Here is a 57671-nt window from a genome sequence, read left to right on the forward strand (position 1 = left end):
TTCTTGCCCGGCAACCGGATTATATATCAGCAATAACTTCGCTTTGTCGCCTTCCTTACCCATCTTGCTTTTCCCAGCCTTTCCTGCTAATAAACACAACACTTACTACAAATTATTCCCTAAAAAGAAAGCAGCATAATCGTTAACTTTACACTATCTCCCTCCTATTTCCCCTTTTCTCCTCTGTACAAAAAGCAAAACAGCGAACACAGGCGCCTCCTTTCTAAAGAAAGCCGGATGCTTTGTGTTCGCTGCCTTCCATGCAGTATTTAAAGCGCTTATTCATTATGCGCGTTTGCTTTTTTCTCTACATTGCTCCTATATCTGTAAACGGATAAAACCGAAAACGTACCGTTCCTTCAATCGCATCAGCGTCTACAAATGGAGTGGGCCACAGATGCGAATCATAGCTCTCGTTACGATTGTCCCCGAGAAAGAAAAACTTACCCGGTGGAACGGTAACAGGACCAAACTCATAGTTCATCGGTTCTTTGATATACGGCTCATCCACCTTTTGACCGTTACGATACAAAGCGCCGTTCTTGATCTCTATCGTATCACCTCCGATTCCAATCAGCCGCTTAATAAACCTCTCACCCTCCTTCTCCGGAACCGGAGGATAAAAGACGACGATATCGCCTCGCTGTAAATCTTCCGGTCGAATCAATTTATCAACAGCCAATCGATCGTTAATATGAATGGTCGGTAACATAGAACCGCTCGGCACGACGACCGCTTCCCCTATATAGGTGCGAATGGTCAAGCTTAGGACAATGGCTAGCACAATCACAGGTACCCATTCTTTTATCAACTTTCTCATAACAAGAAGCTCCTCCTGTTTCCTTCCCAAAATAAAAAACGATATACTCTGCTTTTCCTCTCAATTTTAAAACAAAAGAAAGATAAAGTAACGATTTTTTTTACTAATCGTTGATAAGACATTCTATTGGGACGGGCCGTTTCATAGGATAGTAGAGAAATTGAAGCGAAAAGAGGTGGTGAATCGCGAAAACAAATAAAAACAAAGGGAAAGCGATGATACAAGTCGGTTTTACGTATATCGGAACAATTGTCGGCGCCGGATTCGCAAGCGGGCAGGAAATTTTCCAATTCATTACACGATTCGGCAGCAAAAGCACCATTATCATCGCTATTAGCATTTTTCTGTTTACTTTAGCGGGGGCGAAAGTCATGCTGCTCGCACAAAAAATCGAAGCATCTTCCTATCATCAATTCAACCACTACATGTTCGGTGAACGAATTGGCAACTGGGTTAACGGATTTATGCTGGTAACCCTAATCTGTATTACCGGAGTGATGCTGGCCGGAACCGGTGCCCTGTTCGAGCAGCAGTTCGGAAGATTCTACCAGATCGGTATTTTAGTTACGGCGATGTTCGTATACATTGTAACCTCCCGCGGTATAGGAGCGGTTATGACCGTTAATTCGTTTGTCGTACCGCTTATGATTAGTTTTACGGGTCTCATTGGCGCCCATACTTTTCTTGCCGAAAACTATTTTTCGGATTCTCCCACGGTTTCGACCACTCCCCTTTGGATTCTGTCACCTTTTTTATACGTCGCCTTCAACATTTCGCTCGCGCTTGTCGTACTCGTACCGATTGGGGGTGAAATACGAGACCGGAATGTGCTAATCGGAGGAAGCATCATTGGGGGGGCCGGGCTTGGCCTGCTGCTCTTGCTGAGCAACTACACGCTTCTTGTCCATAGCGAAGAAGTTTCTGGCGCGGAAGTGCCGATGGCGATGGTTGTTTCATCGTTTGGACCGCTTATGCAGTGGATGTTCAGCGCCATCATTCTAGCTGAGATCTTCACAACTTTGGTCGGAAACGTCTTCGGTGTCACGCGTCAATTGCAAGTTCATTCCGCTTTCGGAAAGGATAGACGCTTCATCATCATCGGTTTGCTCGCGATTTGTTACGTCATTAGTCAGTTCGGCTTTTCCTCTCTCGTACACCGCTTGTATCCGTTGTTCGGATATATAGGCGCCGGTACACTGCTGATGATTTTTATCATGGGAAAAAACAACAAGAAGACGCGGGACGCTTAACATTGCGTCCCGTGTCTTCTTTTGAGCAGAGAAAAGATGAATGGCTCCGTTCCCTGAATAATAACCGGACTTTTATCCGGGTCAAGCCATTTGAGAACCGCGAGCAAATTCGCTCTGGCAAGGGCCACGCAACCCGCCGTATAGCTGGATGGCCCGCGCCAAATATGCATAAAAATCGCGCTCCCTTTTCCCGGCATGATAGGGTCATCGTTGTATCGAATAACAAGCGCGTATTTATAAAGCGGTATTGCTAGTCGTTCAAACGACTTCCATCTTTTTGCCGGGTTTCCTTCGTAATGTACCCACGTATTGTATTCGGGAGAGGTCTTGTCATCCACCCAGTAATCCCGTCTGGTAACAGGGCGGTACGGCATTTTTAGACCGCGCGGCCTTGCCGCTGTACCAAATGCGGTGCCAATTTTGTAAATTCCGGCCGGAGTTTTGCAATCTCCCTCTTTTTTTTGTTCGGGAAGCGCAAACCCATACTTGCCTACTACCGCCGCCATAGGTGCGAGCGCTGGCATCCACTTGCCTGCTGCTATTTTTTCGAACGTCCGCAAGCGGGCGCAACGGCTGTTCCAATCGGGAACAGTAACGACAATGATCTGCCTTACCGTGTCCCCCAGTGTACAGGCCGCATCATCCGTCAACACCATCCGCGCGAAATCTTGCTTCATAAAAGCCACTCTCCCATAAGCAAAACTTGCAGGCAAGCTCCGCGAGCTATTTCCTTGTATTAGAAAGTTTGCACCCTTTACTAAAAACACCGATCATGCGGCCGATGCTTTACTCTTTAAACGATTTGCTTTAGGAATTTTTGCGTTCGCTCATGCTTCGGTGATGTGAAAATTTGCGCGGGATGCCCCTCTTCAATAATATGACCGTCTGCCAGCATAATGACTCTGTCTGCTACCTCCCTGGCAAAGCCCATTTCATGGGTTACAACAACCATGGTCATGCCATCTTTCGCTAATTCTTTCATAACTTGAAGAACCTCACCGACCAGTTCAGGATCAAGCGCAGAAGTCGGCTCGTCGAAAAGCATCACCTTAGGTTCCATGGCCAGCGCCCTTGCGATAGCAACGCGTTGCTTCTGACCACCGGAAAGCTGTTCCGGATAGGCATCCGCTTTATCGCCAAGCCCTACCTTACCGAGTAGTTCCATTGCTTTTTGCTTTGCTTCCGTTTTGCGTTTCTTTTTTACATGAACCGGGGCTTCGATGATATTCTCAATAACAGACATGTGCGGAAATAGATTAAAATGCTGAAATACCATTCCCACTTCCTCTCTTACTTTGTTGAGATTTGTCTTCTTAGGATCAATATATTCCCCATCAATCCAGATCTCGCCCGAATCGGCAACTTCCAAAAAATTCAAACAGCGCAAAAGCGTACTTTTTCCCGAACCGCTCGCACCTATTAATACTACAACTTCACTTTTTTGAATATCTAAATTTATATTTTTCAAGACCTGTTGTCCATCGAATGATTTTGTTAAATTTTTTACTTGAATCATGCTGCTCTCACCTCACGCTGCGCCCTTTTACTTTTTCCTTTTCCAACATCTAACTTTTCTTCTACTTTATTTAAAATAATAGTAAAAATAAGTACAAGAACAAGATAATAAATCCCAACCACAAAATACGTTTCAAATGGCATGTAATTTTCTCCTTGGGCTGAAAGCGCAGTATTAAACAATTCGGTAACAGCAATATAAGCGACAAGCGATGAATCTTTTAACCCGATAATAAATTGGTTTCCAAGCGGAGGGATCGCCCGTTTCAGTGCTTGTGGAAAAATAATGCGTCGCATTGCCAGCGCATACGGCATTCCTAATGAACGCGCCGCCTCCATTTGTCCTCTATCGATGGATTGAATGGCCCCGCGAAAAATTTCAGCAATATAGGCTCCAGAGTGAATGCCAAGCGCAAGAGCTCCTGCAGTAAAGTCGCTTAGCGTTACAATGCTTGAAATTCCGTAATATAAGAACATCAACTGAACAATAAGCGGCGTTCCTCGAATAAGCGTAATATATACATCCGCGATTCGCTGTAAAAGCTTGCTGCTAGAAATCTTAAAAAATGCGAAGACAAGTCCAATAATAGTAGCGAATACCAGGGAAACCGCCGTAATCTCTATCGTCACCCAGGAGGCCTTTAAAAAAGCGAGGCCATGCACCTGAAAAATTTGAGCAATATTATTGATAAAGTCCCCCATTTACCTTCTCCTTTCCTGTTAGAAAAAAGATGCGCAGGCAAACGGCGCAACGTTCCCTGCTTATTTTAAAATATTGCGGTTAAACCACTTCATGCTGATTTTTTCGTATGTTCCGTCCGCGATCATATCAGCCAACGCTTTGTTCATCTGTTTGAGCAACTCTGTATTTCCCTTGTTAACAGCCATGCCGATTTTATCTTCGTACAAAAGTTCACCGACAGGCTTAATTTTTAGATGCTGCTCATTCATCGCGTTGATTCCTACCATTTTATCGGTAATCACAGCATCAAGACGGCCTGGTGGCAAATCTTGCAATGCATACACATCGCTCGGAAAACTTTTGATTTTTTTCGTATACTTTTCGGCCAAAACCTTAAAAGTGCTTGACTGCACAACCCCGATTACCTTATCTTTCAAATCTTCTTTTGATTTAATAGTATTATTTGATTCGGCTACGAAAATTTGAGCGCCCGATATGTAATATGGGTCTGTAAAATCAACCTGTGCGGCGCGCTCCGGAGTAATGGACATACTGCCGATAATTGCGTCATACTTATTTCCTTTTAATCCCTGAATGATCGTTTCCCAAGGATTTGTAACCGCTTTCGGCTTAAGGCCCATACGCTTTGCAAGCTCATTGCCAATGTCTACGTCAAATCCCGTTAACTGACCGTCTTTCTTAAAGTTAAACGGTTTGTATAAACCGCTGGAAGCAAAAACTAATGTTCCTTCTTCCACCAATTTCATTTTTGTCCCCTGCGCCTTATTCTCTCCCGTAGATTGATTGGAAGCCGTTTCTTTTGCTCCTTGCGAAGAGTTGCAACCCGTTAATACTAGAAAACATAATAAAGCGCAAGTCATTAAAATACTCGTTAGCCTCTTCATATTTCCCCCTCTTTATTACCTTTAATTTAATTTTTCATTCAGTTTTTTTTATATTATAAATTTTTTGTCCATTTTAATATAATCAAAATACACAAAAAATATAGTTATATTTTATACACTATGTACAAAAAAATGATTTTTTTAAATTATTATTCTTTTTACTCTTCAATAAAGCGCAAAAAAGTATCAATATAATGAAAGATTGAATGATTTCGATAAGAAGGAGTGAATATGTTTTATGCTATCCTGCTACGAAGACATACTTTCTTTAACAAAAGAACTGGTACGTACTGAAAGCATTGTAAATACGGAAGGAGAGCAAGTGCTTGCGGAGCAACTATATAACATGATTAAAGCTTGGCCTTACTTCAGACATCATCCAGAACAAGTCATCTGTGCGCCTACGGTTCATGACACAAGCAAACGTTCCAATGTGCTAGCTTGCGTGCGGGGCACAAAAACAGAAAGCCCACGCACCGTAATTTTGATGGGACATTTCGATACGGTCGGCATCGATGACTTCGGTTCGCTCAAAAACAAAGCCTTTCAGCCGGATAAACTCATGCAAGCGCTCCGAAATGAAACTCTTCCTCCCATAGTCAAAGAACAACTAGAATCGGGTGAATGGTTGTTCGGTCGCGGTGTACTCGATATGAAAAGCGGAGTCGCAAGCAACCTATACCTGCTTCGTTATTATGCAGAACATCCAGAGGAACTGGCGGGAAATCTGGTGCTGATCGCAGAATGTGATGAGGAAGACAGTTCACACGGTATACTGTCTGCACTAAGAAACCTAAAGGAATGGAGGGAAAAATACGGATTCGAATACATAGCAGCTATCAACTCCGATTTTGTGTCCTCACGTTCCGAAGGAGATGAAACCAGGTATGTATACAAAGGCACTGTAGGAAAGCTGCTTCCTTCTTTCTTCATTACGGGAGCAGAAACACACGTTGGAGCCTGCTTTGAGGGATTGGATCCAAACTTCATCGCTTCGGAGTTGACAAGGCAAATCGCCTATAATCCGGAATTGTGCGATGAAGCGCACGGCGAAATCCCTGCGCCGCCCGTTTCCTTAAAACAAATGGATTTAAAACCTTCTTACACGGTTCAAACTGCGCTAGCCGCTTATGTATATTACAACTTTCTCATATATTCTTGGTCGCCAAAAGATGTCCTGAAAAAACTAAAAGAACAGGCCAAAATCGCGTTTGATAACGCGCTACGCCTGTTTGCGGAACGTTATAAAGCATACTGCAAGCGTAGCGGGGAGCCATACAAAGAAATTCCGTGGACAAGCCGTGTGTATACATATGAAGAAATGAACGATATGTTGAAAAACGAATGGGGAGACAAATATATTCACCATATGACCGCCTATAAGGAACAGTTGCTTTCCGATACAAGCCTGGACAGTCGAATGTACGCGGCACGCGTCGTTGAAGAAGCTTGGAAATGGATGAAAGATAAAAGTCCGGCCATTATTGTATTTTATTCGTCCCTCTACTCGCCACGCGTAGAATTAACCGACAAGACAGAAAACGAACGCAATTTGAGCGCGGCGCTTGCGCGCGCAATCGAATATGTGCAGCCGTACTATCCGTATCCGATTCGTATCCGCCATTTCTTCCCGTTCATTTCTGATATGAGCTTTGTGGCGCTAAGCGATGACGAAGAAAGCATTCGGTACGAAGCGGCTAACAATCCCGCCTTTGGACAAAAATACACGGTCGACTACAAAGCGATCCGAGAACTGAACGTTCCTGTTATCAATGTCGGGCCATACGGATACGATGCCCATAAAAAATACGAACGAGCAGAAATGAAATTTTCATTTGAAATCGTTCCAAACATTACAAACTATATTATCCGTTATCTGCTCAACTAAAAAACTCGCGGGCTGTTCCTGCCTTTCCCCAACCAAGACAGGGCAGCCTCGCGAGTTTTTTAAATTATTATTCGTACTTAAAGCCTTGCCGATCGAGCATAGGGCGTACTTTAGGATAGTAAATTTGCTTGTAGAACGCGGAGACGGTCTGCGACCAATTGCGCGTCTCCTGTCCCCCTGTCCGCTCGCTCATATATTTGGACATTTGCTCATCGTATTGCTCGATTAAACCGCGCAAATCTCGATTATATTTTTCTTGATGGTATACCGCTTCGCGTGGCAAACGCGGTTTCAGCGCGGAAGGATCGGCCGGATGCCCGACCACGAGACCGGCTACCGGAAATACGTATTCCGGAATATCAAGCAATTCTATCAACTCCTGCGGATTTCGGCGCGCACCGCCGATCGGCACGATGCCAAGCCCCATGGACTCAGCGGCAGCAATGGCGTTACCCATGGCAATCCCTACGTCGGAGGCGCCTACAATAACCGATTCAATGCTGTCTGTAATAACAAGCTCTTCGCCATTCAATTCAGCTGCGATTTTGGCGCGGTAGAAATCAGCGCAGAACAAGAGAAATACAGGCGCTTGATCAACCCAGAGCTGATTGCCAACCAGCTCAGCAATTTTTTTCTTCTTCGCCGGATCTTTTACGCAAATCACAGTAACCTGCTGGCCATTAATGGATGAAGGGGCTGCCTGTACTGCCTGTATAATAGCGTCAAGTTGCTCATCTGTAACCGGCTCGTTCGTATAACTGCGAATCGAACGGTGGTTGGTCAACGTTTTTATCACTTCATTCACTGTTTCTTCCTGCCTTTCCTATTGTTATCTAAATACTACTCTAAAATATAGTACTTACTTTAGTCAAGAAACATGTTTTTTATTATAAAATAAAAACGCCTGCGGACAAAAGCCGCAGGCGCGTCCCCGTATTTACTATTCCCATTCCAATCGGGACAAAATCCGGTATTTGAACAAACTTAACAAAAAGATAACGTAGTAATCCGCACGGACAATAACGTGATACTCATTGTTCCGATGCGTATAAAATAACACATCCGTATGCACGGTGTCATTAGAAAAATACGCCCGTACTTTGCGCAAGGCCTGCAAGTATTGGGCAGGATTTTTTATCTTAATGACAAATTCTTTGTCATTCCCGTTCTTGTGCTCCTGAATATCAAGACCTTCCTTATCATACTCATAGCGAACCATTCGTTAACCCCCATCTTACATTAAATAACGGACGTATACATACACCGTGGAAATAATGATGGAAAGAATCATGAGCGGAAAGCCGACCAGCAAAAATTTCACGAACGAAATATGATGTCCTTCTTTGCTCGCCATACCGGCGACAATCACATTGGCGCTAGCGCCAATGAGCGTCCCGTTCCCGCCTAGGCACGCACCAAGCGCCAATGACCACCACAACGGCTCCAAATCTGTAAGGCCCATTTTCCCCATCTCCTGAATCATTGGAATCATGGTAGCAACAAATGGGATATTATCCACAAATGCAGAAGCAATGGCGCTCATCCAAAGAATGAGCATCGCCGTAGCCGTGATGTCTCCGCCAGTAAGCGCGATGGCTTCCTGCGCCAATTTGGCGATAACGCCCGTTTCCACAAGTCCAGACACAAGCACAAACAATCCAACAAAAAAGAAAATCGTCGTCCACTCCACACGGGTAAGCGCATCTTCCAAATAGTGCTCCCCTGTAATCAAAAGCAGAAGAAACGCGCCGGTAAGCGCGACAGTTGCCGACTCAAGGTGAAACGACTGATGGACAAAGAAGCCCCCGATCGTTAAAGCGAGAACAGCCAGACACTTTTTAAGCAACACCGGATCGGCTAGTTCGTCTTTCGCATTCATCTCCATCAGTTCCTGCTTTAATTCTGGCGTTGTCTTTAATTGCCTTCGGTACCAAAGCGCAAGAATTCCTACTGTAGCAAACAAAATAACGAGTACAACCGGAGTTAGATTCATAATAAACGCCATAAATGTAAGCTCTTTCACAGCACTGCCGATCATAATGTTCGGCGGATCTCCAATCAGGGTCGCCGTTCCCCCAATGTTGGATGCTAACACTTGCGTCAACAGGTATGGAATCGGGGGGACACGCAGCTGTCGGGTAATACTAAACGTAACAGGCACCATCAACAGAACGGTTGTCACGTTATCAAGAAAAGCAGAAGCAATGGCGGTAATCAGCCCCAGAGCTACAAGAATGCGTACGGGATCCCCTTTCGCTTTTTTTGCAGCCCAGATAGCAATGTACTTAAACAGCCCGGTCTGCGCCGTAATCGTGACAATAATCATCATCCCGGTCAGTAAGCCAAGCGTATTGAAATCAACATGATGTAGTGCTGTTTCCTGATCGACAATTCCAAATATGATCATCATAATAGCGCCAAGCATGGCGACAATGGTGCGATGAATTTTCTCAGAAATAATCAACGCATATGTCACTAGAAAAATTACGATTGCGTAAATTGCTTGCTGTTCCATATACTCCCCCTACATCTTCGGTGACATCTTCGTTTACCGTTTACTCAGCATAACTAAAATTTTATTATACTCTATATGACATCAAAAATAAATATTTTCTTTTGCAAAAGATAAATAATTACAAAAAGAAAGAACAATCTTTCTTATCTAACAACCGCTTTTATCATACCTTTTGCTTTTTTTTCATAAATTGTTTGGAATTTATAGTATAGTAGTGTATAGATTTTTGTTTTTATTTTTGTTTATAGTCTGGAGGATGTTTTATGGAACAGGTTAGTGTGGAAATGCTGCTGTTTATTATGGCAGCCGGTTTTCTGGCGTCGTTTATCGACTCCGTGGTCGGCGGCGGCGGATTGATTTCGATCCCGGCACTGCTATTGACCGGGCTTCCATCCACCGTCGTACTCGGCACCAATAAGCTCGCGAGTACCATGTCTTCATGCACAAGCACCCTTTCTTTCATCCGATCGGGAAAAGTAAACATAAAGCTTGTCGCCTGGCTGTTTCCGCTTTCGCTCGTCGGCTCAGCGCTCGGCGCCTATACGGTCACAAAAATTCCGCCTGAATTTCTAAAACCGCTTGTGATCATTCTCTTGATTCTTGTCTCCATTTATACACTCTTTAAGAAAAATTGGGGCACAGAATCTACATACAAAGGTCTTACCAAAGGCCTCGCCCTATTCGCGATTATAACTGCGTTTGTCATCGGGTTCTATGACGGTTTCTTCGGTCCTGGAACCGGATCGTTTTTGCTATTTTCATTTTTGCTGATGGGGTTCGATTTTGTCGGCGCGGCAGGCAACGCTAAAGTGCTAAACTTCGCCAGCAATATCGCCGGCTTGGTTACCTTTATGGTACTCGGTTCCGTGAATTACCAATATGGCATTCCGATGGGGCTTGCAATGATTGCTGGTGCACTTGTCGGGACACAGGTCGCCATCCGCAAAGGAGCTGCTTACGTCAAACCTCTGTTTATCAGCATAACAGCCCTGCTTATTGGAAAACAGATCTGGGATATGCTCCATTAACCGTAGCATTCAAACAACAAAGGTGCTTCCAGCAGAATCGCTTGGTTCTGGTTATAAATCAAGTCGAATTGTTCAAGCGGTACGGGATTTACACCGACGCCGACTTCGACTGTGTAACCCGGACGACGGTACTGCTGGATGAACCAGTCTTTGTACCCAGCAAAACTATCCGCTGTATGCACTGGTGTATACGTGCTCACCACCTGCATCCGCCGTACAATTTCTTCGCTGCCCGGCGGCTCCAAATGCTGAAACCCCCAGAAAATGACCTGCCCTTGCGAATGGTAGGCCAGTACCCCCAGAAAATCGCGGCTTTTTGTAAATTCGTACACCGCGCGCGCTTCCGGCTCCGACAGCGGATAAGGCCCTCCGTAATGACGGGGTGCAGGCGCCTTGGGACTTGTTTTCGCTTCCTCTTCCCATAATGCCGGCCACTGATGGTTTAAATCCACCCCGCGAACGTTGGCCGTCCAGCCCACAAAGTTGTGAGAGCCGTTGTTGATCGCCAGCACTTCCTGATAATGCGGATGTGAAGGATCAATCCCAAGCAACGACAATTCTACCCCGTCCGGGTTCACCATCGGAACGATCCAAATGGTAAACCTGTGCAGCAAATCCATCACATCGTAGCCGCGTAAATATTCTTTTCGCGCATATGCCCGCGCTGTGTCCTCTACGAACTTCATGAGAACAGTCGCCGTAATCCACTCATTGGCGTGCCATGCACCGCTGTAAAATACCTCCTTTTCCCCACTTCCAAGCTGGAGCGCGCAAATCGGCTTGCCCATCACCGAACGCCCGATAATATGGGTTTTCAAACATGGGTATTTGTCCCGCAAAGCTTCCGCATCTCGTACCACATCCTCAGGCGTATACTCTTCATTTGTCCGTACAATTTCCTCGCTCCGGGGATTCGGGATTACGAGCACATCCCCCGGCTTAAGCACCTCTTCTCGCTCCAGGGATGGGTTTGCAGCCTGCAAGTCCCCTAGTGATAAGCCAAATATTTGTGTAATAAAATAAAGAGTATCACCGGGTTGCACTTCGTACTTTGTCGCAGTTTCCGGAACGGTAAGCACCTGCCCGGGGATCAGGTATCCCCTCCGTTCCAATGCCGGATTGGCACCAAGCAAGACGGTAACGCCGATTCCTAGGCGGTTTGCAATTTTCCGTAGCGTATCTCCTCTACGCACCACATATCTCATAAACATCCCCCTCCCTATTTGCGCGCTCCGATAAAAATGCAAGCTAACCCTAGGAAAATCCAAAAAATCTTTGCCAGACTTACCCGATCCGCCATTCCGGCAAGCCCGATCGTAGTTGTCAATAGCAACACAAACGGACCGACCAGCGCCAAGCCGGAATTCACAAGCAAAGCTTTCTCCACTTCGTTCACTTTAATAATTAACAATGCCGCCAAAATTTCCAGCGAACCGGACAAAAGACGCAGCGATGCCATGCCGATAATTGCTTTTTCCAGCAATAGACCTCCCTCCTCTCTTTTCAACGTATGCATGTATGGCGGTGAATAGTCGTCATACGCAGGGGAACTCCTATATTTTGTCCGGCATAGTATGAAGGCAGAAAATCCATGGGAAAAGAGGAAAAGAAAAGCAATGAAAATTGATGTCGTACAAACAATGGAAGAAATTCGGCAGGAACATATAACGGGGCGAACGGTTATTGTTATCGACGTATTAAAAGCGGCTAGCACGATTGTGGCCGCGCTTAGCAGCGGTTTTGCCTCCGTCCTTCCAGTGGAAACCATTGGGCAGGCGCAGGCCTTGCGTTCACAAAATGTAGTATGCGCCGGAGAAAGGCATGGGAAAAAAGTGGCGGAATTTGAATATAGCAATTCCCCCGTCGCGTTTAGCATTACCCGTCAGAACGGTAAACAGCTTGTGCTTACAACCACTGACGGAACGATTGCAATCAGCAAAGCCGCCCGTGCCGCGCACGTACTTATCGGCTGTTTTTTGAACGCGGAAGCATGCATCCGTGAAGCGCTCAAACGACAGCTTGACATTACGCTGTACTGCGCAGGCACGCGCCATGAATTCGCTTTGGAAGATGGGCTAGCGGCCGGGCTTATGATCCACCGCGCACAGCAACTGCAGCCTGCAATAAAAGTGCGCGACCTTGGCAAAGCACTAGAAGCAAGCTACTTGCATCTTAAAAACGAATTGCCCAACCTTTTACTTGAGACATCGAACGGAAAAAGGTTGGCCCAGCAACATGGAACCGACGATGTGCTATACTGCGGACAACTGAATGTGTTTGATATTGTTCCGGTATTAAAAAACAAATACCTGATTATCGCTCCAAACGCCAAATCCGGCGACGAACCGACAGCACCGCAAGCGTAACGGCAATACATCCGCGCGATTTAAAGATTTCAAAAGTTCCAGCACTTCAAGCTGATGTGTCATATCTAGATATGTCGTCGGCTCGTCAAGCAAAAGCAAATCCGGGCCCTGGGCCAGAGCCATCGCGCTCCAGGCCCGCTGCCTCTGTCTGCGCTTTGCGAGGATTAAATCCAGCTGACTCATGATTTATTTTCTTTCCTTTGCCCTGACCGGCTTGCTGTTCCTGGCCGAAGGGTATAGCACCAATCTTTTATATTGCAAGGACTTTTCTATATAACTCGCATTTTGGGATGGGAATATGTCCAAACATCAAAAGCAATTATAAAATTGAACTGGAAAAGAAGAATATGTTAAGATCATGGTACATTCATATTACGAGTAATGAAGAAGAGCATAAAATGTTAGAATTTATGCTCCATTTTTATGCCTAGAATTATGAAACAAAGTAATGGGAAAAGAGGTTATTTATTTTGCGACATTTAAACAGGAACAAGAACAAACGCGCTGGCTACACATTGGAAGAGTATTTGTCACAATAATTACTTATTTTTTCTATAGTAATATGTGCTATCGTACAATTGGAAAGTTTTTTGTTGTTTCTATGTTTACGGAAAAGAAAGGTGTGGGAAAATGAACACAAAACCTTTTAATCATAATTTTTTAAAAGCCTGTCGCGGGGAAGAACACAGCCATACACCTGTATGGTATATGAGACAAGCTGGGCGCTACCAGCCTGAATACCGGAAAATCCGTGAAAAATATTCATTGTTTGAAATTACGCACCGTCCGGAAGTATGCGCGGAAGTTACCATGCTGCCCGTTAAGCAGCTGGATGTAGACGCGGCCATTTTATTTGCAGACATTATGACACCGATACCTTCGATGGGGATCAACGTTGAAATCAAATCAAGCATCGGTCCGGTTATCGACAATCCAATTGCCTGTAAAGAAGATGTCGAAAAACTAAAACCGCTCAATCCGGCAGAAGATATCCCGTATATTCTCGATACGATTAAACTGCTGCGCGAACAACTCTCCGTTCCCCTTATCGGTTTTGCAGGAGCGCCGTTTACCCTTGCCAGCTATTTAATTGAAGGTGGGCCATCACGCAACTACTATAAAACCAAGGCATTCATGCATTCCAACCCGGAAGCTTGGCACCTGCTAATGGATAAGCTCGGAGAAATGACGATTACATATCTCCAAGCGCAAATTCAAGCAGGCGCGCAAGCGGTGCAAATTTTCGACTCCTGGGTCGGCACGTTGAACGCGCAAGATTACGCCACATTCGTCGCTCCGATTATGCAGCGCATTCTCGCGAAGCTTGCCGAGGAAAATGTGCCCAAAATCATGTTTGGCGTTGGCGCGGGACATCTGCTACAGGAATGGAATAAACTCCCACTTGATGTAATCGGCCTAGATTGGAGAACAAGCATCAAGGCTGCGCGCCAGCAAGGCATCACCAAAACGGTGCAGGGTAATCTCGACCCTGGACTTCTGCTTGCAGATTGGCCAGTGTTAGAAAAGAAAACAAAAGCAATTTTGGAGCAAGGCATGGAAAACCCCGGCTTTATCTTTAACCTCGGACACGGCGTCTACCCGCAGGTAAAAGTGGAAACTCTGCAACGCTTAACAGCATTCGTCCACGAGTATTCGTCCAGGATAAAGCGCTCCCTTTGAAACTAACCAAAAACGAGGTTATAGATGATGATTACACAAACCATGGGACTTCTTGTTATGGCGTACGGAACGCCAAGAAACGCTGAAGAAATCGAGCCTTATTATACCCATATCCGGCGCGGACACAAACCGCCGCCAGAACTGCTACAGGATTTAATGAAACGCTATGAAAAAATCGGTGGCATTTCTCCTCTTGCCCACATTACGGAAGAACAGACGGCCAAACTGCAAGAGGCATTAAACCGGGTACAAAATAAAATTGTATTTAAAGCTTACCTGGGCTTTAAGCATGTATCGCCTTTTATCGAAAACGCCGTACAGCAAATGCATAAGGACGGCATCACAAAAGCGGTCAGCATCGTGCTTGCGCCCCACTACTCTACATTCAACGCGAAATCCTATAATATGCGCGCACATGAAGAAAGCAAAAAATATGACGGACTGGAGATCTATTCCATAGACAGCTGGTACAAAGAACCCGCCTTTATCGAATATTGGGCCGATCAGCTACATGAAACGTTCAACCGGATTCCAGAAACGGAACGTAACAGAACGATTGTAATTTTCTCCGCCCACAGTTTGCCAGAAAAAATCAAACAAATGAACGATCCGTATCCGGAACAAATTGAGGAAAATGCGCGAATGATTGCAGAAAAGGCCGGGGTATCCTGCTACACGACCGCATGGCAAAGCGCAGGTCGCACACCGGAGCCTTGGTTAGGTCCCGATGTGCTGGACAAAATCCGTGAATTGTCCAAACAAGGGTATACCTCCATGGTGTTCTGTCCGATCGGATTTGTAGCCGATCATCTTGAAGTGCTCTATGATAACGATTATGAATGTAGGCGTCTAGCGGAAGCGCTCGGTATTCATTACTACCGCCCACCGATGCCCAACACCCACGATAAATTTATCGAAGCATTGACTTCCGCCGTATTAAAGAAGTTACTAATGAAAGAAAGTGATGAATGATGAGCACAGACACGCTGAAAGTCGCGATTGTCGGCGGCGGCATCACCGGGCTGACAACCGCCTACTACCTGCAAAAAACGATTCGCGAACAAGGATTACCGATTGAATACGTACTACTTGAAGCGTCCGATCGTTTGGGCGGAAAAATACAAACGGATTATACGAACGGTTTTGTTATCGAACGCGGACCGGATTCGTTTCTTGCTCGCAAAACGAGCGCATCCCGGCTTGTGAAAGAAGTCGGGCTTGAGGACAAGCTCGTACGTAACTACACCGGGCAAGCCTATGTACTAAATAATGACAAATTATATCCGATTCCGGGCGGAGCCATTATGGGCATTCCGACAAAACTAACTCCGTTTATCACCACTTCGCTGTTTTCGCCGGCCGGTAAATTGCGGGCTGCGCTTGATCTGGTATTGCCGCGCAGCCCCCAGCACGATAACGATCGCTCCCTAGGAGAGTTCTTCCGCCACCGGCTTGGCGATGAAGTAGTGGAAAATTTAATTGAACCGCTTTTGTCTGGCATTTATGCGGGGGATATCGATCAGCTAAGTCTGATGTCCACATTTCCACAATTCCATCAGGTGGAGCAAAAATACCGCAGTCTAATTCTCGGTATGCGCTCCACAACGCCAAAACAACCGAAATCAGCAGGCAATAAAAAAGCGCCAAGCGCATTTTTAACACTGACAACGGGCCTACAATCACTCGTTGCAGCCATCGAAAAAAATCTGGACCCAGCTTGTGTACGCAAACATGCACCTGTGCAAAAGGTAACAAAAACAGGCCAAGGCTATAAACTGTATATCGGCGATGGCTCCGCCGTGTATGCTGACAGCGTTGTCGTGACAACACCCCCACAAGCGACTTTACGTATGTTCACAGAATATGAATGCATGCGTCTACTTGCCGATATTCCGACTACGTCTGTCGCCACCATAGCGCTTGCGTTTCCGAAAGCAGCCATTAAACAGAATATCGACGGTACTGGTTTTGTTGTATCAAGGAATGCCCACTATACGATTACCGCCTGTACATGGACGCACAAAAAATGGCCGCACACGACACCTGAAGGCAAAGCGCTGTTGCGCTGCTACGTCGGCCGCGCGGGGGACGACAGTATCGTATACAAATCGGATGAAGAAATTATCAGGGCGGTGTTGCACGATTTACGGAGAATTTTGGAAATCAATGAAACACCTGAGTTCTACCACATTACACGCTGGAAACAGGCGATGCCACAGTATATTGTCGGTCACAAATACCGCATTGAAAAGTTGAGCGATGAACTCAAACGACATCTTCCCGGTATATTCCTCGCTGGAGCGCCGTATTACGGCATCGGACTTCCGGACTGCATCGACCAAGGAGAAGCGGCAGTGAAACAAGTGCTCAGGCACCTGCGCACACCAATCCTTGTATAACTTAATATATGTAACATGACCTATCTTATCATATTCATATATAAACCCGGCTCTTCCACGGAAGCCGGGTTTTATTCGATTGACTACTTACCGCTTAGCTGTTGCTGCGCCATCTGCACCAAACGTTTTGTAATTTCGCCACCTACGGAACCGTTAGAACGGGCATACGTATCCGCTCCGAGCTTTACACCAAACTCTGAAGCAATTTCGTATTTGTACTGATCAAGCAATTGCGCCGCCTGAGGAACAAGCAATTTGTTGCTTCTGCCCTGTGCCATGGTATTTCACCTCCTGCTTGAAGTATTGTTATTGTTTGTTCTGGATTTCTTTTTATGAAGCAAACATATTGGTAAAGCGGGAGACAATTGACGTATTTTTGTCCTAACTGGGAAAACCCCGGTAATCGTCTTTTTCGATTTGTGCTAACAACCACTAAGGTAAGTAATAAAAATAAAAAAGAAGGGCGTAAAGGCCCCTCTTCATAAACACCGCTACTCTTTAAACAAAAGCGATGCGCCCGCAATACCCGGGTTGGTCATTTCATACGGATCAAGAATCAAGTCCAGTTCCTCTTCCGTTAGTACATTGTAATACAGGCATAATTCGCGAACCGATTTGCCTGTCAAAATCGCCTCACGTGCAATGCGAGCTGCCGTCTCATAACCAAGGTGTGGGTTGACCGCGGTGATCACGCCTACGCTCTTCTCCACGTATTCTTTCAGCCTGTCTTCATTGGCCATGATACCTTCCACGCAATATTGACGGAACACGCGGAAACCGTTGTTCATAATACTGATGGACTGTAATAAATTAAAGACAAGCACCGGTTCCATTACATTCAATTCAAGCTGGCCAGCTTCGGAAGCAAGACAAATCGTATGATCATTACCAATAACTTGGAACGCAATTTGATTAATTACTTCAGCCATTACAGGGTTCACCTTACCTGGCATGATGGAAGAGCCAGGCTGACGAGCCGGAAGCGAAATCTCTCCTAAGCCAACACGCGGGCCAGAAGCCATCAAGCGCAGATCGTTCGCAACTTTAGACATATTCATCATGCACACTTTTAGCGCAGCCGATACTTCTGTGTACGCGTCCGTATTCTGGGTCGCGTCGACAAGATGTTCTGCACCTACAAGCGGGAAACCGCTAATTTCCGAAAGGCGTTTCACCACACTCTTAATATAGCGTGGATCAGCGTTTAAGCCTGTCCCCACCGCCGTGGCACCCATGTTTACCTCATACAGATGCTGGCGGGACTGCTTAATCCGTTTCATGTCTCTTTCTAGCACCCGGCGGTACGCTTCAAATTCCTGGCCGAGGCGAATCGGCACTGCATCCTGAAGATGCGTGCGTCCCATTTTTACTATATGGTCAAACTCTTTCGCTTTTTTCCCGAATGCATCGTGCAGCTCTTGCATCGTAACCAGCAATTTTTCCAGCATAGAAAGCGTTGCAATGTGAATGGCAGTTGGGAACGCGTCGTTGGTGGACTGCGCCATATTAACATGCGTATTTGGACTTAATTGGAAATAATCGCCTTTCTTCTGTCCGAGAAGCTCCAACGCGCGGTTTGCAATCACTTCATTCGTATTCATGTTAATGGATGTCCCGGCACCGCCCTGAATCGGATCGACGATAAATTGATCGTGCATCTTTCCGTCAATAATTTCTTGCGCCGCCTGTACGATAGCATTACCAAGGCGTGGATTTAACTGTCCAGTCTCCATATTGGCAAGCGCGGCTGCCTTTTTGACCATCGCCATTGCTATGATTAGCGATTCGTGAATACGGTATCCGGTAATCGGGAAATTCTCTACTGCACGCATTGTCTGAACGCCATAATATGCGTCAATCGGCACTTCTTTTTCGCCAAGAAAATCTTTTTCTACGCGGAATTTTTTGTTTTGTTCCATGACTCGATAACATCTCCAATAGCTGTAATATTTTGCTTTCTCCATACTCTTATTATAGGTATATTTATTCAACAAACAACAGACTATCATACAAACGTGGCTTATCGTATTCCCGTTCTTTCATGATTCGAAGCCGAAAAAAAAATTCTTCGCTTATGGCTTCATTTCTTATACAATTAAATTATGTATGCATGATCGCTGGCAAGCATTTCATCATATCGTTGCCTCAGAAGTGGAAAAGATTGTTGAAGATTACTGGTTTTTATGTTATTTCAAGCTTCTGCAACATCCTTTTGTTTTAGAAGCATCAAAGACTTCTTTGACGCTTTTTTATCATTCTTCTATTGATTTTATTGAAAAAGAGTTTTATATTTTTTGATAGATTTTGGAAAGGTGCTGAGTGAACGAAGACAGATGAAAACGATGATTGCACGTTGGTTCGGTTTGTTATTGTCATTGTGTTTATTTATCGCACTTGCAACGCAAGTAAGTGCCAAAGAAGCGTCCATGGCTTTCTTTCCCATTGACCTTGACAAGGACGGAATTCCAGAGTTCCGTATTGAAGCCAGTGGGTGGGTTGCCGACGTGACGCCTTCGGTTACAACAGATACATACGAGCATGCGGTATATACGCATTATCAGTATAAAAAAGGCGGGCTCTCTTTTCGCTTAACGCTGGCCCGGATGGAGAATGGAAGCGTGCTTTATTTTGTGCAACATACCGCTTCTGACAGAGCAGTCTCCATTCCGTTGCGCATTCTTGCTTTCGATCCTACGGTTGTCAAAACGGCGCAATTGTCAGCAGTTCCAACCAAAACATGGAAACAAAGCAGCTACATTCCGCCTGTCTTTTCTTCGGCTCTTTATGTAGACGGAGAACGCCTGTTTTATCGGATTGGTCAGGCGGAAGCCTATGCGCCCCTCGGTTATACGGTATACAAACAGATAAGGGAAAAGGAGCAGCCAATAAAACACGCGCAAGCCGCGAACGGTCATACGTTTTCCCTTGTTTTGAACGCGGATGCAAAAACGGAGGCTGTTACATGGGGAATGCTGGGAAATCAGCCGCTTATTCGCTGGGACAACGAGCAGGCGGCAGCCAAAGCGGCGTTATTAGAATTGGATAAAGATAAAAAATTAAGAGAAGATGGAGCCTATTATCCGAATGAGTCCACTTACCGTCCGTACGCACCGGGCTCATTCTACCGAAATCCGGCCAATGGAGACGGCTTACACGCCCTTTCCTTCCTTTCCACGGAAGAAAACGGCGCATTTTTCGTCAATCTCGCCACCCATCTCGCTTACGCGGCAGTAAAAAACCAAAACAAAGAAGGATATTGGGAAACACAGCCGAGATCGGAATGGCTTAATAAGGAATATAAAATCGGCTATAAGTATATGGACAACCGGCGGAACGCAGACAACGCCACCTTCCTGCTCCGCTTCACGCAAGCCATGCCAGATGCCGCCGTTCAGCATGCGTTGCGCAAGTGGAACGCATATCTTACACGTTACATCGCTATGCATGGTATGAAGATCGGCAAATACGGTGTGTTTGTACCCGATTATGTAGGAAGCGCGGAAACGAAGCGAACCCATACTTCCCTTAATCATTTGGTCGCGATTATGAATTATCTATACGAAGCTTACTTGCGTGACCAGGATGAAGAAAAAAGGGAACTCGGTAATAAGCTGTTGGCTGGCATTAAAGCTACACAAGAACTCTGGGTTATGCCTAACCATAATCTGTATTATGCGCTCTATCCGAATTTCACGCCGCACCCGTATCCGGACTATCTTGATTTGACCCGCAACGATTTGTTGCTCTCGCAATACTTTCTCACCCGGATTCAAGGTGAACCAGACCCGGTGCTCCAATATTTAATTGACAATAAAAATAAATGGCTAGATAGTCAACAATAAGAAAAATCCCCCCGTTCTGTTATCTCGAATAGAACGGGGGTTTACTTAGTTTTTTCACCCGCTTTATACTTGCGCTTTACTGTACTTCTTTTAGCTGTTTTTCCAGCACGAATTTTTGGATTTTGCCGCTCGGTGTTTTAGGCAGACGCTCCACAAAGTAATACTCGCGCGGTCGCTTATATTTCGCCAGTTGGCCGCCGCTAAGAAGAAAAGCATCCAGTTCTTTGCTATCCACCGCACTTCCCTGTTTGGTTACAACATAAGCAACAACAATCTGTCCCCATGTTGGATCTGGCTTGCCTACCACCGCCACCTCCAGCACCTCTGGATGTTCTATCAGCCTGTCTTCCACCTCACGCGGAAAAATATTTTCCGCTCCGGAAACAATCATATGGTCAATACGATCACGAATCCAAATATATCCATCTTCATCATACGAAGCCATATCCCCAGTATGGTACCAGCCGTATGCCAGCGCTTTCTCCGTCGCTTCTGGCCGCTTGTAATATTCAAGCATCATACACGGACCTCTTACGATAATTTCTCCAATTTCTCCCACGCCGCATATGTCGTCGGGGTGTGAAGGACTGCCGTCTTCCCGCGTGCGTACAATTCTCACTTCGTGCGTCATCACCGCTTTGCCCGCCGATCCGGCCCTGGCCAACTGTTCATCCGGGTACAGTACGGTTACCACCGGCCCCATCTCCGTCAAACCATACATCTGCACCAAATCTGCACCCACCTTCTCCTGAAATTGTCTAATAAGTACAGGTGCCATCGAAGCGCCGCCATAGCCAAGCAAACGCAAAGAGGATAAATCATATCTTTCAAACGAAGGATCGTTCAACAGCATATTCACCATCGTCGGCGCTGCGAACAAATGGGTAACTTTTTCTTTTTCGATCGTCGCCAGCACTTCTTCAGCCTGAAAGGAATGAAGCAGAACATTTGTGGCTCCCACCTGCATGCGCGGAAAAAACGATGTATGCAATTCAGCCGTATGGTTGAGTGGAGCCACGCACAGGCCAATGTCATTTTTGTTAAGTCCCATGCATTGCATCATCAGCAAATTATGGTGTACCATATCGCGATGCCGGTGAAGCACGCCTTTCGGCCGCCCGGTTGTCCCGCTTGTATACATCATGATATATAAATCATTTTCATGAACTTCAACGAACGGCGCACGATCCTCACTTTCCTCCAACAATTCATAAAACGAACAGGCATAGTCCGGAACTTGCTCATCAACAAAAATATAATATTCAACCTTAACGCCAAGCTCTTTTGTTTTGTGAACCGTCTCTTTCAGCTGCTCCTCATATAGCAAAACTTTACTGTTGGCATCGTTTAAAATATACTGCAACTCGTAGGCGGTTAGGCGATAATTAATCGGATTAAAAACCGCACCGATTTTTGCAGCTGCGAATAACGCAACCACAAACTCGCTCGTGTTGTACAAAAATACGGAAACAATATCTCCTTTTCTTACACCGAGCCCAATAAGGGCATTTGCAAAGCGATTTACCTGCTCATCCAACTGCTTATACGTCCATACTTGATTTTTACGCCGGTATATCAAACCGATCTTCTCCGGATAATTCCGGGCTGTCCATTCTACTAACTCGCCAATGGTCGTACTCATCCTATCCCCCCACAAGCATTAAAATCATTCCTCTCCTTCTTCTATTGCAAAAATAAAACCAATTTTCTGACTTATTAATGCTAAAGTGTTGTATCATTAGCAGTGTGTATTGTTTTCAATAGAAACAATACATTTCTAAAAGAAATAATTCATATCAAAAAGAAACAATATTCCTCTATGCACTTGACTTCATTCAGATATCGGTGTTCTCATAGTGAAAGAAGGGGAAAGGGAGAAGAAAAAACAAAACGTGCTTCTTACTTCCAACTTTCCTGCCTTCTAACCATAGCTGAAACGCTGAAATAACAAATAAAATGTTTATGGCTGCTTTACGTAACGTTTGTCTTTCATAAACATTCGCCAGAAATATAAAAATCCCGGGGTTAGAATCGCAAAGCAGACAATGTAGGAAACAAACAGCGCCCGGAACGTATCTGGATGAGTAAAAGCGGACTCAATGGTAACGTGCGGATACACGATATAGGGCAAATGAGCTTTTCCATAAGCATAGCTGGCAAGCAAGTATTGTACCACGATGCCAAGTACCGCCACACGGGGCTGACCGGGCAATGAAGCGCGCTTTCCTCCCGGCCACCACAACGCCGTATAGCCGATAAAGAACGCTACAGCCGATGCAATAAGCAGCCAGAAATGATGTAGCAAATTTTCATACAGCCATAAAGCCTCACTTTTCATGGATGTAACGAGTGCCAGCGCAGTAAAAAAAGAAAGCGGGCCATTCAAAATGGCGTCGCGGCGATATAAGCGGTATGCTTCCATTTCACCCGCGACCCTAGAGTAATCGGATAGCAACAACGAAGACAAAAAGAATGTACTGCTGATGGCAAAAGCCATGTACGAAATCCCGCTTGCGCTTGTCAACAATTTCCCAAGCAACAATTCCTCATGCCCATTTATTACTTGAATAAATCCTCCCTGCGTAACGGGCAGAACAAGAATGAGCAATGCGGGAATAAACAGACCGCTAATGCCAGATATAATCGCAAGCTGCCTTTCATACCCTTCCATCGAATGTGAATATACAAGAAATGCGCTGCGGATAGCCAAAAGCAGCAGAATTAAGCTGCCAGGAATCAGCAGTACCGTGCCCAGCGTAAATGTGGCACCGGGAAAAAAACTCATCAGCCCGACCACAATAAGTACAACAAACACATTCGTCACTTCCCACGAAGGGGATAAGTACCGGTTAGCGATATTGGTTGCCCTGTTCTGCCTCCGGTTCATGTATATCATAGACCAAAAACCGGTGCCAAAATCAATAGATGCAGCAACTGAATACACGAACACAAACATCCATAACATAGCAATTGCGATCAATTCATTACTCATATTCCTCCATCCCTTCCTTATTCCTGTACCTCATGAACCGAGAGACACTTTCTCCAAATCTTTAACAAGCGGATGGCGTTTGAAATAGTGGCGCAGCACAAACACGGTCGCCAAACCGAGCAGTATATAAATCCCAACAAACAGAACAAATAAAAACCCGATATTGCCTGCCTGAGTAACGGAATCAGCAGTCAAAAGCGTCCGGTACAACACCCATGGCTGACGCCCGGTGCAGGCAAAAATCCAGCCACACTCAATTCCGATCATTGCCAACGGTCCCGTTACAATAAACAACCACATCAACCAGCGCGGAAACGTTTCCCGCCTCAGTAAATGACGCCAAACAAATCCAATGATAGATAGCGCAAGAAGCAGGCCACCGATGCCGACCATCGCGTTGAACAATATATGCACATAAAGTGGCGGCCAGTATTCGCGTGGAAAATCGTTTAATCCGGCTACTACCTCGTCAAACCGGTTGCCCGCAAGAAAACTGAGCAGCCCCGGAATCTCGATCGCATACTTGACACTTCTAGTGGCTTCATCCGTATAACCACCGATCGCCAACGGAGCATACGGCTGCGTTTCAAAAAGTCCTTCAGCGGCCGCAAGTTTCTCCGGCTGGTATTTGTGTAGCATTTGCGCCGAATCATGACCGTTCAGCGCCGTGCCAAGAGAAAACAAACCGCCAACGGTAAGAGCCATCATTAACGCTTTGCGGTGAAATAAAAATTCCTTACTTCCCCTGTTACTCTTCAACAATTTAAACGCTGCAATGGAAGCAATCGTAAATGCGCCGGTCATGTAAGCAGACAAAGTAACATGTCCCGCCGATACAAAAAAACTCGGGTTAAAAAATCCAACCCACGGATCCACATCAATCACTTCGCCGTTTTCCATCCTAAAACCGGCGGGCGTTCCCTGAAATGCATGCACATTTGTAATCAGGATCGCGGATGCTGCCGCACCAATCACTACGAATATCATGCTTAGAATGCGCATAGACGCGGACAACCGATCGGCCGCATACACATAAATGGACATGAACAACGCTTCCAACAAAAAAGCGAAAATCTCAATCTGAAACGGAAGAGCAACAACCTTCCCAACGACTTCCATAAAACCAGGCCACAGCAAGGAAAGCTGAACACCCGCAATGGTGCCGGAAGGAATAGCCACCCCGAGAAGCACCGCAAATCCTTTCGTCCAGCGTTGTGCCATAATGCCATAGTCTTTGTCTTTTTTCCACTGGCGCAAAACTTCTGCTGTTAAAATCATCAGCGGAAGCCCCACGCCAAGCGTAGCAAAAATAATATGAAATCCCATTGTCGTCCCAAACAACGCCCGGGCTAGTTGCAAATCATCCACCGTTTTCTGCTCCTCTCATCTGGAATGCTTTCCACTTTAGTATTGTTTTCCTACACGATAAATATTCTGCATGCATTCCCACCCTTTGTAAGCATACCTATCCAAAAACGCGCAAACATTATACATACCATTACATAAAACGGTGAGAGACATGAAAATTGTGAAGCTTTTCGTTAGCTTAATCGCCACATTGTTATGCTGCTGGGCCACTGTGTTTCCAGCAGCGCCAGCAATCTCGAAATCGACTGCTTCCCCTATTTACCATGTTGACACGAAGCGGAAACTCATTGCCCTTACGTTCGACGATGGCCCCCATCCTGTCTATACGGCTAAGTTGCTAAACATTCTTGACAAATATCATGCCAAAGCGACGTTTTTTGTCGTGGGCCAGCGCGCGAAATGGTATCCCCGTGTGATCAGGGACATTAATCGCAGAGGTCATGAAATCGGCAACCATACGTTTACCCACCCGCGTATGAAGAACATAACTACGGCCCGTTTACGTGATGAAATCCGCAAAACCGATCAAGTCATTTACTCGCTAATCGGGAAACACCCGCGCTTCTTTCGTCCACCCGGAGGAGAAGTAACATATACTGTGCTTCTCAGTTCGACAAAACAAAAACATCCGGTCGTCATCTGGTCATACCACCAAGATACGCGCGATTGGGCACATCCGGGGATCGACTACATAGTTAACAAAGTAACAAGTGGAGCCAAACCGGGAGATATTATTCTGTTTCACGACTCCGGTATCGACCAGACGCAAACATTGCTTGCAGTGGAGAAAATCCTTCCTATTCTTTCTAAAAAAGGGTATAAATTCGTAACACTTTCCCATCTTTTACAAGAAAAAGAAAGATAAAACTTTAAGTACTTATAATTACCAGCGATCCTCTTTTGATTTTTGTGTTATGATGTCGGGGTACAAAAAAGCCGAAACTTCTTTAAATAAAGAAGTGCAGGGGATACTCTTTTGGGGTGAATTGCTTATCAAGATACATGGATAAGCATAGGGTAAACTCCTGAACCCGAACCCGGCAACTAACCTTGTAGGCTATCAGGAGAGGAGAGTTTTTTGTATGAAAAAAAGTTTATTTACCGGTTTACTTACATTAACTGCATGCGTAAGCGCCACCAATATAGCCGCCGGTGCAGAGTACAAAGTAAAAAGAAATGATACGCTGTGGAACATTGAAAAGGCTCATCATCTACCTTTCACTTCGCTTCAGGCTGTCAACCCATCCGTTGATCCATTAAACTTGCAAATCGGTTCTACGATCCAATTACCGGACACCTATACAGCCATGGAAGGAGAAACTTTCTGGACCATCGCGAAGAAGCTAAACGTTCCTGTCCAAAAGCTGCAAGCCGCGAATCCAAACGTAGACCCGCAAAATATTCAAGGCGGCACCGTACTTGTGTTGCCAGAAAAGAAACAAGACGATAAAAAGGCACCAAAAAAGAAAGCGAACAAACCAGCGACCGCAATTGCAGCCAACAAAACTTCCGACAGTCCGTCGGTGAAAACGGCCTCTGGTAAAAAGTTTACCTATAAGCGCGTCATTTTTTCAAAAGCAACGGCTTATTCCGCTGCACCTGAAGAAAACGGCGGGTGGGAAGGTGTGGACTACTTCGGCAATAAGCTGAAGGTCGGTACCATCGCGGTCGATCCAGATGTGATTCCGCTTGGAAGCAAAGTGTACATTACAGGCTATTCCTTCCAGGGGCTTCCGAAAGGCGGTATGATCGCACACGCCACCGATATTGGCGGAGCTATTCAAAACAACCGCGTGGATATTTTCGTGCCAGGCTCACCAGAACATGTAAGTAAGTTTGGCGTTCAAAATATAAAAGTTTATGTTTTAAAATAAGAAACAAACCGCCGAAAAATGGGAAAAAATTTTTCGGCGGTTTGTTTTTATATGTTCGATTAATTTTTCACTGCATTCTCGTTTTTGCGGTAAAATTCATGAAACAACTTCAATAAAGCCCTCTTCTCAATCCGCGATACATATGAACGTGAAATGCCAAGCTCACGCGCGATCTCCCGCTGTGTCCGTTCCTCTTCGTTATCCAGCCCGAAGCGGCCAATAATAACTTCTTTTTCCCTATCATCGAGGATATGAATGTGCTGATAAATTTTGTTTTTTTCAATCTTTAGCTGTACCTTATCTTCGACTTCGTTCGCTTCTGTGCCAAGAATATCGATAAGGGATATTTCATTTAACCAAATATGTTGTATGTGTTGTGCGATCAGATCCATATTCGTGTGTGCATTCCCCGACGAAAAATACTGGTGAACCCAACCTTTATCCGGTTCAGATGGATTCAATCTTTTTTATCCAGAATTATCCAAAAAATAAAATACGGAACCCCCTTTAAATACAACTTTATACGTTACAGACTTATCATTATCAATAAAAGTCGAACTGAAACAAAAAAACTGGCGTGACTATATTCAGCAGGACAATCCTATCGCGGCTGCACTGCTAAGCAAAATAAGGTACACTTCCAAAGAATGAGTAGAAGCCAAAAAAAGAATTTCTTCGCATGCTGGTGCAGACCCGGCTTGTATGACACTGTGATATGCTCCCCTTTAAGATGCAGAACTCCCAGTCAAAACGTTTAGTCCGGTATCCACCTCTAAACTACCTTTACTTCTTGAAAGTCGCACCCAATAATCCCATTCTTCTCTATTTCTTCCCTAAACTTTTCTGACACAAATACTGGTATCTCATCCCCTTTTAGTTTAATTATATGATTCCCAGCTACATTCTCTTTAGTCAACGCATATTTTTGTACCGAATATATTTTTTCTCCATCTAGTTCAAAAACACTATCCTTTGAATGTTCAAGACAAAGCGCGTCTACCACATTTATAATATTTGCCACAAAATAACCTTCCAGCGGCTCGTTCGTACACTTGTCTATGATTCTAACAGGGAAATACTGAATATTACCCTTTTCTAAACTGTCTAAAACCCTCTTCAATTTAGACGAAACGACAAACCACCCTAAATTATTCGCTAGGTAGTCTGTTTGCCGTTCCCCCTCGTTCGGGTCATAATAAAAAGTGATTCTTTCGTTCCAACTTTTGAAGAGTTTTCCCTCTTTAAGCTGGTATTGCTCTATCCCATAAGTTTCTTCACAATAACACATAATATCGTCATCCGGATGCCTATCTTGATGCGGAAGCAATTCTTTATTCCAAGCCTCATCCAAATCTAAGCCATACTTTTTCGTAATCGCTTCTATTTGCGGTGTATACTTCTTACTTTTATTAGTTGCATAATGATGTACTTGTTCAGGTTTAGCTTTTGGCGTCCCCTTAGGAAAGTCTAATAAACATGACTTTATAAAAAGAGGGGCAGTTCAGTAACTACCACTCATTATATCAACTTACTTTGCTGTTAGGTATGTCAGGCATGATATAAGCGGTTTTATTCTCCATCATGCCATAGATAATATTGACAAGTCTTCTCATAATGCAAATAAGCGCTTGTTGTTTGGTTTTACCTTCTGCTAGCTTTTTCTGATAATACTCGTAAAACACAGGATTTCGAGGAGTTTTACTACCTTTACAAATATGTATTTGTTGAACAGCCAAGTTATAAAAGATAGTGTATAATTCCCTGTTTCCTTTTTTGCTTTTCTGAATAGTTTCCTTGCCGCCCGAACCCATTCGGACAGGGGCTATTCCTGCGTATCTTGCAAGTTTATCGGAATTAGTGAAACGATGAATATCCCCGATTTCTGCAATGAAAGCGGATGCTGTCACCGTATCAATGCCTGGCATCGTTTCAAGCTGAAAGAAATCCTGAAAGAACGTGGCATTTCTCAACGTGAATTGGCCCGGCTCACAGGGCTGCGCCCAAGCACAGCACCATCAGCCATCTTTGTTCGGACAACGTAGACAGAGTTTATCTCTCCACATTGGAAAAAGTATGCAAAGTGCTAGACATCGACATCCAGGAGTTAATCGAGTTGGAGTAATCCTCTCGCTATAGTCATTGTTTCTATGTACGTAAAAGTTGCGAAATATTTCAAAAGGCAGGGAGAAAGCAAAGGTAGGGTTTTGGAGAATAAAATTGGTAGTATCTGATAATTTCAAGGTGATTTCTAGCAGATGACAATACATCAAATAGGCCATACTTTTTAAATTGAATGTACGTCTGAAAAATATAAATAAAAATTATACAGATAATACATTGTTTACATACTTTTTCAATAATAAAGAGTAATTTATTCGGTACTGGGTCTACTAAAAAATATAGGTCACGAGTATGAAATATCCTCGTGACCTATTATTAGTTTAGATACATAAATCAATCATAAAGTTAGGTGTAACTTTAACTTCGATTACTAGCTCTTCACTTTGTTGCTTAATTACAATTAGTTTTGATTTCTCTACCCTAATTTCCTCTACATTTTGTATTTCAATGTCATATAATGGATTTTGGAGTTGGTTATGGTCCAATCTTATTGTTACATATTGGTCATAAACCGAGAAAGAAAAGGCTAATTCTAATCCTAGTGGACCTTGTATTTGATATTTGTAAATCTCAGCCTCTCTATCAATTATAATTGGCTCACTATTGAATAATTCAAGCAGTAAATATTCATCATATTTTATTGCCATGAAAACACTCCTCACTTACTTTGGAATTACCGTAATAACATCACCTTTTGTGTTTGTAATTACAGTAACGTCTTGACCATCATATTTTAGTGTATTTGGTCTATTTCCAGCAGTGGGTTTTACATTTCTAATTGTATCTTCTACAACCATAGGTGGAACACCCCTTGGGTCAACAAAATTTTTAAATTCTTTAGTACCTGGCTTTAATCCCTTTTCAAGGGCTCTTTTTTCTAACTCAGCCCTAACTTGGATAGTATCAGGTGCCATTCTTTCAAGTGAGTGTTCTGAATATCTCCTTCCACCTATCTCACCGCCACCACGAGGCATATCCCATCCATTATCATATTTACCTTTACCCTTAGTTGCATTCCCAGTGGATTGTTTCGACTTCGGCGGTTGTAATGGCTGTTTCGCTTTATCCAATCTTTTTGTAATTTTAACCGTTTTATTGATGTTTTTGACAATCTTAAGCCTTCCCAAAAACAAATTTTCTAATGCTCCGCCTGCGGCTTTCACATCATCCATCGTCCATTTATTGTCTGTTAATGCGTCAAAATTCTCTTTTCCAACTAATTCCCTAGTTAAGGGTTTATAATTTGAAAGCGTAGCAAGCTCTTTGGCTCCGTGAGAAAAAGCAGGTTTGAACTCTCTTCCAAACTTCTTTAATCCAACTACCAGATCATCCATCATACTACGCTTTGGTGGAGGTGATGGGGAGACTGATTTTGGTTTTTGAATGGGTTTTGGCTTCTGCAACTTTTTAATAGCGGAATTTTGTTTCTTTATCACCTCAGCCTTCATGATCTTCTTTAATTTGTAAATCTGTTCAATGGGCAATAGGTTGGTTGCGAGTTTTCTAGCGGAAGTACATACCTTACCTAAGGTCTGAAAGGACTGAGTGAACCCTTTCCACAATTGTTTTGTAGCTTTTTCATAAGCTTTTATTTCTTTTAATTGCCTTCTTCCAGCCTTTGTTCTTTTTAATTTTTCCTCCTGCTTTTTCCTTCTCTTTTGATATTCTTTTTCCGCCCTGTTGAGTGATTTTTGAAAACTTTTTGAGTTCACAACACTTTTTCCGAGCCTATACATATCATATATATTTTTTAACGATCCAAACACTTCGTCTTCACTCTTTCTTTTTTTGAATCGGACGTAAAGGAAATGAGTTACATATAATGCATGCATCGCCCAATATATACATATATTAACAATTTAAAATATTTTCCACCTAATTCATAGACCTATTTTTACAAATTATAGGATTATGCATAATTGATTATATTTACCCTTTACCATTCAACGATTATAAGTTTTGCAACACCATCGTAGACAGTAAAAAACTAGCTGAGCCACATAATAGAACCATTACTATAACGCCTAATAATGCCCATTATGGCAAACAAACAACCATTAAAAACACCGTTTTGGTTCAAATTTGACCAAAAACTGTTAATGAGATTACGGTTGGCCAAGAACCGTACGGTGCAGCTCTGTCCCCTGACGGCAACCTGCTTTTCACCAGTAGCAAGCTGGACAATCGCATTGATTTGACACTCCCACGGCTAAAGCCGATGGGATTCTTCGGTAGTTAGCGTTCGCAGTCCATTTCTGTTTTGAACAACCCCGAAGTTTAGGGTGTGCCATCACCCCTCATAGGGCAGAACATATAGTTCCCTATGCTGATTGACTGTTACCATCAATCACAGGTGCATATCGAATATTCATTGCACCTACTACATCTCTGTGCTTTTCAAAGCCACATTCACATTTGTATTTACGGTCTTGTGCTTTATTCCTTACGGAACACTGAAGACACGTTTGGCTTGTATAAGCAGGATTCACATATTCAACTTTGATGCCAACCAATTTTGCTTTGTATTCGATGAATTGGGACAGGCGATAGAATGACCATGAGTGCAAGTTTTTCTCGTTTTTACGGCTTGTTCTTGCCGTCTGTCGGATGTTCGCAAGTCGTTCCAAGCGAATAATAGAAATCTTATTTTCTTTTGCAAAATCAACGATTGCACGACTAACTTTATGGTCTTGGTCTTTCATCCAACGCTGTTCTTTATCGTCTAACTTACGAATGGCATTGAGTTTTTTCTTTTTCCCTAATGCTTTACGAACGGAACGGAATTTTCGCTTCATGTACTTGTTTTGTCTACCATTACCAAAAAAGCGAACCTTTTCATCATCTGTCACAGCGACAGCAGGGACTTTTAATCCCAAATCAACACCCATCACTTTCAATCCTGTTCCTTTTTTATCGCTTGATTTTTGACCGCACTCGGCAAGTGAGCAAAAACATCCTTACTCGACTTCCTTGTGCTTTTCTTTTCCGCGACCATTTCAGATACAAGCGTATTGATAGTCGAAATATACTCTTGACTCATCTGCCGCAAAATAGAAGTCTGTTCTTTTGTTGGAAGTAGTTTGACTTTAACCGTCATTGTTTGTGACATTGTTTCACTCGATACATTTCCTGCGGTAGATACAAAATAGGAACGTGTCCATAAACTTGGCAAATGTTGAAGATGCGGAAATTCCTCCCTTAACTTTTTAGAAGTTACTCTTTTGATTTTTGCCATAATATCAGCAGGACTAAATGTTGGCAACACATTTAGAAACATATGTGTATGGTCTTTGTCGCATTCTAAAGCAACAATGATAATTTCCAATTCCTCACATATTTCCTGCACCAACTGTTTGAAACGTTCCTCTACATCAGCACGAAGGAATATTTTCCTTCTATATCGAGAACAAAAAACGAAATGATAATTGATTAAAGAGACTGTTGTGCGTGTTCTTCTGTATTCGTTCATATCCATTCGGAGAATCTGTAATCAACACTCTCGACAACCAAATTCGGCTTTTTTCTCGTTATCTATGCCACAACCACAGTTAAAAACCTCCCGGACTTTCCCGGAAGGTTTCTGACTGTTCCCCATCCCTATATGGTATGCAAGAATATAGGAATAGGGCTGGTTTTATGAAGAAATTTATTGCAGACGCCCTGTTCTGCCGCTTAATTGTTGCTCTGCCATTTGTACAAGACGCTTCGTAATCTCCCCACCTACAGAACCGTTTTGACGTGATGTTGTATCCGGCCCCAATACCACACCAAATTCAGCAGCGATTTCATATTTCATTTGATCTAAAGCTACGCGTGCTTGTGGAGCCAGTAATTGATTGGTGTTACGTGATTCTTGTTGTTGGTTTTGTTGCATACGTGGCATAATCTTCATTCCTCCTATGTAGATGATTTTGGTACTTGATATTCTTACAATTCCGCATAGGAAGTAATTTATACATAGGATAGGTTGGTAATTTTATCCGTAGAAAATAATTTTAGAAATGTAAAAACGCCTGATTACAGGCTGTTACTTTCGCGAATTAATGGCGTTTTTTTATTAAGGATGCCGTCTATCCTTCAATGATCTGCTTTTTTCCGTCGTCCCCCACTTTATAAATACCATCACGCAGGTATAAACGATACAAACGACTCTCCTCATCATAGGAGGCAGCGTGTTCCCACGCCTCTTCAAGTGAACTTCCTTTCAGCATCCGGTAGAAAAAGTGCATGAGAAATAGCGCTGTCGTTTCTCCGGTGACATCCTCGTCAGCCGCGATGTACGCCTGAATCTCTCCTTTCATAAACGCCTCCCCCGCTTCTTTAACACCGGCCGAGCAGGCGGTATTAATCACCACCGTACCAGGAAGGCGAATCGCTTCGGCGATGACGGGGGGACGCATGACTCCGTCCTGCAAACTGGATACGTCAATTTCTTCTATGTATTCTCCAAAAATAAGGCCGCCCTTGTCGCCGTGGGCACTGATGATCAGATACGGGGGAGCGCTTTCGTTCTGGCTGATAACTTGTAAAAAATCATCCGGCGTGCCGATGGCGTGCAAAAGCGTCACGACGTCAAGTTGTTCAAGCAAAGTACGAATATAATTGGCTTCCGCTCCGTCGCCGATCGCAGCAATGGCCACTGGAAGCTTTTTAGCATAAAAACGGGTATCTACAGGATTCCACATATCTTTTCCTCCTCTTGACAATAAATTTCTGGATTCACAAACCTACTACGCCAAAACAGTCTAAACGTTTCATAAATCTCCTGACAACCCATCTCTCTTTTCTAAATGGCAGCTTTGTAAAACCCAGTTTTTCATACAAGCATATGGGATATCCGACAGGCAATTCTCCATTTGATAGCGTCGAAGAGGCTTCTCGGCAAATTCACTAAAGGCGATTAGAGTAACTCTCCCGAAGTATTTCAGCAATTTCGTCAACAGTGGTTCCTGGCATTTTGGCATGGTCAGCCAACATTTTAGCAGCGGACGGTAATCTCTTTTTATCTGGCCATGTTTCAGGTCCCCAAAGCTTAGAACGTAAAATAGCTTTGGCACAATGAACAAAACATTCTTCCACTTCAACACCTATACCAACAAGAGGACTACGCCCATTGACTTCCATCTGTTTAAGTAATTTTTCATCTTTTACTAAACAGGCCTTCCCGTTAATCCTAAGTGTCTCTCCTAATCCTGGTATCAAAAAGAGAAGACCTACTTGAGGATTAGATAAAATATTACGCATGGAATCCACTCTGCGATTGCCTGGACGTTCGGGAATAACTAAATGTTTCTCATCAAGTACGAATACAAATCCTGGTACATCTCCTCTAGGAGAGACATCACATAGCCCTGAATGATCGGCTGTTGCTAAGAGTAAAAAAGGAGATTGAGCTATAAAATTTCGGCAATGAACATCCAGATGGAAAATGACCTTTCGATTCACAAGGTCGCCTGGATACCCAATAAGCGAACGAAGTTCTTCTTCAGTTGAAATCCTTTCTCCGAACACACTTATTTTATTCATCAGTCCTTAAACACCACCGAGTTTTTATTCATTTCATGTATATGTTTTTATAATTTATAATAAATTGAGCTATTCGTTTGTGTTTTATTAGACTACTACCCGCTCCATCAGCCTACCATGTCTCTGCCGCATGCGGAATTGAGTTTTTACTGATAAAACCGTCTGCCATACAAACACCTCAGAAAAAGAGAGCCGCAAGCACAACCCTCTCATATCTTTAATTTAAAACAACAAACTCAATCATTTCCCAGTCTTCCGAGTCTTCGCTTTCATAATCTTCATATGTCACTTCAATCTTTTTATTCAATAACGCCTGTTGTAAGGCTTTCGTTAGTGCCTTATTCTCCTTGTCCATATAAAACATACAAAGATACCAAAACGCACCCTCTTCATCTTCATCCGTTTCGATGCAATATGACTTTACTTCTGGGTCATAGTATACCTGCTTAATCACGGTTTTCTCAGTCTGTACCTGCGCGGACGCAACACCAGGCAGTAAAAGAAATACAAGCAAAAAGGCTAACCATAATCTTTTCATTTTATATCCTCCCCCGTCATTTGTTATGATTTTACTATAAATTTCATAAAATGTCAGGACTTTTACACATCTTCCTCTTCTCCAAAAGTCATCTCATAATGATGAACCCTTTCGTGAACTTCCTATACATCGGTAACTTTTATCTACCAATTATATACTGCCTAATGTATAATTCCAGTAGAGATTTGCTAATCGCTCAGCGGAGATTTTAATAAAAAGGAGACACTGATATGGAAAACGAGTTCTTTGTAGGTTGGGGCACACTCGCCTTAATCAATGCCGGATTAGCCCAAGGCAAAAATAGAACAGGATTAAATTGGTTCATACTCTCCCTACTTTTAGGCCCTGTAGCTACTCTCATTCTCTTATTCGTTGAAAAGAGATAGTTCCCTACCGCTTTTTCAGTGAGCCCCAGCTATTTTATCCCACTCTCTTCCCCATACTCCTTAGCAGCCTATCCCGCCATACCTTCTACATTCCGTCTCTCCAGAACTTTTGGCATGAGAGCCCGCGACATTTTTCGCTTTTCGATCTCCGCTATACCTATCACCGCACAGCTCATTGAGATATCAAAGATCAATTTTGTGATATACTATATGTATGAAAAAATCTACCATAAAACATGCTCGAACCTGTGTCTACAATGTTAATTATCACATCGTTTGGTCTGTAAAATACCGAAGAAAAGTACTCACTTCCGAGATAGAAGGCTACTTGAAAGACCTTTTTCAAGAAATCGCACAGGAAAAAGAGTTTGAAGTCGTCATGATGGAAGTCGGCGAACAAGACCACATTCACGTTTTTGCTTCTGCTCATCCAAAGATCCCCCCCCCTCGTATATTGTGAAAATGCTGAAAGGAATTTCTGCCCGTAAACTGTTTTTGAAATTTCCACAACTGAAAAAAAGATTATGGGGCGGTCATCTTTGGAACAGTAGCTTTTACATCGAAACCATTGGTTCGATCTCAGAAGATGTAATTCGCAATTATATCGAAAATCAGAAAAAAGGAGATTCGTAATGCTACGAACGTATAAGTTTCGTATTGAGCCAACCAAAGAACAGCGAGAAAGAATAAACGAAACGCTCATGTATTGCCGATGGCTCTATAACGCCTTGCTTGAACAGCGAATTACGGCGTATAAAAAGTGTGGTGTATCCCTGACGTTCTATTCCCAAAAGAAAGAGTTACCTGCGCTGAAAAAGGTGTGTGAAGAGTATAAGGACGTTCATTCGCAAGTCTTACAAAACGTAGTCGAACGTCTGGATAAAGCGTATCAAGCCTTTTTCAGACGGTTGAAGCGTGGCGAAAAAGCAGGATTTCCTCGCTTCAAAGGGATGAATCGCTATCACAGTTTCACGTATCCGCAATCAGGATTTTCACTCGAAGGAAAATACATCACGCTGTCCAAAGTTGGAACCGTTCGAATCAAACTACATCGTCAAGTGCAAGGTATAATCAAAACGTGCACAGTCATCGCTAAAAATGGACGATATTATGTTTGTTTGTCCTGTGAAATGGAAACAAAAACGCAATCAACAGGGAAAAAGATCGGTGTAGATTTGGGCTTACAGCATCTGGCGATCACATCGGATGGTGATTTTTATCATGTCCCCAAGTATTTGCGTAAAAGCGAGCGACAACTCAAAAAGTTACAGCGTATCGTATCAAGGCGAAAGAAAGGGTCAAACCGCCGTAAAAAGGCTGTGGTACTCCTCGCCAAGAAGCATGAGTACATTGCGAATCAGCGCAGAAATAATGCTCATCAGATTTCGCGTCAATTGGTCAATCGCTATGATTTGATCGCCTTTGAAGACTTGAAAATCACAAACATGGTGAAAAATCATCATCTTGCAAAGAGTATTGCAGACGCAGGGTGGAATCAACTTGTGCAGTTCACCACTTACAAGGCTGAAAGTGCTGGTAAGCGTGTTGTTCTGGTTGATCCACGAAACACAAGTCAACAATGCTCAAGCTGTGATGAAATCGTAAAGAAAACATTGGCTGTACGGACACATCGTTGCCCTTCTTGTGGATTTGAATGTGACCGTGATGTAAATGCCGCCAAAAACATTCTCAAACGGGCAGTACAACAACTACAAAACGTGTCGTAAGACACGCTAGGCTAGGAACTAGCCTTCGTGGAGAGTGCGACAATAGTCGGCTCGATGAAGCGAGAAGCTCTCCAATTTATTGGAGAGAGGTTCACTTGCGTTAGTCCAACGACTTCTCGTGCTTCTTTAAGGCGTTCTCCAATCACCATCGTTCCTGTAAATGTTTTGTCAAGGCTATGCTTGTCTTATAGCGGCTCCTTTTCAAGAGCCGTCTTGCTTTTGGAATTGCAAACACTTTGCGATTGCAGGGTTTACACGGGACCAAAACTCTTTTGCTGGAATTCGGCACAAATATACCCGGATATTTGTATTTCCTTGTTTCCCTTCATAATCTGGCTTACGCTCCTGTTTTTGTTCATCCATCTCTGCATCCCCCGGTACATCTATATGCGAATGGACAGAGCGGACAACATTGGAAGTTTTCAAACATAAAAGAAAACACGATTCATTTAGAACAGCTTAACCGCTTTAAACTTTAAAAAAATGATTGTAATCCATTAAGCATAAAATGATAGCAGTATCAAAAGAAGGGAGGAAAAGGCATGCGTGAATTTCCGAAAGACCTAAATCACGTTGCTATGTACCTGCGTAAGTCTCGCGCCGACATTGAAGCTGAAATGCGGGGCGAAGTCGAAACCCTTAGCAAACATAAGAAAGCTTTACTAGAACTGGCGTACAAAAACCGATATAATGTCGTCAAAATATATGAAGAAATTGTGTCTGGCGAACGTATCGCTGACCGACCTGAAGTCATCAAATTACTTACCGAGGTCGAAGATGGTGTATATGATGCCGTCTTATGCATGGACATCGACCGATTAGGCCGTGGTGACATGCGCGATCAAGGCACAATCATTGCCGCATTTAAAGAATCAAAAACGCTTATCATTACACCACAGAAAAGCTATGACCTGGAAGACGAATTCGATGAGGAATATTCCGAGTTTGAAGCGTTTATAGCACGCCGGGAGCTTAAGATTATTAACAAGCGTCTCCAACGTGGCCGTTTGGCTTCTGTAAAAGAAGGAAAATACATCGGTACAAAACCACCATATGGATATGATCGTGGCAAAGATTTAATTCTCATACCGAATGAGAAAGAAGCTGAAATCGTACGACTCATCTTTCACTGGTATGTCAACGAAAAGATAGGAACATGCCGTATTTCTCGCCGATTAAATGAGATGAAAATTCTTTCTCCAGCCGGTAAACAATGGTCACCATACTCCGTTGCTGCTATTTTAAAAAATGAAGTCTACATCGGCCGCATGCAGTGGCGAAAAACATATCGAAACAAAAAGAAAGGGAGCGGCTATATACGTCCTCGCGAAGAATGGGTCGATGTTGAAGGAAAGCATAAACCACTGGTGTCAAAGGAAATGTTTCAGCAAGCCCAGCGCAATCTGCAAAATAAAACTGTTGTACCAAACCGTACAGGCTTAAAAATTACCAATCCCCTCGCTGGCTTAGTCCGCTGCGGCTTTTGCGGTGCTGCAATGGTAAAGCGCCCATATGTGCATCAAGCACCACACATAAGATGCAGTAACGTAAACTGTCGCAACAAAGGTACACGTTTTGAATATGTCGAGCGTGCCGTTCTAAATGAGCTAGAAAAGTGGCTGAAAGAATATGTGGTAAACATGGAACAGGTAGAAAAAGAAGTGTCTGTTTCGACAGAAGTGCTACCTGCTATTTCCGAAACGGTTATACAAGAGTTAGAAAAGCAGTTGATCGAATTGGAGAAGCAAAAGAATAATCTGCACGATCTATTAGAGCTTGGGATTTATGATGTGGATACTTACTTGGAAAGGAATCAAAACATTATGGCACGCATTGTCGACACGAAAGAGGCACTAAAAAATGCGAAAGAAGAAATGGCTCGCATACATGAACAGGAGGCTACTAAAGAAAACCTGTTACCGTGTATACGGCACATTATCGAAGCGTATCACAGGACAGACGATATCGAAAAGAAAAATGACTTGTTAAAACAGATCATCAAAAAAGTAATATATACCAAAGAAAAGCATCAGCGAGGCGATAACTTCAGTTTGGAAATTTTCATTTTCCTGCCGAAGTAATTCGTCTCTCCTTTCTCCACTTATCCACAACAGATAACGTTTAATGTTACATTCATTTCCTTCTTTATCTGTTCCAATTGGATCGTGAAGGGAAACATCCTTTTTTGTTTTCTTTAACGAGCGCAAATGCATTAAAATCTCAATTCTAAAGTCAATAGATACGTATTAATATGTGAAGATTTCAATGTGATCTTCATAAACGATAATCTCCCGAATTAACTGACGAATGATTTTCTGCTTATCATCAAAAGTAAGAGCATCTGGATGTTTGAACAGATAATACTCGGCCGCCTCGCTCAACAGGTTCTGATTAAATCCGGCTTCTTTTTCTTCCCTTATTCTAGCCTTCAGCTCTTTTAGTTGTTTTGTCGCCGTTTCTTCTTTTTCTTTTAATGTACGCATGATGTCGCATACTTCTTCTTCTCCACTATCCATTCCTATAGCAAATAAAGAAAGAATTCTTTTACGTCCTTTTTTCGCTTTTTCTATTTCTTTTTCTAAGCGTTCCATCTCCATCTGTTCAAATGGAATTTCACTTTCCTGTTTATCGTATTCGGCCGCCGCCGCGATCTCATTCGGGTTCTCAAGCCAAGAACGAACCGTTTTCCAGATTTCATTATCGAACTCTTCACGCTTTACTTTCCGGCCACATCCCCTGTTCTTTGCTCCAGCTGTACTTTTAATGTCGGTATACTCATATACGTATTTACCCCAATTCTTCGCGCGTCGGCCTGTCATCGTATTACCGCAATGAGCGCAGCGAAGCAGACCACTCAGCAAATACTGGTGTAAGCCTTTTTTTGCCCATCGTCGCCGTGAATCTTGCAACAGCTTCTGTGCGTATTCGAATTGCTCTCGTTCGATAATGGGTGGGCAAGGAATATGAATCCATTCTTCTCTCGGACGCTGTCTCACTGGCACACGCTCGTCTGGAGCTTTGTGTTTGTTACCTAGCATCCCTTCTGTGTTCCATCTATTCTGATAGAACTCCCCGATGTATGCCCGATTCATCAGTATCTGGCGTACCACCTGGCGATGCCATACCCCTTTTCCTTTCTTTGTAGGGATCGCTTGTTTTGTAAGATAATGAGCAATGCCATTCATTCCTTGCACAGCTCCTGGTTTGGTGAACAAGTCAAAAATAAGACGAACGATAGCAGCTTCCTCTTCATTAATAATCATCTGTTCCGTTTCTTTATTATAACTATATCCATACACCTGAAAGTCACGTAGCACTCGACCTTGTCTTGCCTTCTCGCGTCGACCGCGACTCATGCGCTCATTGATCTTCGCTTTCTCAAATTCAGCAATCGCACCACGCATACTGTAGAATAACTGCCCTTCCGGTGTACGCGCATATTCTCCATTCACAAAAACAAGTTCGATGCCTTGCCGATCAAATTCTTCTGTGATAAGAAGTTGGTGCATCAGTTTCCGTGATAAACGATCCGGATCCAAGCATACTACTTTCGTAATTAACCCATCTCGAACGTCCTGGCGAAGTTGTGACAAAGCCGGTCGATCTAAAAACTCACCAGAAACCCCTTCATCTATATACTCTTTGCATTCATTTGTCCCTGACTTTTTCCGACATTCCCTCACTTGGCTCTCCAAGCTGAAGCCGCTCTTCGCTTGTTCTTCTGTACTTACCCGTGCGTAAATTCCGATCATGAAGCTTTTCCCTCCTATACTTCTCTTTGAGATAAATATAGCAGGCAAGCATATTCTTATCGGTACAATTCCCTTTCATAATTTTCACATGCATCCGCATATCACCTCGTTAATGGATGGTATGCAGATGCCGCTTGACCTCATGCAGGATCATCCATAACAGCTCGAGATGTTTTAACGAAATCGCATTTGTCAATAATAAAATCAAAAGAACGACTTAGGCATTTACCCTGAGGCATCTCACCATATTTTGCATATACTCCTATTGTACCTTATAAATAAAAGGAGGAAAAAAATGTATTATCCATCTTATTCTCATGGTGTTTACCCCTATAATGCCTATCCTTATCATGCCTACCCTATGCCTAATGGATACGATTTTTACTCTGTTTCTAACCAAGCTCAGTATAAACTACCTGAAAGAAAAAAAACTACCGCTCAAAAAGAGGCCACCCCTGAGAAAGTGGTCATAACAAATGGTGAACTTATTTCTAAAGAAGAGCCTACCTTTGGTGAGCTTATCTCTAAAGAAGGTTCTCCCCTCAAAGAGGAATCCACTTCTAAAAAGAGCAACACTTTTACGAAACGATTGCTCAATCACTTAAACCAAAGAAAGGGAAAAAACATCTCCGTTGCAACTCCGATTAAAGAAATCCAGGGAAAACTAGAGGAAGTTTTTCCTGATTATATTTTAGTGAATATGGATGGACAGCATTACCATATTAGGTGGGAGGGGATTGTTTACATCAGTTAGAACCCAAACAAGAGCAGCCGTTCTTTTTTCGAAACGGCTGCTCTTGTTTATACCGTAATCTCAAAACTTTATTATTCAATAATTCCTAAGTAAAGTAAATCTGTATCATGAATCTGTTTCGTTACAGGCAAATGATTCTGTTTTTGAAATTGAATCACGGCTTGTTCTGTACTCCAATCAAAAATGCCGTGACACTTACCCTGATAAAAACCAGCAGCCTGAAGACGATTCTGGACAAGTTGAACCAGCGCTCCACGCGAGCCGCGTACCAGTACACGATACGTCAAATCTTTATGGCCGGTAATGGGCCCTTCTACGATAACCTTTGTTCCTATTGGAACGATCTCATACAGTTCTTCTATATCTCGATTTCGCATGCGAAAACAGCCGTGGCTAACATGCTGACCGATAAGATAAGGTTTGTTCGTACCGTGTATCCCATATGTCCCCCATGGCACATTTAATCCAAGCCAACAACTTCCAAAGCCACCGCCCCATCCCTCATCCTTCGAAACAATACGAAAGATTCCTACTGGGGACGGGGTGTCGAGCGCACCTGAAGCCACTTTAAAGGTTTTTGTTATTTTCCCCTCTTTAATAAGCTGAAGCTCCTGATACCATAAGTTAATGCGGATTTCGTAAGAAGAGCTCGATTCATCGCCAGAATGAGCCGTTACTGTACATAAAATGAAAGCAAGAATAAAAGCGATAACCAAGGTAATTACCAGCTTTGTGAAATTAAGCGAAAAAAAAACTGCTGTTTTCATGAAATATATCCCTTTCCTCAATTAAATCACATGCATAATATTTTATATGGTTCCCTTTGTTTTCATCGCTAATCAAAAAATTTTTCAATAGGGAAAGAGGTTCATACTACTTTGTATAGGTCTTATCTTGCCCCATGAAAAATCCCTCCTGTATTTACAGTGATGGTTATACCAAACTGTCTACACAAGAGGGATAATATTAGGTGCTCTAATTACTCCGTTGTTTTCTTAGCTCTTGATCGTTCATGTCCATAAAAACACTATTATCATATTTCAGTTTTCGAAAAATAAGCCACGCTGTCACTCCACACAAAACAACCATAATCATAATAATTACAAAGTAAATTCCCATTATAGCGTTCATTTTTTACGCTGATTCCTTCGTTTTTCCCACTTTTGTTTTTCCTTTTGCCAGTACTTCTGTACGCACGATTCCCAATTACTTTTCGGATTAGGCATAATCACTTTTACTTCCATATTTATAACCTCCTATAATTTTCCACACTTTTATTATGCATCAAATTAGAGGAGGTTATAACTAATACTTGTCGTCAAATTCTTCGTCGTTACTGTCGTTTCCTGGCGACATAAATAAGAAAATGACGAACGAATTTTATTTTACTATCTATTTACACTTTTTTTTATATTGACCTGATAGTACCCAGCACTGTACCGTCAAAAATTTTGTGTAAGCAAGCAGGGTATCCACCGAGGGGGGATAGAAAATCGGAATCAACTACCTTGTTAACTGTAGCAAAAACAAGGATGAAAACAATGGACGCACTTTTATTTAAAAAAGTTAATAAAAGATATAATGCTTGGTATTCCGAATAAGTCAATTAAAAATGCACCAACGACAGGAACAATCAAAAATGCGCGCTTCGATTCTCCATACCGTTCTGTAATCGCTCCCATATTTGCCATCGCATTTGGAGTACCTCCCAAAGCATGTCCGGACAAACCGCCAACCATAACGGCTGCATCATAATCTTTCCCCAACAAACGGAATACGACAAAAATACCGTACAAAATAATAAACAATACTTGGAACACTAAAATAACGAACAGCGGAACCGCCAAATCGAAAATTTCCCAAATTTTCAAATTCATTAATGCCATAGAAAGGAAAATTCCCAGCGAAACATCTCCGATAAGGTTTACACACTTCAAATCAAACTTCATAACGTGAAAACGATCATTAAGATTTCTGATAATAACGGCTAAAAACATCGCGCCAACATACTCCGGCAAAACAAAGCTTGTTATTTGTGCAAAAGATTTACTTATAATAACGCCGAGACACATACAAAACGTGATCAAGCAAATGTGCGTAAAAATACGGTGAGAGGTTAAAGGCTCATCATGTTTATTCATACCAACGACCGCTTCAAATGTTTTAATTTCTTCATTTGAAGTTTCAGGTTTTAAATCGTATTTATTTATCAAATATCTCGAAACCGGTCCGCCAATTAGGCTGCCAAAAATAAGGCCAAAAGTAGCCGCCGCGAAGCCGATAGTGGTAGCTGCCTGAACGCCCAGCTCTTCAACAGTCGGCCCGAAAGCGCCAGCCGCTCCATGACCGCCTTCCATCGAAACCGCTCCCGCCATAACGCCCAATAACGGATGAATCCCCAGAACTTGCGCAAGTGAAACGCCAATCACGTTTTGGAAAATGGCGACAAAACCACAGAGAAGCCAGTAAACAATAAGCAATTTTCCACCTTGTCTTACGAGCGAAAAGCTCGCACCTAAACCAACCGTAGTGAAAAAGGCCAGCATAAACGAACTTTGCAGCGAAACATCCAGCGTGATCGTCCCTACATTCAGTTCCTTAAGCACCATAACGAAAATAGAAAAGAGCAGACCGCCAATTACTGGGGCTGGTATACAAAAACGATGTAAAAATTTTATCTTTTTTCTTATAAAGTATCCGAACAACAAGAGTAAAACAGATAAGAAAAGTGTTTCAATTAAGCTAAATTCCAATTTCATATCTTAACCACCTATAAAGTTATGCTAAACTGTCGATGATTTCATACAACATCGTAGCGGCAAGTTTCACCGTAAGACCGCTTTCATCTAATGTCGGATTAATTTCAGCGATATCAAAGCTTAAAACCTTTTTATGTTTTACGATGTCTTTTAAAAAGTATTTAACGATTTTCGGGTCAAGTCCGAACGGCTGCGGAGCGCTAACACCAGGAGCATCGCTTGAACAAAAAACATCACTGCACAAAGTAAGCATGATCGTATCACTTTTAGCAATAAACTCGTCGATCTTTTTGCTAACTTTATCTAAATGAAGCAAAGAAATCTCATCTTCACGAATATATTCACATCCGTATCGTTCCGCTGTTTCAAATAAATATTTTGTATTTCCGCTTTTTTGAATTCCGACACATAAATAACGGAACGTTTTATTTGCAGCCACAAATTCATCCGCAATTTGTTTAAACATCGTACCGGAACTGGTTGTCTCGTCATACGATCTCATATCAAAATGCGCATCAAAATTGATAATTCCAATATTTTCAATATCTTTCTTGTACTTTTTATGGCCCAGAAAATGTCCATACGCTACTTCATGACCTCCGCCTATAATCAGCGGAAAAATGTTTAGGTCCAATATTTTTTTTATGGCTTCGCCCAATTCTTTTTGGGCTTCTTCAAGATTTCCGTCATCACAGCTGACATTCCCGAAATCAAATAGCTTGATATCTGAATGAAAATTGTACGGTAAAGAAGATAACGATTTTCTAATGGCATCCGGAGCATAATACGCACCTGTTCTTCCCTTATTTCTCCGTACGCCCTCATCACATCTGAATCCAATTATTCCGATAGCGTTTTCTTTTTGCTTTTCATTGAAAGTTGCCAAATTTTCGATTCTTACAACTTGATGCAATCTAAACATCTCAGTTACCGACTCACTATCTGTTCTCCCCATCCAGTATTCTTTTACTGCTACAGTATACACTTTATACCTCCATGATTTTCTTTCATGTATTTACTTCTATGATGATTTTGTTTAAAAAGCGTTACAGAAGCATGTTCTCATCAGCATCCTCCTTAATTTTTCAATGTTTTCTATATATCGAAGCAATATTTATGCCAAGAAAATATTTACGAAATAGGTAAAGTCATAATAAGAAAAACTCGCGGGCGTTGCCCTCCGGTTAGACTGGTAAAATATCTGGGTACCTCTAGGAGGGAGACAATTGCCGGTCTTTCTCTCCCTCCATGCCACACGCTCCACATGGAAAAAGCCACGTTTGGCACACGACTCACGAGTTTTTCCTCGTTTACTTATAAAAAGAAAGTAGGCGAAAATTGCCGGGCGGCAATTTTCGCCTACTTTTCTTCCCGATATTTTTTTAATTTTTCCCGCAATGTCCGCTCCCCGATTCCGATTATTTGCGCCGTTTTTCTTTGATTCCCGTTACAAGCGGCTAAATTATGCAAAATAACTCTTTTCTCAATTTCCTCCATCGTTTCGCCTACATAAACAGGAATTAATGTATCGCTAATAAATGCCCGGTTGTTTTTCCGAATTTCCACCGGCAAATCGACTTTTTGTATACAGGAAGAACCCGTTAAAGCAATGGCTCTTTCAATCATATTCTGTAATTCCCGAATGTTCCCCGGAAAGGCGTATTGCTGTAAAAGCTGAAGCGCTTCCTGAGAAATTCCTTCAACAGGTTTTCCCATTTTATCGCTATATTTTTTAATAAAGAATTCTACTAGCAGAGGAATATCTTCTCTTCTTTCCCGCAGGGAAGGAAGCTGAATCGGAATCACGTTTAATCGGTAATACAAATCCTCACGGAAACGGTTCTCTTTTACTTCTTTTTCCAGGTTCCGGTTCGTCGCCGCAATAATACGAACGTCTATACTGATTTCTTCAATCCCACCAATCGGCATTACTTTTTTCTCCTGAAGAACACGCAAAAGTTTACCCTGTAAAGCTAAATCCATTTCACCGATTTCATCTAAAAAAATCGTTCCGCCTTCCGCCAGTACAAACAACCCGGACTTTCGTTGTACCGCTCCCGTAAACGCTCCCTTTTCATATCCAAATAGTTCCGACTCTAACAAATGGCCCGGAATGGCCGCGCAATTAATCGCCTGAAATTTTTTGTTCCTTCGCTTACTTTGATAGTGAATCGTTCTCGCTACTACCTCTTTTCCTGTTCCGCTTTCTCCGGTAATCAGTACATTGGAGTCAATGTCTTTAATTTTATCGATTAAAGTAAAGATTTCGCGCATGGCTGCACTTTTTCCAATCAGTCCATAGTTATCCGTCACCTTATCCAATTCATGACTCAACCATTGAACTTTGGAATGCAGCGTATATACTTCTTCCGCTTTTTGCATTAATACTTCCAATTCATCAATGTGAAGCGGTTTTGTCGCGTACGAAAACGCTCCCTTACGCATGGCTTCCACAGAAGAAGGGATGCTTCCGTAAGCCGTCATGATAATGACAATAGTGGAAGGAGAAATACGTTTTATTTCTTCCAACACGTCTATTCCGTTGTATTCTCCGATTTTTAAATCCAGCAACACAATGGCAATGTCCACCCTTTCGAAAAGAGGAAGAGCTTCCCGCGGGTCAGTAAAGGCATAAACATGATATCGGTCTTCCAATGCAAACGTTAATGACTGGCAAATCGCTGGTTCGTCATCGATAATCATAACATGATACATCATCTTCATCCTTTCTACAGCACGGTAAACATATGGTGACAGTCGTTCCTTTTCCCTTTATGCTTTTTACATCAATTGTCCCTTTATTTTCTTTCATAAGCTGATATGAAATGGAAAGCCCAAGTCCGACCCCATTTGCTTTCCTGCTATAAAACGGCTCGAAGATTTTGTCAAGCTCGTCCTCCGAAATTCCTGCTCCAGTATCTTCAATCTGCATAACGGCAACATTTCCCCGGTAATATCCGCGAATGGTTAGCGTTCCGTGTTCATCTACCGCCTGAATGGCATTTACGATAATATTCATGAGTACTTGTTTGATTTGTTGTATATCCGCAATGGCCTCAATCTTCTCAGGAAACTCCCAAACTATGTTTATCTGTTTTTCTTTTATTTTCGGTTTGAATAACCTTACAATCCCTTCAGCAACATCATAAAGCGAACAGATTACGGGTTCTGATTTTTTCGGGCGCGCATAATCGAGCAAATCGTTAATTAATGCATTAAGGCGAGTGATTTCGCTGGAGACATGCTGGGAAAAGAAGGAACGAAACTCCGCATTGGCAAATTTCTTCGGAAGCAATTGCGTATACGTAAGAATCGACATTAAAGGATTGCGGATTTCATGGGCAATTCCCGCTATCAGTTGCCCCAAAGAACGCAGCCGATCTTCCTGGGCTACCTTTTTTTCAAACTCTTTTTGTTCTGTAATATCCAGAAAGTTGAGCATGACGCCGACACTATCCCCCGTTGTCGTTTTAATCGGATAAATGCTATAGGTAATGTACCTTTTTTGGGAAGGAGTTTGCAGCCAGGTCGTTTCTTTTTGCAGGAACATTTTTTTATCCTCTAACGCTGCGTTAATTTCTTGTTCAGGAATAAACTTTACAATAGGCGTTTGTTGGAAAGGCCTGCCCACGGCCTTTTCGTTTAGACCCAAATACTCCATTGCCCGGCGATTGATCATGGAAACAGTACCTGCTTGATGCAAGGTAATAAAAGAGCTGTAGGCACTGTTTAGCAATTGCTTCTGAAAGTAAAGATTTTCTTTCAGAAGTACCATCTTCTCTTCCAAATCTTTATTTATTCTTTCAATTTGCTTTGTTCGTTTGCTCACTTCCTTTTTTAACATGCGGTTCCACCATAGTATGAAAGTAATGATAATAAGGGTAATAACAAGCCCGGTTTCCAGATAAAACAAGGTTTTGCGCAATACCGGGGCAGACGGCATGATATATTCTCCAAACCACTTTTTCTCTATTTTTTCATAGGTTCCATCGCTTTTGATTCGATCAATTCCCTGGTTAAATAGCTTTAACAGACCATTATTTTTCGGCAAAACAGCGATAGCATAAGCTGTAGGATCAAGCGGTTCGCCGACAATTTTGATCAATGATTGCTGCCTGCTTTTTTGAAGGAAGTATTGGCCGGTAATCCTGTTGCCCACAAAAGCGTCAACCTTTTCTTCCACCAGTAATTGAACGGCCTCTTGCTGGTTATCGGCTTCTATCAACTGTACGTGATTCACTTTATTTAATAAGTCGTTGGCAACATCGCCTTTTTGCACCGCTACTTTTCTTCCTTCCAGATCATCGATTTGTCTAATATACATGTTATCTTTTAACACAAAAATCGCCTGTGAACTTGTAAAGTAAGACTCGGAAAAATCATATACTTCCTCACGTGCCTTACTATACTTCATGCCCTGAATCGCATCTACTTTTCCCGAGCGCAAGGCTTGTACCGCCTGATTCCAAGGCATAGGATAATATTCAATATTGATACCCGTCTGAATAGAGATAGCGTTCATAATGTCGACATTAAAACCTGAGTAAACTCCTGAATCGCTTAAATATTCAAAAGGAGGAAAATGATTGTCCCCCGCAATCCGGATTGCTTTTTTCGTTTCCTGATAAGCAATAGAAGGGAAAAACAGGCACGAAACAAACACACATATCGCTATACTAATACGGAGGACAACTGGATTTCGCACATCTATTCTCCTTTCCTTACTTTCCGCCGCGTACAACAACATCATCTCATATACATGCCCAGATAGCTCCGCTCACAGTTTTTCCCTTTATCCTCTCTTCCCTAAAACCGTAAAAGAATACCGATATATCAAGGAGAGTTGACATAAATAAGCCCATCTTTTCATCTGGACACGAACGAAGAATCCCCAGGAACATATAATGGCATAGTCAAATAACCAAATAATGAATGGAGGAAAGTATATGGAACGTCAATTCACACCATTTGGAGGTTTTGGAGGACCTTTTTTCCCGCGTCGTCGCTTTTTCCCTTTTTTCTTCTTCTTCCCGTTCTTCTTTCCTTTTTTCTGGAGGGAAGATGAACGAGACGGCATGTATTCTGTTCACACATGTGCAGAAGGAGACACTTTGAAAAAACTGGCTAAAAAATATAATGTTCCTCAACCGGTTCTTGAAACGATGAATCCTCACATTCAAGACCCGCACATTTTGCGTCCAGGAGAAATGCTCCATATTCCACGTATGGATAAAATGTATTGTCAAAAAATGTACATGGAATATGAGGCACCGGACATGGCAGCACCTTCACAAATGTATATGGGAGGACAAATGCCTTATCCGATGTATCCGGGACAGCCAACATCGCCTTATACAGGAATGGCTTATCCTACGGACAGTTACCATTCATATAAGGATTCTTAATAAACCGCGACCGGGGCCTGCATCTGTGTCTTACCTACGACGATGGCAAGAAAGCACCGAACCCGCCGGGTTCGCATACATGCGCCATTGACCCGGGTGAAATTCATACGCTTGCGGCCGTCGCAACAACTGGAGACAGTCTCATTGTGACCGGACGAAAAATCCGAAGCATTCACCGCCTGCGTAACAAGAAGCTTGCAGAGCTTCAGCGAAAAATGAGCAAGTGCCAGAAATACAGCCGCCAGTGGAAGCGGTACAACCGAGCCAAACAATATCTTCTTTCTAAAAGTAAACGCCAGTTACAGGATGCCTTGCACAAAACGACGAAACAGTTTGTCGAATGGGTGGTCGCCCAGCAAGTGAACGAAGTCTACCTTGGAGATGTCGAAGGCGTCCAGCGAAAGAAGAAAAAGAAACGTTCTCGCTGCCACAATCAGCGAATGAGCCAGTGGCAGGTTGGGAAAGTAAAGAAGTACCTAACGTACAAACTGAAGGCGAAAGGCATCATACTCCACAAGCGCGAGGAACGCTATACATCGCAAACCTGTCCGGTTTGCGGGGCGAAAAAGAACGTGCGTGGGCGTATGTATCGCTGTTCGTGCGGCTATACCCAACATCGGGACATTCACGGTGCGGCGAATCTACTGTCCAAAGTGTTGTATGAAAACCGGATTCAGTCCTTGCCGTTTGAAATTCAGAAACCCACGTATCTACGGATCGCCTAAGCGAGAAGTAGTAGATGGTTTGTTCCGACCCACGCCCGTAAGGGTGTGTTGCTGAATGATTCCCCTCGCAGACGACACGTGTCTGTAAGATCAGCGACAACCCGCTGATCGCCTGTTCTGCCGAGGTGGATAGTTCAGAAACCCCCACTTCAACCTATGGTAAGTGGGGGAGGTTCATACTCCAAAATAACGTGGATATACAAAGTCAGATAGTGCTTATCTCCTTTGTTTTCTTCAACACTTATGCAACGCTTCCGAAATAATATACTGAATCAAAGACAAGCGGCCGCTTTGTGTCGTTGTTTTAAGCAGATTATTTCAAGAATGAACCTCACTAATGATTAATCATGGCATGCGTGATGGATAGCCTGGCGCAGCAAATCCATCACATGCTCATCATCATGCGAGTAGTACAACATAGTTCCGGCCCGTCGGAATTTCACAAGCCTTAAGTTTTTCAGAAACCGAAGTTGATGCGAAACCGTAGACTGCAACAAGCCAAGCGCTTCTGCAATTTCACTAACAGCGCATTCTTTTTGCGACAATAAATACAAAATTCGAATGCGCGTAGGGTCTGACAATGCTTTAAATGTTTGCGAAACCATGAATAAGGTTTCCTCATCTAAATTTTCGCATGATGCTGAATTGAAGTTTTCGTTATGCTCCATCTTCTTTCTCCTTTCTTATAAAATATATATCACTTTTGATATTTCAAATTTTCTCTTCCTTCATGCTTCCCTCAACCCCCGGAAACATGTTGGAATATCCGTTTGTTTTTACTGTATATGACTCACTCTTAACACCCTCATCGAATTTAATACCGCCAGTACGGTTACGCCAACGTCAGAGAATACGGCTTCCCACATTGTCGCGATCCCAAACGCACCGAGAAGCAGGAAAAATCCTTTTACAGCCAGAGCGAATATAATATTTTGCCAGACGATTTTTCGGGTACGTTTAGCAATCGTAATGGCCGTTGCGATTTTCGATGGCTCATCTGTCATGATAACGATATCTGCCGCTTCAATTGCCGCATCGGAACCTAATCCTCCCATGGCAATTCCAACATCTGCCCTTGCCAAAACAGGCGTGTCATTAATGCCATCACCAACGAATATCAACTTTTCTTTCTGGCTTTTGTGAGCGTCTAATCTTTCGATCCATTCGACTTTATCCTGCGGGAGCAACTCAGCATATACTTCATCTACCCCTAATTGTTGACCGACTTTTTCCGCTACATTTTGCGCGTCACCTGTAAGCATGACCGTCTTTTTGATTCCTAATTGCTTTAACTGTTGAACGGCACGTCTGGCATCTTCTTTTGGTTCGTCAGAAATAACGATATATCCTTCATATGCTCCATCGATTGCGATATGAATAACAGTACCCAATGTTTCGGGATGAATAAAGTCAATTTGCTCTTTTCGCATCAGTTTTGCGTTTCCTGCAAGAACGTTTTTACCATAAATTTTTACTTTAATACCATGTCCTGAAATTTCCTCGTAGCCTTCTATAACACCTTTGTTTACATCTTTTCCGTATGCTTGCAGAACGGATTGCGCGATCGGGTGATTGGAATACGATTCCGCAAAAGCGGCATATTCTAACAGTTCATTTGCTGTTAGCTTTCCTTCGGTTTGAATATGCGTTACGTTAAATACGCCTTTAGTTAATGTACCGGTTTTATCAAAAACTACATATTTTACATCATTTAATGCTTCTAAGTAGTTGCTTCCTTTCGTAAGGATACCTTTTTTGGAAGCGGCACCGATCCCTCCGAAAAATCCGAGCGGAATGGAAACAATGAGAGCGCATGGGCAAGAAATAACGAGAAATACTAATGCCCGATATACCCAATCAGAAAAAAGCTCATTAGGAATCAACAAAGGTGGAATAACTGCCAATAATAAAGCGCCAAGCACGACGACAGGCGTATAATAGCGCGCAAATTTCGTAATAAAGTTTTCTGTTGGAGCTTTCCGGCTGCTCGCATTCTGCACAAGATCCAAAATTTTCGCCACGGTGGATTCGCCATATTCTTTTGTAACCTTGATCGTTAATACGCCATTTTTGTTAATAAATCCGCTCAATAATTCGCTGCCTGCTTCTACTTCTCTCGGAACCGATTCACCCGTTAACGCGGACGTATCAACCATAGAGCTTCCTTCGATAACTTCCCCGTCCAACGGAATTTTTTCACCCGGCTTTACAACAATAATATCATCTGTCCGCACTTCTTCAGGGGAAACGGTTTTCATCTCGCTTCCGACTTTTATGTGTGCATAATCCGGACGAATATCCATCAATGAGCTAATGGATGTACGTGAACGGTTTACTGCAATTCCTTGCAAAAATTCCCCTATTTGATAGAAGAACATCACACCGACAGCTTCCGGAAATTGCTTAATGACAAACGCACCGATTGTCGCAATGGCCATTAAAAAATTTTCGTCAAATACTTGCCCTTTCGCTATATTTTTTACGGCACGGAGTAAGACATCACCACCGACAATGACATAACTAAGCAAGAATAAAGTAAGTTCAAACGGAAGCGATAACTTTGTCAATCCGGCGATGAGCGCAATAGCTCCGCCAATCGCCAGTCGAATGAGCAACCTCTTTGTACGGCTTGTATCGTGATGACGGCTATGTTCTGTATGGGAATCTTTTGTTTTTTCAGTAATTTCTATATCCGGTTCCAGCTCGTTTATAATTGCTTTCGCCTGCTCGACTACTTTGCGGGAATTGCTTCCTTCTTTCACTTGTATCGTCAATCGACTTGATACAAAATCAACATTTGCCATTTCAACTCCAGCCAAAGCTTGAACTTTCCCCTGTATTTTATTGGCGCAATTGGCGCAATCCAACCCCTCTAACAATAATTCTTTTCTTATTGTCACAGTATTCTCCCCTCTTCTTTCCTTCATTTATATACGTACAGGCTTGTGTGAAATCTTACGTTGCATGATTATCAAAAATACATGATATTGAATATATGAGCATTTATTCATATATTTAATTATATTGTATTTTTATTTTTTGTCAATTGTTACAATTAATCACTTGCATTCAATTTCAGAAACATAATATAGATCATGCGATGTACGATATACATGTCTTTGATGTTTCGACATCTGGATAGTGAGAAGAGAGACAGGAAAAGGAACCTCTCGGCTGGTTAGGATACAAATGCTATAGTGGACGGAGCATAAAAATGCCGACATTCCTCTACGCCATTAAAATGACGAGCGTCCTGTCGGCATGAACATGAAGAAATCTCAAATCATTTGCCATCAAACTACCGTTCTATTTTATACTCGCTTCTACCTCTTTCACCATTTCTGAAACCGAAACGAGTCCTCCACCGGAAAGATACCAGTAGTTAGGGTCTAAATATACAACATGACCATTTTTATAGGCTTTGGTGTTTTTCACCAATTCATTTTCTACAACTTGTTTAGCAGACGATTGACCACCTACAACCGCTCCCCTATCGATAACAAATAGATAGTCGGGATTTTTTTCAACGATATATTCAAAAGAAATGCTCTTGCCATGAGTAGATGCTTGAATATTTTTATCGGCCGGAGTAAAGCCAAACTCATCATGAATAATACCAAACCGGGAACTTGGTCCAAAAGCGCTAACTTTGCCGTCATTCGCCAATATAATGAGGGCATTTTTGCCTGTAGCAGATGCTTTTTCTTTTAATTTTTTAACATCTTCTTTAACTTTTGCTAGTTCTTTTTCTACCTCTGACTCTTTGTTAAAAATCTTGCCTAATGTTTTAGCATTCTCTTCAAAGGATTTCATATATTTCTTTGTATCTACTCCTAAATAAATCGTTGGAGCGATTTTCTTAAATTCATCATATAATTTTGACTGTCTTCCGGAAATAATAATTAAATCCGGGTGAAGCGCATTAATTTTTTCAAAGTCTGGCTCTAGCAAGCTGCCTAAGTTTGCATACTTATCATCTTTAAATTTTGCAAGATACGGAGGAAGATGGCTTTTTGGCAAACCCGCTACTTCGATTCCTAACTTATCTAAAGAATCTAATGTACCATAATCAAAAACAACAACTTTCTCAGGATTTTTCTTTACTTTCGTTTCGCCTAATTGATGCTTGATTGTAATTTCTTCACTTTCTTTTGTCGGTTCTGATCCCTTCGACACCTCATTGGAACGATTTGAACCGCATGCAACAACAAGCGTTGCTAAAACGGCAATGATGAAAAACATAAATGCTTTCTTCATTTTTTCACCCCTACTAATTTTTTATTTAACATCGATGATGTCGCATATTCGTATACATGAGTCATACCGTAAACCATTTTATTCGTATCGCTGAAACTCATACCTTTTTCTACCAATATGTCGAAATATCAGTGTACATTCAGATGGGTATCTCTCGTAATGTTACGATGATAATAGTAATCATTACGAAATTCCTTCCATACGTATGAGTGTTGCATATGTTTAGCTTTTCAAAAGGAAAAGTTTTTTAGGGTATGACTCCTTTATACTTTTTGCGAAATCATCGAAATTAGCAAACTGAATACAATGATTTACTTAAGAAAAGTAAACGCAAATTTTATTGTCATTTATGTCCTCGATCTCAATATCCATATCATAAATTTCCTTTAATACGGAATGATCGATAATCTCATCGGTAGTGCCTTCTCTTACTATCTTCCCATCTTTGAGTGCAACGATATCATCCGAATAACAGGAGGCAAAGTTAATATCATGTATAACGATAACGATCGTTTTGCCCAATTCATCAACCAATCTTCTTAATATCTTCATAATTTGAACAGAGTGCTTCATATCCAAATTATTGAGCGGCTCGTCCAAGAGAATATACTCCGTATTTTGGGCAATAACCATAGCAATATATGCTCTTTGTCTTTGACCTCCACTTAATTGATCAAGATATTTGTTTTGTATATCCTCCAACCCCATATATCGAATCGCTTCATCAACATGTTTCCAATCCTCTCTAGAAAGTCTTCCTTGAGAATAAGGAAAGCGTCCAAAAGAAACTAATTCTCTAATCGTTAATCGAAGACCAATATGGTTGGATTGCTTTAGAACCGATATTTTCTTTGCCAAATCATTACTTTTATACTGACTAATCTCCCTATTATCTATGTAAATTTCTCCTTCATCCTTATGTATAAGGCGGCTGATCATAGATAATAGCGTACTTTTACCAGCTCCGTTCGGCCCAATAAAAGAAGTAATCTTCCCTTTGGCTATTTTTACCGATACATTGTCCACTACTTTTTTGTCGCCGTATTTTTTAGAAACATTTCTTACATCTACCATGATCGATTCTCCCTTAATAGTAGATATATAAAGTAAACGCCACCGATGAAGTTGATAATTACGCTTAATGTTGTGGAGAAGGTGAAAACTCTTTCAACAATCAATTGTCCACCGACTAATGCAATGATACTGATGAAAATTGAACCTAAAATTAAATATTTATGTTGATACGTTTTTAAAAACTCATAGGTGACATTCACTACAAGCAGTCCTAAGAAGGTGATGGGGCCAACCAAGGCCGTTGAGATTGAAATAAGGATAGCCACTACGATTAATAGCCTTCTTACAACATAATCATAATCTACCCCCAAGTTTATGGCCTGTTCTCTTCCCAGTGCCAATACATCCAAGTATTTGGTAAGCCTTGAAAAATAAACGGAAACGATGAACACAGAAATACTGGCAATTACGAGAAGATCAGTATTAATATGATTAAAACTGGCAAACATCTTATCCTGTACGATCTGAAATTCATTAGGATCGATGAGCACTTGCATAAAAGATGATAAACTTTGGAATAATGTTCCAAAAATTAAACCTATCAATAACAGAAAATAAATATTTTGCTGTTCTCTCTTAAAGAGTAATTTATATAACACTCCCGAAAACAGAATCATTAAGCCTACAGAAATCACAAAGTTAACATTACTGTTCATCATTGTTAGCGTAGCAGATCCAAATATGAAAATAACAAAAGTCTGTATTAACATATATAACGAATCTAAGCCTAATATACTCGGGGTCAAGATTCTGTTATTCGTAATGGTCTGAAATACTGTTGTCGCAAAAGCAATTGCCCCCCCGGTTAGCATAATCGCCAGCACCTTCTTTATTCTTCTCGGAAGGGCATAATCCCAATTTCCACTAAGATCTATAAATAAAAAAAGTACAATGAGTATTGCTGCAATAATAGCAAGGACACCTGTTTTAGCTTTATAACCCATATGCCTTTCTCCTCATCAGTAGATAAACAAAAATACCACTTCCTATGATTCCAACTGTAAGACTGATTGAAATCTCGTACGGATAGATAACGATACGACCGAGTATGTCACAGAACAGGACAAATACCGCCCCTAATAAAGCTGTATGAGAAAGACTTTTTTTCAAATGATCGCCTCGGTATATCGTGACAATGTTCGGGATAATAAGGCCTAGAAAAGGAATCATCCCTACTGTCAGTACTACTGAAGATGTCATTAAGGCTACAATAATCAATCCTATATTTACCACTTGCTTATAGTTCAGCCCCAAATTTTTTGAAAAATCCTCGCCCATTCCTGCTACAGTAAATTTATTGGCAAAAACATAGGCGATGATGAGCAAAGGAATACTAATATACAAAAGCTCATATCGGCCTTTCATAATCATTGAAAAATCACCTTGTAACCATGAAGACATATTCTGAATTAAATCATACTTGTAAGCAAAAAAAGTCGATATGGAGCTGATAATATTACCAAACATCAATCCTACCAACGGTATGAAAATAGTATCTTTGAATTTTATCTTCTCTAAAATTT

General features: G+C 42.4%; 52 protein-coding genes, 9 pseudogenes and 1 riboswitch (2 of these 62 cut by a window edge). Of the genes and pseudogenes, 19 read left to right on the forward strand and 42 right to left on the reverse strand.

Annotation, left to right across the window (positions count from 1 at the left end; genetic code table 11):
• Nucleotides 1-63 carry the 5' end (the start) of a diacylglycerol/lipid kinase family protein gene (locus K3F53_RS13830; protein WP_057898022.1) on the reverse strand. It extends 831 nt beyond the left edge of the window, so 63 of the gene's 894 nt are visible here — the first part of the coding sequence; its start codon is at nucleotides 61-63; the stop codon falls past the left edge of the window.
• A gap of 244 nt (nucleotides 64-307) precedes the next feature.
• Nucleotides 308-820, reverse strand: coding sequence for a signal peptidase I (lepB, locus tag K3F53_RS13835; RefSeq protein ID WP_057898021.1), 513 nt, complete (start codon nucleotides 818-820; stop codon nucleotides 308-310).
• 215 nt (nucleotides 821-1035) lie between these two features.
• Here lepB and K3F53_RS13840 point away from each other — a divergent pair, with 215 nt between their 5' ends.
• The gene (locus K3F53_RS13840) at nucleotides 1036-2070 is read left to right on the forward strand and encodes a YkvI family membrane protein (protein WP_057898020.1); all 1035 of its coding nucleotides are present in this window, start codon (nucleotides 1036-1038) and stop codon (nucleotides 2068-2070) included.
• Here K3F53_RS13840 and K3F53_RS13845 read toward each other — a convergent pair.
• From K3F53_RS13845 to K3F53_RS13860, 4 genes are all read right to left on the reverse strand, one after another.
• The gene (locus K3F53_RS13845) at nucleotides 2067-2747 is read right to left on the reverse strand and encodes a L,D-transpeptidase family protein (RefSeq protein ID WP_236781970.1); all 681 of its coding nucleotides are present in this window, start codon (nucleotides 2745-2747) and stop codon (nucleotides 2067-2069) included. The genes K3F53_RS13840 and K3F53_RS13845 overlap by 4 nt on opposite strands.
• A 116-nt stretch (nucleotides 2748-2863) precedes the next feature.
• Complete coding sequence (locus K3F53_RS13850; RefSeq protein ID WP_057898019.1) at nucleotides 2864-3586, reverse strand: amino acid ABC transporter ATP-binding protein; 723 nt, start codon at nucleotides 3584-3586, stop codon at nucleotides 2864-2866.
• Entirely contained in the window at nucleotides 3583-4287 is a 705-nt protein-coding gene (locus K3F53_RS13855; protein WP_057898018.1) for an amino acid ABC transporter permease, read from the reverse strand. Before K3F53_RS13855 ends, K3F53_RS13850 begins: the two co-directional genes overlap by 4 nt.
• A 60-nt stretch (nucleotides 4288-4347) precedes the next feature.
• The gene (locus K3F53_RS13860; RefSeq protein ID WP_057898017.1) at nucleotides 4348-5172 is read right to left on the reverse strand and encodes an ABC transporter substrate-binding protein; all 825 of its coding nucleotides are present in this window, start codon (nucleotides 5170-5172) and stop codon (nucleotides 4348-4350) included.
• 238 nt (nucleotides 5173-5410) lie between these two features.
• Between K3F53_RS13860 and K3F53_RS13865 the strand changes: the two genes are divergently transcribed.
• Nucleotides 5411-7060: a M20/M25/M40 family metallo-hydrolase gene (locus K3F53_RS13865; RefSeq protein WP_057898016.1), complete on the forward strand. Its 1650-nt coding sequence runs from the start codon at nucleotides 5411-5413 to the stop codon at nucleotides 7058-7060.
• 67 nt (nucleotides 7061-7127) lie between these two features.
• Here K3F53_RS13865 and K3F53_RS13870 read toward each other — a convergent pair whose 3' ends face one another.
• The 3 genes from K3F53_RS13870 to K3F53_RS13880 form a co-directional block, all read right to left on the reverse strand.
• On the reverse strand, nucleotides 7128-7865 hold the full coding sequence (locus tag K3F53_RS13870; protein WP_057898015.1) for an NADPH-dependent oxidoreductase: 738 nt from the start codon (nucleotides 7863-7865) through the stop codon (nucleotides 7128-7130).
• Nucleotides 7866-8000: 135 nt separating this feature from the next.
• Nucleotides 8001-8279: a hypothetical protein gene (locus tag K3F53_RS13875; RefSeq protein ID WP_057898014.1), complete on the reverse strand. Its 279-nt coding sequence runs from the start codon at nucleotides 8277-8279 to the stop codon at nucleotides 8001-8003.
• A 15-nt stretch (nucleotides 8280-8294) separates the two neighbouring features.
• On the reverse strand, nucleotides 8295-9575 hold the full coding sequence (locus K3F53_RS13880; RefSeq protein WP_057898013.1) for an ArsB/NhaD family transporter: 1281 nt from the start codon (nucleotides 9573-9575) through the stop codon (nucleotides 8295-8297).
• Nucleotides 9576-9838: 263 nt separating this feature from the next.
• Here K3F53_RS13880 and K3F53_RS13885 point away from each other — a divergent pair, with 263 nt between their 5' ends.
• Nucleotides 9839-10603, forward strand: a complete 765-nt coding sequence (locus K3F53_RS13885) for a TSUP family transporter (protein WP_091260903.1) — start codon at nucleotides 9839-9841, stop codon at nucleotides 10601-10603.
• Here the strand turns inward: K3F53_RS13885 and K3F53_RS13890 are convergent.
• Together K3F53_RS13890 and K3F53_RS13895 are read right to left on the reverse strand one after the other, a co-directional pair.
• On the reverse strand, nucleotides 10600-11808 hold the full coding sequence (locus tag K3F53_RS13890; RefSeq protein WP_236781969.1) for a M14 family zinc carboxypeptidase: 1209 nt from the start codon (nucleotides 11806-11808) through the stop codon (nucleotides 10600-10602). The genes K3F53_RS13885 and K3F53_RS13890 overlap by 4 nt on opposite strands.
• Before the next feature lie 14 nt (nucleotides 11809-11822).
• The gene (locus tag K3F53_RS13895) at nucleotides 11823-12086 is read right to left on the reverse strand and encodes a YqhV family protein (protein ID WP_057898010.1); all 264 of its coding nucleotides are present in this window, start codon (nucleotides 12084-12086) and stop codon (nucleotides 11823-11825) included.
• A gap of 133 nt (nucleotides 12087-12219) precedes the next feature.
• Here K3F53_RS13895 and K3F53_RS13900 point away from each other — a divergent pair, with 133 nt between their 5' ends.
• A complete protein-coding gene (locus tag K3F53_RS13900) occupies nucleotides 12220-12969 on the forward strand; it encodes a 2-phosphosulfolactate phosphatase (RefSeq protein WP_057900246.1) in 750 nt (249 codons plus the stop codon).
• 15 nt (nucleotides 12970-12984) lie between these two features.
• Here the strand turns inward: K3F53_RS13900 and fecE are convergent.
• Nucleotides 12985-13116 (reverse strand): annotated as a pseudogene (fecE, locus tag K3F53_RS13905) (Fe(3+) dicitrate ABC transporter ATP-binding protein FecE); the annotation flags it as partial.
• Nucleotides 13117-13599: 483 nt separating this feature from the next.
• On the opposite strand from fecE, the gene hemE reads away from it, so the two are divergent.
• Genes hemE through hemY form a run of 3 tightly spaced genes read left to right on the forward strand, consistent with a single transcriptional unit; the run spans nucleotide 13600 to nucleotide 17048 of the window.
• A complete protein-coding gene (gene hemE, locus K3F53_RS13910; RefSeq protein ID WP_057898008.1) occupies nucleotides 13600-14649 on the forward strand; it encodes a uroporphyrinogen decarboxylase in 1050 nt (349 codons plus the stop codon).
• A gap of 27 nt (nucleotides 14650-14676) precedes the next feature.
• Nucleotides 14677-15621: a ferrochelatase gene (gene hemH, locus K3F53_RS13915; protein ID WP_057900245.1), complete on the forward strand. Its 945-nt coding sequence runs from the start codon at nucleotides 14677-14679 to the stop codon at nucleotides 15619-15621.
• On the forward strand, nucleotides 15621-17048 hold the full coding sequence (hemY, locus tag K3F53_RS13920) for a protoporphyrinogen oxidase (RefSeq protein ID WP_057900244.1): 1428 nt from the start codon (nucleotides 15621-15623) through the stop codon (nucleotides 17046-17048). Before hemH ends, hemY begins: the two co-directional genes overlap by 1 nt.
• Before the next feature lie 83 nt (nucleotides 17049-17131).
• On the opposite strand, the gene K3F53_RS13925 is transcribed toward hemY, so the two are convergent.
• Together K3F53_RS13925 and aspA are read right to left on the reverse strand one after the other, a co-directional pair.
• Entirely contained in the window at nucleotides 17132-17326 is a 195-nt protein-coding gene (locus tag K3F53_RS13925) for an alpha/beta-type small acid-soluble spore protein (RefSeq protein ID WP_057898007.1), read from the reverse strand.
• Nucleotides 17327-17539: 213 nt separating this feature from the next.
• Nucleotides 17540-18967, reverse strand: a complete 1428-nt coding sequence (aspA, locus tag K3F53_RS13930; protein WP_057898006.1) for an aspartate ammonia-lyase — start codon at nucleotides 18965-18967, stop codon at nucleotides 17540-17542.
• A 375-nt stretch (nucleotides 18968-19342) separates the two neighbouring features.
• Here aspA and K3F53_RS13935 point away from each other — a divergent pair, with 375 nt between their 5' ends.
• Nucleotides 19343-20890, forward strand: coding sequence for a hypothetical protein (locus K3F53_RS13935; RefSeq protein WP_057898004.1), 1548 nt, complete (start codon nucleotides 19343-19345; stop codon nucleotides 20888-20890).
• A gap of 76 nt (nucleotides 20891-20966) precedes the next feature.
• Here K3F53_RS13935 and K3F53_RS13940 read toward each other — a convergent pair whose 3' ends face one another.
• From K3F53_RS13940 to K3F53_RS13950, 3 genes are all read right to left on the reverse strand, one after another.
• The gene (locus K3F53_RS13940) at nucleotides 20967-22532 is read right to left on the reverse strand and encodes a fatty acid--CoA ligase (RefSeq protein WP_091260900.1); all 1566 of its coding nucleotides are present in this window, start codon (nucleotides 22530-22532) and stop codon (nucleotides 20967-20969) included.
• A gap of 318 nt (nucleotides 22533-22850) precedes the next feature.
• Nucleotides 22851-23882, reverse strand: a complete 1032-nt coding sequence (locus tag K3F53_RS13945; RefSeq protein ID WP_057898002.1) for a cytochrome d ubiquinol oxidase subunit II — start codon at nucleotides 23880-23882, stop codon at nucleotides 22851-22853.
• A gap of 30 nt (nucleotides 23883-23912) precedes the next feature.
• The gene (locus K3F53_RS13950; protein WP_057898001.1) at nucleotides 23913-25250 is read right to left on the reverse strand and encodes a cytochrome ubiquinol oxidase subunit I; all 1338 of its coding nucleotides are present in this window, start codon (nucleotides 25248-25250) and stop codon (nucleotides 23913-23915) included.
• 151 nt (nucleotides 25251-25401) lie between these two features.
• Here K3F53_RS13950 and K3F53_RS13955 point away from each other — a divergent pair, with 151 nt between their 5' ends.
• Together K3F53_RS13955 and K3F53_RS13960 are read left to right on the forward strand one after the other, a co-directional pair.
• Nucleotides 25402-26115, forward strand: coding sequence for a polysaccharide deacetylase family protein (locus K3F53_RS13955; RefSeq protein ID WP_057898000.1), 714 nt, complete (start codon nucleotides 25402-25404; stop codon nucleotides 26113-26115).
• A gap of 59 nt (nucleotides 26116-26174) precedes the next feature.
• A riboswitch (cyclic di-AMP (ydaO/yuaA leader) is annotated at nucleotides 26175-26324 on the forward strand.
• A gap of 8 nt (nucleotides 26325-26332) precedes the next feature.
• A complete protein-coding gene (locus K3F53_RS13960; RefSeq protein ID WP_057897999.1) occupies nucleotides 26333-27124 on the forward strand; it encodes a LysM peptidoglycan-binding domain-containing protein in 792 nt (263 codons plus the stop codon).
• A gap of 59 nt (nucleotides 27125-27183) precedes the next feature.
• Here K3F53_RS13960 and K3F53_RS13965 read toward each other — a convergent pair.
• Nucleotides 27184-27477 (reverse strand): annotated as a pseudogene (locus tag K3F53_RS13965) (sigma-70 family RNA polymerase sigma factor); the annotation flags it as partial.
• A gap of 199 nt (nucleotides 27478-27676) precedes the next feature.
• Between K3F53_RS13965 and K3F53_RS19455 the strand changes: the two are divergent.
• Nucleotides 27677-27772 (forward strand): annotated as a pseudogene (locus K3F53_RS19455) (DUF4351 domain-containing protein); the annotation flags it as partial.
• A gap of 124 nt (nucleotides 27773-27896) precedes the next feature.
• Here the strand turns inward: K3F53_RS19455 and K3F53_RS13970 are convergent.
• Both K3F53_RS13970 and K3F53_RS13975 read right to left on the reverse strand, forming a co-directional pair.
• Nucleotides 27897-28610 (reverse strand): AHH domain-containing protein, encoded by a 714-nt coding sequence (locus tag K3F53_RS13970; RefSeq protein ID WP_091260898.1) that lies wholly within the window; start codon nucleotides 28608-28610, stop codon nucleotides 27897-27899.
• A 37-nt stretch (nucleotides 28611-28647) separates the two neighbouring features.
• Nucleotides 28648-29064, reverse strand: a pseudogene (locus K3F53_RS13975) (transposase); the annotation flags it as partial.
• On the opposite strand from K3F53_RS13975, the pseudogene K3F53_RS13980 reads away from it, so the two are divergent.
• A pseudogene (locus K3F53_RS13980) lies at nucleotides 29035-29246 on the forward strand (helix-turn-helix domain-containing protein). The pseudogenes K3F53_RS13975 and K3F53_RS13980 sit on opposite strands and share 30 nt — an antisense overlap.
• A 319-nt stretch (nucleotides 29247-29565) precedes the next feature.
• Here the strand turns inward: K3F53_RS13980 and K3F53_RS13985 are convergent.
• From K3F53_RS13985 to K3F53_RS14020, 8 genes and pseudogenes are all read right to left on the reverse strand, one after another.
• Nucleotides 29566-29892, reverse strand: a complete 327-nt coding sequence (locus tag K3F53_RS13985) for a hypothetical protein (RefSeq protein WP_220559054.1) — start codon at nucleotides 29890-29892, stop codon at nucleotides 29566-29568.
• Between the two features lie 15 nt (nucleotides 29893-29907).
• Nucleotides 29908-31011: a hypothetical protein gene (locus tag K3F53_RS19465; RefSeq protein WP_246615643.1), complete on the reverse strand. Its 1104-nt coding sequence runs from the start codon at nucleotides 31009-31011 to the stop codon at nucleotides 29908-29910.
• Between the two features lie 555 nt (nucleotides 31012-31566).
• Nucleotides 31567-32133: an RNA-guided endonuclease TnpB family protein gene (locus tag K3F53_RS13995; protein WP_236782011.1), complete on the reverse strand. Its 567-nt coding sequence runs from the start codon at nucleotides 32131-32133 to the stop codon at nucleotides 31567-31569.
• A gap of 212 nt (nucleotides 32134-32345) precedes the next feature.
• A pseudogene (gene tnpA / locus K3F53_RS14000) lies at nucleotides 32346-32714 on the reverse strand (IS200/IS605 family transposase); the annotation flags it as partial.
• A gap of 177 nt (nucleotides 32715-32891) precedes the next feature.
• The gene (locus tag K3F53_RS14005; protein WP_057900486.1) at nucleotides 32892-33119 is read right to left on the reverse strand and encodes an alpha/beta-type small acid-soluble spore protein; all 228 of its coding nucleotides are present in this window, start codon (nucleotides 33117-33119) and stop codon (nucleotides 32892-32894) included.
• 196 nt (nucleotides 33120-33315) lie between these two features.
• Nucleotides 33316-33930 carry a CHAT domain-containing protein gene (locus tag K3F53_RS14010; protein WP_057900476.1) on the reverse strand — a complete coding sequence of 205 codons (615 nt, stop codon included), beginning with the start codon at nucleotides 33928-33930 and terminating at the stop codon, nucleotides 33316-33318.
• A gap of 205 nt (nucleotides 33931-34135) precedes the next feature.
• Nucleotides 34136-34771, reverse strand: coding sequence for a pyridoxamine 5'-phosphate oxidase family protein (locus K3F53_RS14015; protein WP_057900475.1), 636 nt, complete (start codon nucleotides 34769-34771; stop codon nucleotides 34136-34138).
• Between the two features lie 217 nt (nucleotides 34772-34988).
• On the reverse strand, nucleotides 34989-35309 hold the full coding sequence (locus K3F53_RS14020; protein WP_057900474.1) for a hypothetical protein: 321 nt from the start codon (nucleotides 35307-35309) through the stop codon (nucleotides 34989-34991).
• Between the two features lie 230 nt (nucleotides 35310-35539).
• Here K3F53_RS14020 and K3F53_RS14025 point away from each other — a divergent pair, with 230 nt between their 5' ends.
• The 3 genes and pseudogenes from K3F53_RS14025 (at nucleotide 35540) to K3F53_RS14035 (ending at nucleotide 37422) form a co-directional block, all read left to right on the forward strand.
• A complete protein-coding gene (locus tag K3F53_RS14025) occupies nucleotides 35540-35695 on the forward strand; it encodes a hypothetical protein (protein ID WP_175493690.1) in 156 nt (51 codons plus the stop codon).
• A 214-nt stretch (nucleotides 35696-35909) separates the two neighbouring features.
• Nucleotides 35910-36328 (forward strand): annotated as a pseudogene (gene tnpA / locus K3F53_RS14030) (IS200/IS605 family transposase).
• A complete protein-coding gene (locus tag K3F53_RS14035; protein WP_057900473.1) occupies nucleotides 36328-37422 on the forward strand; it encodes an RNA-guided endonuclease InsQ/TnpB family protein in 1095 nt (364 codons plus the stop codon). Before tnpA (K3F53_RS14030) ends, K3F53_RS14035 begins: the two are co-directional and overlap by 1 nt.
• Nucleotides 37423-37623: 201 nt before the next feature.
• Here the strand turns inward: K3F53_RS14035 and K3F53_RS14040 are convergent, their stop codons facing one another.
• Entirely contained in the window at nucleotides 37624-37785 is a 162-nt protein-coding gene (locus K3F53_RS14040) for a hypothetical protein (protein WP_156423999.1), read from the reverse strand.
• Nucleotides 37786-37964: 179 nt separating this feature from the next.
• Here K3F53_RS14040 and K3F53_RS14045 point away from each other — a divergent pair, with 179 nt between their 5' ends.
• Complete coding sequence (locus tag K3F53_RS14045; protein ID WP_057900472.1) at nucleotides 37965-39503, forward strand: recombinase family protein; 1539 nt, start codon at nucleotides 37965-37967, stop codon at nucleotides 39501-39503.
• A gap of 47 nt (nucleotides 39504-39550) precedes the next feature.
• On the opposite strand, the pseudogene K3F53_RS19470 reads toward K3F53_RS14045, so the two are convergent.
• Nucleotides 39551-39644, reverse strand: a pseudogene (locus K3F53_RS19470) (RNA polymerase subunit sigma-70); the annotation flags it as partial.
• A gap of 24 nt (nucleotides 39645-39668) precedes the next feature.
• Nucleotides 39669-41174, reverse strand: coding sequence for a recombinase family protein (locus tag K3F53_RS14050; RefSeq protein ID WP_057900471.1), 1506 nt, complete (start codon nucleotides 41172-41174; stop codon nucleotides 39669-39671).
• A 295-nt stretch (nucleotides 41175-41469) separates the two neighbouring features.
• Between K3F53_RS14050 and K3F53_RS14055 the strand changes: the two genes are divergently transcribed.
• A complete protein-coding gene (locus K3F53_RS14055) occupies nucleotides 41470-41928 on the forward strand; it encodes a DUF2642 domain-containing protein (protein ID WP_091260134.1) in 459 nt (152 codons plus the stop codon).
• A gap of 71 nt (nucleotides 41929-41999) precedes the next feature.
• Here K3F53_RS14055 and K3F53_RS14060 read toward each other — a convergent pair whose 3' ends face one another.
• The 5 genes from K3F53_RS14060 to K3F53_RS14080 all read right to left on the reverse strand — a co-directional run bounded on the left by K3F53_RS14060 (nucleotide 42000) and on the right by K3F53_RS14080 (nucleotide 49392).
• The gene (locus K3F53_RS14060; RefSeq protein WP_057900468.1) at nucleotides 42000-42695 is read right to left on the reverse strand and encodes a L,D-transpeptidase family protein; all 696 of its coding nucleotides are present in this window, start codon (nucleotides 42693-42695) and stop codon (nucleotides 42000-42002) included.
• A 786-nt stretch (nucleotides 42696-43481) separates the two neighbouring features.
• On the reverse strand, nucleotides 43482-44687 hold the full coding sequence (gene gltS / locus K3F53_RS14065; RefSeq protein ID WP_220559055.1) for a sodium/glutamate symporter: 1206 nt from the start codon (nucleotides 44685-44687) through the stop codon (nucleotides 43482-43484).
• Nucleotides 44688-44706: 19 nt separating this feature from the next.
• Nucleotides 44707-45672, reverse strand: a complete 966-nt coding sequence (hutG, locus tag K3F53_RS14070; RefSeq protein ID WP_246615644.1) for a formimidoylglutamase — start codon at nucleotides 45670-45672, stop codon at nucleotides 44707-44709.
• Nucleotides 45673-46046: 374 nt separating this feature from the next.
• Nucleotides 46047-47402 carry a sigma-54-dependent transcriptional regulator gene (locus K3F53_RS14075; protein ID WP_220561005.1) on the reverse strand — a complete coding sequence of 452 codons (1356 nt, stop codon included), beginning with the start codon at nucleotides 47400-47402 and terminating at the stop codon, nucleotides 46047-46049.
• Nucleotides 47377-49392 (reverse strand): transporter substrate-binding domain-containing protein, encoded by a 2016-nt coding sequence (locus K3F53_RS14080; protein ID WP_246615645.1) that lies wholly within the window; start codon nucleotides 49390-49392, stop codon nucleotides 47377-47379. The genes K3F53_RS14075 and K3F53_RS14080 overlap by 26 nt, the downstream gene beginning before the upstream one ends.
• 241 nt (nucleotides 49393-49633) lie before the next feature.
• Between K3F53_RS14080 and K3F53_RS14085 the strand changes: the two genes are divergently transcribed.
• Nucleotides 49634-50092, forward strand: a complete 459-nt coding sequence (locus K3F53_RS14085; protein WP_057900464.1) for a LysM peptidoglycan-binding domain-containing protein — start codon at nucleotides 49634-49636, stop codon at nucleotides 50090-50092.
• Entirely contained in the window at nucleotides 50092-50817 is a 726-nt protein-coding gene (locus K3F53_RS14090; protein WP_220561013.1) for an RNA-guided endonuclease InsQ/TnpB family protein, read from the forward strand. The genes K3F53_RS14085 and K3F53_RS14090 overlap by 1 nt, the downstream gene beginning before the upstream one ends.
• Nucleotides 50818-51158: 341 nt before the next feature.
• On the opposite strand, the gene K3F53_RS14095 is transcribed toward K3F53_RS14090, so the two are convergent.
• The 6 genes and pseudogenes from K3F53_RS14095 to K3F53_RS14120 all read right to left on the reverse strand — a co-directional run.
• Entirely contained in the window at nucleotides 51159-51485 is a 327-nt protein-coding gene (locus K3F53_RS14095) for an ArsR/SmtB family transcription factor (RefSeq protein WP_057900462.1), read from the reverse strand.
• Nucleotides 51486-51593: 108 nt separating this feature from the next.
• Nucleotides 51594-53711: pseudogene (locus K3F53_RS14100) on the reverse strand (heavy metal translocating P-type ATPase); the annotation flags it as partial.
• A 412-nt stretch (nucleotides 53712-54123) separates the two neighbouring features.
• Entirely contained in the window at nucleotides 54124-55074 is a 951-nt protein-coding gene (locus tag K3F53_RS14105) for a siderophore ABC transporter substrate-binding protein (protein ID WP_057900460.1), read from the reverse strand.
• A 315-nt stretch (nucleotides 55075-55389) separates the two neighbouring features.
• The gene (locus K3F53_RS14110) at nucleotides 55390-56148 is read right to left on the reverse strand and encodes an iron ABC transporter ATP-binding protein (protein WP_057900459.1); all 759 of its coding nucleotides are present in this window, start codon (nucleotides 56146-56148) and stop codon (nucleotides 55390-55392) included.
• Nucleotides 56142-57092, reverse strand: a complete 951-nt coding sequence (locus tag K3F53_RS14115; RefSeq protein WP_057900458.1) for an iron chelate uptake ABC transporter family permease subunit — start codon at nucleotides 57090-57092, stop codon at nucleotides 56142-56144. Before K3F53_RS14115 ends, K3F53_RS14110 begins: the two co-directional genes overlap by 7 nt.
• A protein-coding gene (locus K3F53_RS14120; RefSeq protein ID WP_057900457.1) for an ABC transporter permease crosses the window boundary here: on the reverse strand, nucleotides 57082-57671 show its 3' portion. 364 nt of this gene lie beyond the right edge of the window; only the last 590 of its 954 coding nucleotides appear in the window; its start codon lies off the right edge, out of view; the stop codon is at nucleotides 57082-57084. Before K3F53_RS14120 ends, K3F53_RS14115 begins: the two co-directional genes overlap by 11 nt.

The sequence above is a fragment of the Aneurinibacillus thermoaerophilus genome (assembly GCF_019603355.1).
GTDB classification, from domain to species: Bacteria; Bacillota; Bacilli; order Aneurinibacillales; family Aneurinibacillaceae; genus Aneurinibacillus; species Aneurinibacillus thermoaerophilus.

Excerpts from the sequence above, each read along its gene's own strand:
- lepB (WP_057898021.1), bottom strand. The coding sequence starts at position 820 with ATGAGAAAGTTGATAAAAGAATGGGTACCTGTGATTGTGCTAGCCATT.
- K3F53_RS13840 (WP_057898020.1), top strand. The coding sequence starts at position 1,036 with ATGATACAAGTCGGTTTTACGTATATCGGAACAATTGTCGGCGCCGGA.
- K3F53_RS13845 (WP_236781970.1), bottom strand. The coding sequence starts at position 2,747 with ATGAAGCAAGATTTCGCGCGGATGGTGTTGACGGATGATGCGGCCTGT.
- K3F53_RS13850 (WP_057898019.1), bottom strand. The coding sequence starts at position 3,586 with ATGATTCAAGTAAAAAATTTAACAAAATCATTCGATGGACAACAGGTC.
- K3F53_RS13855 (WP_057898018.1), bottom strand. The coding sequence starts at position 4,287 with ATGGGGGACTTTATCAATAATATTGCTCAAATTTTTCAGGTGCATGGC.
- K3F53_RS13860 (WP_057898017.1), bottom strand. The coding sequence starts at position 5,172 with ATGAAGAGGCTAACGAGTATTTTAATGACTTGCGCTTTATTATGTTTT.
- K3F53_RS13865 (WP_057898016.1), top strand. The coding sequence starts at position 5,411 with ATGCTATCCTGCTACGAAGACATACTTTCTTTAACAAAAGAACTGGTA.
- K3F53_RS13875 (WP_057898014.1), bottom strand. The coding sequence starts at position 8,279 with ATGGTTCGCTATGAGTATGATAAGGAAGGTCTTGATATTCAGGAGCAC.
- K3F53_RS13880 (WP_057898013.1), bottom strand. The coding sequence starts at position 9,575 with ATGGAACAGCAAGCAATTTACGCAATCGTAATTTTTCTAGTGACATAT.
- K3F53_RS13885 (WP_091260903.1), top strand. The coding sequence starts at position 9,839 with ATGGAACAGGTTAGTGTGGAAATGCTGCTGTTTATTATGGCAGCCGGT.
- K3F53_RS13890 (WP_236781969.1), bottom strand. The coding sequence starts at position 11,808 with ATGAGATATGTGGTGCGTAGAGGAGATACGCTACGGAAAATTGCAAAC.
- K3F53_RS13900 (WP_057900246.1), top strand. The coding sequence starts at position 12,220 with ATGAAAATTGATGTCGTACAAACAATGGAAGAAATTCGGCAGGAACAT.
- hemE (WP_057898008.1), top strand. The coding sequence starts at position 13,600 with ATGAACACAAAACCTTTTAATCATAATTTTTTAAAAGCCTGTCGCGGG.
- hemH (WP_057900245.1), top strand. The coding sequence starts at position 14,677 with ATGATTACACAAACCATGGGACTTCTTGTTATGGCGTACGGAACGCCA.
- hemY (WP_057900244.1), top strand. The coding sequence starts at position 15,621 with ATGAGCACAGACACGCTGAAAGTCGCGATTGTCGGCGGCGGCATCACC.
- K3F53_RS13925 (WP_057898007.1), bottom strand. The coding sequence starts at position 17,326 with ATGGCACAGGGCAGAAGCAACAAATTGCTTGTTCCTCAGGCGGCGCAA.
- aspA (WP_057898006.1), bottom strand. The coding sequence starts at position 18,967 with ATGGAACAAAACAAAAAATTCCGCGTAGAAAAAGATTTTCTTGGCGAA.
- K3F53_RS13940 (WP_091260900.1), bottom strand. The coding sequence starts at position 22,532 with ATGAGTACGACCATTGGCGAGTTAGTAGAATGGACAGCCCGGAATTAT.
- K3F53_RS13945 (WP_057898002.1), bottom strand. The coding sequence starts at position 23,882 with ATGAGTAATGAATTGATCGCAATTGCTATGTTATGGATGTTTGTGTTC.
- K3F53_RS13955 (WP_057898000.1), top strand. The coding sequence starts at position 25,402 with ATGAAAATTGTGAAGCTTTTCGTTAGCTTAATCGCCACATTGTTATGC.
- K3F53_RS13960 (WP_057897999.1), top strand. The coding sequence starts at position 26,333 with ATGAAAAAAAGTTTATTTACCGGTTTACTTACATTAACTGCATGCGTA.
- K3F53_RS13985 (WP_220559054.1), bottom strand. The coding sequence starts at position 29,892 with ATGGCAATAAAATATGATGAATATTTACTGCTTGAATTATTCAATAGT.
- K3F53_RS13995 (WP_236782011.1), bottom strand. The coding sequence starts at position 32,133 with ATGGGTGTTGATTTGGGATTAAAAGTCCCTGCTGTCGCTGTGACAGAT.
- K3F53_RS14005 (WP_057900486.1), bottom strand. The coding sequence starts at position 33,119 with ATGCAACAAAACCAACAACAAGAATCACGTAACACCAATCAATTACTG.
- K3F53_RS14010 (WP_057900476.1), bottom strand. The coding sequence starts at position 33,930 with ATGTGGAATCCTGTAGATACCCGTTTTTATGCTAAAAAGCTTCCAGTG.
- K3F53_RS14015 (WP_057900475.1), bottom strand. The coding sequence starts at position 34,771 with ATGAATAAAATAAGTGTGTTCGGAGAAAGGATTTCAACTGAAGAAGAA.
- K3F53_RS14020 (WP_057900474.1), bottom strand. The coding sequence starts at position 35,309 with ATGAAAAGATTATGGTTAGCCTTTTTGCTTGTATTTCTTTTACTGCCT.
- K3F53_RS14025 (WP_175493690.1), top strand. The coding sequence starts at position 35,540 with ATGGAAAACGAGTTCTTTGTAGGTTGGGGCACACTCGCCTTAATCAAT.
- K3F53_RS14035 (WP_057900473.1), top strand. The coding sequence starts at position 36,328 with ATGCTACGAACGTATAAGTTTCGTATTGAGCCAACCAAAGAACAGCGA.
- K3F53_RS14040 (WP_156423999.1), bottom strand. The coding sequence starts at position 37,785 with ATGGATGAACAAAAACAGGAGCGTAAGCCAGATTATGAAGGGAAACAA.
- K3F53_RS14045 (WP_057900472.1), top strand. The coding sequence starts at position 37,965 with ATGCGTGAATTTCCGAAAGACCTAAATCACGTTGCTATGTACCTGCGT.
- K3F53_RS14050 (WP_057900471.1), bottom strand. The coding sequence starts at position 41,174 with ATGATCGGAATTTACGCACGGGTAAGTACAGAAGAACAAGCGAAGAGC.
- K3F53_RS14055 (WP_091260134.1), top strand. The coding sequence starts at position 41,470 with ATGTATTATCCATCTTATTCTCATGGTGTTTACCCCTATAATGCCTAT.
- K3F53_RS14060 (WP_057900468.1), bottom strand. The coding sequence starts at position 42,695 with ATGAAAACAGCAGTTTTTTTTTCGCTTAATTTCACAAAGCTGGTAATT.
- gltS (WP_220559055.1), bottom strand. The coding sequence starts at position 44,687 with ATGAAATTGGAATTTAGCTTAATTGAAACACTTTTCTTATCTGTTTTA.
- K3F53_RS14075 (WP_220561005.1), bottom strand. The coding sequence starts at position 47,402 with ATGTATCATGTTATGATTATCGATGACGAACCAGCGATTTGCCAGTCA.
- K3F53_RS14085 (WP_057900464.1), top strand. The coding sequence starts at position 49,634 with ATGGAACGTCAATTCACACCATTTGGAGGTTTTGGAGGACCTTTTTTC.
- K3F53_RS14095 (WP_057900462.1), bottom strand. The coding sequence starts at position 51,485 with ATGGAGCATAACGAAAACTTCAATTCAGCATCATGCGAAAATTTAGAT.
- K3F53_RS14105 (WP_057900460.1), bottom strand. The coding sequence starts at position 55,074 with ATGAAGAAAGCATTTATGTTTTTCATCATTGCCGTTTTAGCAACGCTT.
- K3F53_RS14110 (WP_057900459.1), bottom strand. The coding sequence starts at position 56,148 with ATGGTAGATGTAAGAAATGTTTCTAAAAAATACGGCGACAAAAAAGTA.
- K3F53_RS14115 (WP_057900458.1), bottom strand. The coding sequence starts at position 57,092 with ATGGGTTATAAAGCTAAAACAGGTGTCCTTGCTATTATTGCAGCAATA.